Below are 42,722 nucleotides of genomic sequence, written 5' to 3'. Positions count from 1 at the left end.
GGCCGCGCATGAGATCGCGTCGTGAAATGCCGTTGTTGAGGTATTGCCTGATGAGCTCCTTCATCGTCGTCCTCCCGCAATTCCGGTCTGGTTTCGACGTTCGTTGACGTGACGCCGATACATGCTTTTAGCTGCGCCCGTTACGCTAGGCCACCACGATCTGATATCAAGCCCCTGTGGTTATCGGGGCCGGGTTTTCTCTCTCGGCCGTTGGCCCAAGGCTGTGTCGCAATACGCGGATTTTGACGAGCCGCGGCGTTCTTGCAGTAACAGACCTCAATGATTTCAATGGTCCAGTCCAGACTATGAAGCTGGGGTCAGGAGTTCGAATCTCTTCGGGCGCGCCACCTAAACCCTTGCCGCAGGGCTCCATGGAGCAGGGCTCATGGGATCGTGGCGAGGACGCGATTGATCTCCGCAAATGCCTCGTTCTTCTCGGATGGTGTCATCAGCGAAGCCTGGATTCCGTTGCGAACAATTGCGACGATTTCATCGCGATCAAGTCCCAATGCGTCCGATACCGCGCGGTAGTTCTGGTTTACATATCCGCCGAAATACGCGGGATCGTCGGAGTTGACCGTCACCATCAGTCCCTTGTCCAGCATCCGGCGCAGCGGATGTTTTGCCATGTCGTCGACCACCCGCAGCCGCAGGTTTGAAAGCGGACACACCGTCAACGCCGTTTTCTCCCGCGCCAGCCTGCCAACCAGGACCTGATCTTCCATCGCGCGAATACCGTGATCGATTCGTGCGACACCGAGCACGTCGAGCGCTTCCCAGATGTAGCTCGGCGGCCCTTCTTCGCCGGCATGGGCCGACAGAAAGAAACCTGCGTTGCGGGCACGGTTGAATACACGTTTGAATTTGCTTGGCGGATGTCCTGCTTCCGATGAATCGAGGCCAACGCCGACAATCCGGTCCTTGAACGCCAGAGCGGCATCCAGCGTCTTCTCCGCATCGGCCTCGTCGAGATGGCGCAGAAAGCACATGATCAGGCTGGCCCGAACCCCCAGCGCTTGCCGGGCATCCACGATCGCGCGATGCAGACCATTGATCACGGTGGAGAATTCAACGCCTCGGGCCGTGTGGCCCTGCGGGTCGAAGAACATTTCGACGTGCACGAGATTATCCGCGCGCGCCCGCTCCAGGTAGCTCCAGGCCAGATCATAAAAATCCTGTTCCGTGATCAGCACGGACATGCCTTGATAATAGATGTCGAGGAAATCCTGCAGGTTCGAAAACTGATAGGCTTGGCGCACCGCCTCAACCGACGCGTAGGGCAGCGAAATGCCATTGCGACGCGCCAGCGCAAACATCAGCTCGGGCTCGAGGCTGCCCTCGATGTGAATGTGCAGTTCGCATTTGGGCAAACGCGTGATCAGGGTGTCAATCATCAGCATTGCACCGCGTATGGTTCCCGGGATCGGCTGCCCGGCAGGACGAATTGCGAATCCGTACATCATGCCGGTTATCACCGTAATCTGCCAGCCGATCGACTGGCAATTGTCTGCCATCAGGCGGCATCGGACGCGTAATCCATTGCGCGCGTCCGGCTCGACCGGAAGCCGGAACAGTGGTGCGTCCGTATCGTCGGTCGGCGGGTCGGCGGTGGTATGGATGGTCCGCTCTGCCTCGTCAGGCCGCGCGGACGCCCGCGACGAAGCTGTTCACTTCGGCGGTGAGTTGTTCCGCCTGCCGCGACAGGCCGCCGGACGCGCCCAGCACCTGACTGGCCGCGGCGCCGGTGGCCGATGCCGCCTCGTTCACCCCAGCAATATTGGCCGTGACGTGTTGGGTGCTCGCGGCCGTCTGCTGCACGTTGCGGGAGATTTCGGCGGTCGCCCCGCCCTGCACTTCCACCGCCTGGGCGATGGCCGTGGCGATCGTATTGACCTCGACGATCGTGCTGGTGATCCCCTCGATGGCCTGCACCGCCTCCGCCGTCGCGCCCTGGATCTCACCGATCAGCGAACCGATGTCCTGGGTCGCCTTCGCGGTCTGCTGCGCCAGGCCTTTCACTTCGCTTGCGACCACCGCGAAGCCCCTGCCGGCATCACCGGCGCGGGCGGCCTCGATCGTGGCGTTCAGCGCCAGCAGGTTGGTCTGGCTGGCGATCGAGCTGATCAACTCTACCACCTGGCCGATCTTCTGCGCGCCGTCCGCCAGCGCCCGCACGATGGCGTCGGTGCGCCTTGCGTCATCCACCGCCCTGCTGGCGATTTTCGATGACTGGGATACCTGTCGGGCGATCTCGCCGATCGATGCATTCAGTTCCTCGGCCGCCGCGGCGACGATCTGCATCCCGACACTGGTCTGCGCGGCCGCGGTCGCCACGGTGCTGGCCTGCTCATTGGTATTGGTCGCGGTTGTAGACATCGAGTGCGCGGTCGCCTGCAATTCGGTGGCGCCGGAAGCCAGCATTTCCACCAGCCCGCTGGCTTTCGCCTCGAACGCACGCGTCAGCGCTTCCAGATGCGCAGAGCGGGTCTCACGGGTCGCCCGCTCGGCGGTCTGCTCGGCCTCCAGTTTTCGCGCTTCCCCGGATCGTTGCTGCAACACGCCGATGGCGCGCGACAGTACCCCGATCTCGTCGCGCCAGGCGTCATATTGCCTGTCGGGAGTGAGATCACCGTTGGCCGTGCGCTCGATGCTGGACGTCAGGCGCTGGATCGGTACCGTGATCCGCTTGATCATCAGAACCAGCACGACCGCGACCACGGCGACGACGATGAGCAGCGTGGCGACGCCCAGGATCAGTTGCCGGCGCGCATCAACCCGCTCCGCTTCGATGGTTTGCGCACCTGCCTCGAACGCGGCGTTGCGAAGCGCGATCACGATGTCCCAGTTGGGTTGGGTTTTTGCGTAGAAGACATTGCCGTCATAGGGAAAGTCGCCGTTCGGGAAATGGTCGGCCAGCATGCGCCGCTCGGCGCCGAAATCGTCGATATACATGCTGTGGACGGTGTGCAGTGCCCGGTCGAGCGCCGCAGGGGTGGACGCCGCGCCTTCCCACGGCAGCAGACCGGCCCAGACCATGTCGATCTGACCCTGCATCACCAGGATGCCGATACGCTGATCTTCCGTCGGAGGCTTATGGGCGCTGACGATATTCTGCAACAGCTGAGTCTGACGGCCGCCATTGTCGCGCAGCGCCTGGACGCTGTTGGCCAGTTCGACATAGCGATAGGTCGGCCCGTCATTCGACAGGATTTGCTGCTGCTGCTCGCGCATCATCGGGCCGATCACGTTGTAGAGCGCGGTGACCTGACCGAGAAACGCGTCCACCGCATCGCCACGCTGATCGGGCGGTTGCTGCATCTTCTGGTCGACGAAGGCGCGCGCGCTGGCGAACAGCCGCGCGGCCTCGGACATCTGCGTCGCGATCTCATGCCCATTGGCCAGCCGGGACGCCAGTTCCGCGACCTTGACCTGCGCCATCGCCATCGCCGCATCGGTTGGCGCCCGCATCTGGTCCAGCTTCGGCCGCATCGTGCCGCCGCCGACCGCGGCGGTCTGCAGCACCAGCGCCGTGAAGCCTCGTTCGGGGGACAGATAGCGTGGCACCTCGGCCAATGCCCGAAGCGCCTCAAGCCGGGCCGCGGTGTCGCTGATCGCCGCCAGGCGTTCGGCCTGGCCGAGGATCAACCTTGCGCCGAGCCCGCAGGCGATGAGCGCCAGCAGGATATAGGAACCGAACAGAAAGCGGCGGAGGGTCATTGCGGTGGCTTTCGGAAAGAGAATGCGACCATGGCCGCTGGCGGTGCTGCTCCGGCGCCAGCGGCTTTCGCGAGCGCTGCTGGACAACCCGGAAGGTCCCGGGGATCGCGCAGGTAACGGCGAGCGTCAGCGAAATGGCCGGGATCAGCGGGCTGTGGGATTGCGAATCTCCGCGCGAGGAAAACGCCGGAATCTCCCAGAAACTGCTTAACAAATGATACCGATCGTTGCGCGTGGATCATCCACTCTGCGCGTGGCGCATGTCAGCCACGCATGATTGGCGCAAACGGAAATTGCGGACATCTGCGACCAGATCAGGGGCGCTGCTTTGCTGGTTCGCGCTTGGCTGTGGTCGAGCGCCGGTGTTTCTTGTGTTCCAGGACCGCTGCCGATCCAGTCAATCCGGAATCTTGCGATCTGGCTTCCCGAACCAGCCACTCCTTGAACCTTTTCATGGCGGGGTCGATGTTGCTGCCGGCGAAATAGGCAAAATAAGGCTCACCTTGAAAATTCAAATGAGGAAATGGACATGCGAGTTCATGGTTGGCGATCGCCATCTGAAATAAATTCCGTGGCACCACCGATGATCCAAGGCCGTCTCTAACGGCCTGTATCGCAACAAAAAGATGGTCGAACCGGTGCCCACCGGCCACGATGGCATGGTTGACGTTGGCCAGCTTGAGCCAGGCCTGCCAGTCCTGCGGACGCGTCACCGACTCGATCAGTTGATGGCTCGTGATATCGGCCGGGTTCGCCAGCGGCTTACCGGCCAGCAATCTGGGCGAGCTCAACACGGTCATGTCCTCGCGAAACAGAAAGACACGCTCGTTCAGCCGGGTGGTAGCCGGAGCCGTTTCTCCGCGCATCACGACGAGATCATGTCCTGCGAAATTCGGCGATTGTCCCGTCATTCGCGTCGAAACCCAGACATCCGTCTGCGGCTCCAATGCGCGAAAAACACTGACCCGCGGCAGCAGCCAATACATCGCGAACGTCGCCGGTGCTTCCACGGTGATGGTCCGTCGCTCACGCTGACGCTGCACATAGGCGCAGGCGCCTGCGATATCCTCGAGCGCGATGCCGAGTTTGCGGGAGAGTATGTCGCCAAACGGCGTCAGGACCAGTCTGCGTCCTTCGAGAATAAAGAGAGCCTGACCGAGCCAGCGCTCGAGCAATTTGACCTGCTTGCTGACGGCGCTGTGGGTGACGCCCAGCGTTTGCGCCGCAGCGGTAACACTGCCGCTATCGGCGACGACAGCAAAAGTCCGGAGCGACACCAGCGGAAGATCGCGCAGCTTCATGGAATAAAAGTCACAAATATTGGCGAATAAGTCAATTTTAATTCGTCAAGCGTCACCTTAGGTTCTTCGTCAGCCGGTAGACGCAATCGAACAAAACGAGGGACCTGTCATGATCGAGGTCAACGGACGAGCGTATGCGAAGCCCCGGCGCCCCACGGTGGTGGTCTGCCTCGATGGCTGTGATCCGCGCTATCTCAATTTCGGGAATGCGGAAAAAGTCTTCCCGAATATCTCCCGGATGATGCGCGACGGCTTCTCGACACTGTCCGACGCGGCGATGCCGACCTTCACCAATCCGAACAACGTATCGATCGTGACGGGTGCGCCGCCTGCGGTTCATGGCATTTCCGGAAATTATTATCTCGACCGGGCGACCGGCAAGGAAATCATGATCGTTGATGCCAGTCCGATGCGCGCGACGACGATCCTGGCCGAGATGTCGCGCGCCGGTGTGCGCGTCGCGGCGGTCACCGCCAAGGACAAGCTTCGCAAGATGCTGGGCCATCGGATGGAAGGCGGGATTTGCTTCTCGTCGGAAAAGGCCGGCAGTGCCACGCTTGCGGAAAACGGAATTGAGAAGGTGGAACAACTCGTCGGGCGGTCGACGCCCGACATGTATAGCCCCGATCTGTCGTTGTTCGTGCTCGATGCCGGTATCAAGCTGCTCGAACAGGATCGTGCGGAGCTGCTTTATCTCTCGTTATCCGATCTGGTGCAGCACGCCCATGGTCCCGGCGAGGCGGAGGCCGACGCATTCCACGGCGCAGTTGATACGAAGGTGGGCCGGCTTGCCGAACTCGGCGCAGTGGTCGGGTTGATCGCAGACCACGGCATGAACGACAAGACCAATGAAGATGGATCACCGCGCGTGGTTTTCCTCGAGGAGGAACTCAATCGACATTTCGGGCCGGATTCGGTCCGCGTCATTTGCCCGATTACCGATCCGTTCGTGAAGCATCACGGTGCTCTCGGATCGTTTGTGCGGGTTTACCTGCGCCGGGAATTGGAGCTGGCGGAAGTCATGGAAGTCGCCGCTGCGATCCCTGGAATAGCACTGGTTCTTGACGGCAAGAGCGCTGCTGGCCGTTATCAGATGCCGCTCGATCGCGAGGGGGATTTTGTTGCGATCGGGGATACCCATACCGTGATCGGCTCAAGCCGGGCCGAGCATGATCTGACGGGCCTCCATGGTCATCGTCTTCGGTCTCATGGAGGACTGAGTGAGCAGATCGTGCCCTTTATTGTTTCGCATCCGGTGAGCGCGGCCTATCGGGAAATTTCCGAGACCAGACGGGTGCGCAACTTCGATATTTTCGACTTCGCCCTGAATGGCGCGCAGTAAGAACGTCATACTAAAATCATAAAAAATACCATCAAGGGAGATCGGTCATGCTTGATACAGGGCAGGGTATCGCACGGCCATTTGCCGCCGCGCCGGATGTCGACGCCATTTATACGCGCTACAAATGGATCGCGTTGCTGGGCGTCTCCTTCTGCTATCTTTTCTACTACACGGGACGACAGACATTCGGGTTTGCGATCCCCGGCATTCAGAAAGAGCTGGGGCTGTCCAAGGAAATGCTGGGCTGGGTCAGCGCCTCGATGCTGTGGGCCTATGCGCTGGGCCAGTCGATCAACGGCAATCTTGGCGACAAATGGGGCGGGCGTGTCATGATGCTCGCCGGCGCCGTTCTTTCGTTTGCGGCGAACTGGATGACCAGCTTTGCAACCGATTTCGTATGGTTGCTGCTGGCATGGGGTTCGAACGGCTATTTCCAGGCGATGGGATTTGCGCCGGGCAGCAGGCTGCTTTCAAATTGGTGGGGGCATAAGCACCGCGGCTTCGTCTATTCGTTTTATGTCGGCATGTCCGGCTTTTCATCGGTGCTGGCGTATTTCCTTCCCATCATCATTCTGGGCGCTCTGGGCCTCGACTGGCGCTGGATATTCCGCCTGTCGGTCTTCTTCATGCTGTTCGGTGCGGTTGTGATGTTTCTGACGGTTCGTGAACGGCCGGAGGACCTCGGACTGGTCGGGCCCACCGACGAAAAATCACCGGATCAAGCCGATTCCGGCCCCATCGGCGCCGACACCAGCGCATCACGCTATCGCGCGGTTCTGTCAAATTGGCGGCTCTATGCCACCGGTCTGTCGATCGGATTCCAGAACGCGGCACGATACGCCTTGCTGGTTTGGGTCCCCGTGCATTTTCTGGGGCCGGACTGGAAGGCCGGATCGTCCATTATCGATCCGACCTGGATCACGGTGGCGCTGCCGATCGGAATGGCGCTCGGCGCCTCAACGAACAGTTGGATTTCCGATATCGTGTTTCGGTCGCGACGATATCTTGCGATCATTGCCTACATGGTTTTGGCCGCAATCATCGCGATAGCGATGGGCTTCGTTCCGCATGGCAGCTTGCTCGGCATCGTCGGACTTTTCCTTTGCGGATTTTTTGTATTTGGTCCGGCATCGTCATTCTGGGCCCTTTGTCCGGATATTTTCGGCCGGCGTCTGTCAGGAACCGCGACCGGTGTCCTCAACTTCATCTCATATGCCTGCGCAGGTCTTGGAGAGCCCCTGATCGGACGTTTCATGGATCATACCGGTAACACGTCGATCATCTTTCCAGTCGTCGCCGTACTTTGCGTCGGAAGCGCATTCTCCGCACTTATCATCAGAAGGTAGGCTCTCGGCCGGCGGCGTGGTCGGGTCCGGACGAAACCCCAGACCGACGCGGGACTGCCGGTGCCAGGGCGGGGCAAGGGAGAAGTGGTCTCGCCACCTCAACCTAAACTCATCACGCTCTAGGATGACTTGATTTCGGATACTCGCTCGACAAGATGCGCACGCGAGGGTCCGGGCTCAAATCGATCGGCGAAATATTGCGTTTCGTTGGCCACCAGCCCTTCGCGGAATTCCATGATGCTCACCACGTAGGACGGTATGCCGTCATAGGTAAGCACGAATTCAGTGACCCAGAGATCGCCGCCGCCGATAATTCGCCGCACCGTGAAGCGCTTCTTGTTGGGCTGAACGGACCGGCTCTCCTGAATGTTGTGCCGGCCGCGGATCCGCTCGCCCGATTGTGGATAATCGAGCACGGCATCCTCGCGATAGATTTCATGTTCGACGTTGAAGTCGCTGGCGTCCGAAGCATCCCAATGGCGTTCCAGCGCCGCCCGCACGGTTCGATCATCCATCTCACCCTCCCATCTGCGCGGCTGGCGAAACCCGGCCGGGCAGCGGCGGCCCCAACCAGATTTACGGCTCCTAAAACTACAGGAACCGTGTCGGCCACAGCATGGTGCGCCACATATGCGCGGAGGGGCTGCTGTCGAGGCCGAGCCCCTCTTTCGGTTGCCTGAAATGACGGCCGATGATGTCCGTGAAGTCGTCAAGGTCGACCTTGGCGTTGGGATCGAATGAATAGAGGTCGTTGAGCGTGATCAGCCGTGCCGTCATGTAGTATTTGTGATCGAGCGCGCGTTTGTGCTCGTCGACGATATAGGGCTCCGGCTGAAAATCGGGACCGAACCATTTCACATAGGCTTCCGGATATTGGTAGCCGACGGATTCATCCGGAAAAAAGCGCAGCGCCTGATGCGCGCGCACGGCCCAGCTCACCTCCTCGTCGACATAGGGCTCGATCATCTGGGCGCCCCAGTAGCCGTGGTCGCATCGGATGAACCCCGAGACCGCGATGTCGTGCAGCAGGCAGGCCATGATGACCTTCTCGCCGTGGCCGGCCTTCTTGGCGTGCGCGGCGCTCTGCAGCAAATGCGAGGTCGAGGCGAACCGGGATCTGAAATAGTCGATCAGAGTGGGCTTGGCCGGCATTTCGGGAAGCCGCGGGTCGTCCTTCATGATCAGGTATTTGCCGGGATTGCGCGCCAGCACCGCGGCGACGTCGTCTTCCATCTTGCCGTCGGCCAGGTTGAACAGCGCCGACTTGATGACGACGCGCTCGAGCTCGTGCATCATGTGCTCTTCGAGCGCATCGGCGCGTTCGGACAGCGTCATGGCTGGCGCGTGATCACTCATCTCGAGCTCCTCGCTGTGCGGCGATCGGCCAACGTGCCACGGAATCTTCGGGCCGGCCGAATCGAAGCGGCGTCGCAGTAAATGCATTCTATCAGAATCCTCCGGCGGGCGGGCAGCTTTCAAGCGAATTGGCTCGGCGCGCGCATTTTTTGGACGCGTTTTGAACGCAAGCGGAATTTAATTGCGTTCAAGGGCTCCGGTGCGAAAGGTTACGGCAACGTCGCATGTCACAGGCCATTTTCGCCGCATTCGAATGACGGTCGGGCTTAGGCCCGGTCAAATGGCCAGGGCGAACCCGGCCGTCCGGCCGATAGTCTGGAGGTAAGCAATCGCCCAGTTTGTCCCTATCTTGAACGGATAGGAGTTGCCCATGATCGATCAAGCAGACCTGCTAGCCCAGTTCTCGGACGCTCTGGCCGCGCGCGCGGAGCTTGCGAAACACGCTGTCGTCGCGATCCGCCTTGCACACGGGCGGCACATGACAGGCATGGTGTGGCAATCCGACATTGTCGTCGTCTCCGAGCAGTCGCTGCCGCGAAATGATGATTTTGAACTTATCACGGCAGGGGGCTCGGTCGTGACGGCCGGGATCGCCGGACGCGATCCCAGCACCAATGTCGCGATCTTGCGGCTGGCAGAGCCGATTGTGCCGCCGGCGATCGCCACGGGCGAGGCGCGTACCGGCGCGATTGCCGTTGCGATCGGCGCAGACGGAACCGGTGGCGCCAGCGCGCGGCTTGGGCTCGTCAATCTCGCCGGCGCCGAGTGGCACAGCAGCCGCGGTGGCCTCATTGACCGGCGCATCGTGCTCGATGTCAGCCTTGCCCGCCGCGAGGAGGGCGGACCCGTTTTCGACGCCGCCGGCGCTTGTCTCGGCATGTCGACCTTCGGGCCACGCGGCCAGGTCATTGCCATTCCGACCGCAACCATCGAACGCATCGTGCCGCTGCTGCTCAGAGACGGCCGCATCGCGCGCGGGTGGCTTGGTGTCGCTTTGCAAGCCGTCGCGGTGCCCGATGCGCTGCGCGAGGCTGCCGACCAGTCCAGCGGCTTGATGGTCATGTCGGTCGTTGACGACGGTCCTGCGGCGCAAGCCGGAATTGTGGCGGGCGACATCATCCTGAGTGTGGACGGGACATCGACGCATCGCTTCCGAAGAATCGCCAGGTATTTCGGTTCCGACAGCATTGGGCGAAAGGCCGATCTTCGCCTCATCAGGAGCGGCACGGTGATCACGGTGCAGACCACGATTGCAGAACGGCGCGCCGCATGAGTGAGGCGGCAGGCAAACTGGCGCCAATGGGGCGGCTGCGCGTAGCCGTCTACGCGCCAGACCGGTTACGCCATACCGCCTTGAGCCGAGTGGTTGCCGAGGCCGGGCACATTGTCGTCGGCGTGCGGGATGCTGCCGACGTGGTCCTGACCGACGGCGATGGCCTGCCGGGCGAAACTCGCCCGGTCGTCACGCTCGGAGGCGCCGATTATGATTCACCCGGCGTGCTGTCGCGCCATGCAGGCGCGAGCCAGATCGATGCCGCCATACGCGCGGTTTCCGCCGGCTTGATCGTCCGCTGGCCCGGCGCAATCGATGCCGGCTTTGGCGCGATGCGCGAGACCGACGGTCACGCGCTTCTAACGCCGCGCGAACTCGAAGTGCTTGCGACGCTGGCGGAAGGCATGACCAACAAGGCTATCGCGCGCCGATTGAACATCTCGCTGCATACCGTGAAATTCCATGTTGAATCCTTGTTCCGAAAATTGGGCGCGCGCACAAGGACTGAAGCTGTGGCGAAAGCCTCCGAACGACGTCGCTATGAGACGATCACGTTGTAACCCCAGGATTTGACTCCCGGGAGTGCTGCCCGTTTCGAACCACCAACAGCAATAACCAAAGGCAATTTCAATAACTTGAGAGTTCGATGCGGGCTCCATTGCTTCCCTGAATCAGAGGCTTCCCTCCATCGGATCGATACCGAACATTAAGATTAATGCGCGACGATGATCCGTTATTGGGGCCGGGATATTGCAATGAAATTGTTTGCCGGAATGTCGATCCGAGTCGTGCTCGGACAGATCATTGGTGTGCTCGGATTGCTGCTGGTTGCGCTCTGCGCGATGGAACTGGTCGCCGCGATGGAGCGCAACGAGGCGGCGCAGCGCGTGGCGTCGCTGGCCGGCACCGACCAGCAGCTGTTCGCGACGCTGATGGGATTCCGTCTGGAGCGGGGTACCACCATCCCGGCTCTGATCTCTGAGGCGCCCGCGGACGGCGGGGTCGACACCAGGGTCGCCACCAACCGCGAGATTTCCGAAACCGGGTATCGGGCCGTGATCGAACGGCTCGCGGGAACCGCGGATGTCACCTTGGCGCCGCTGCTCGCCCGCCTGACGGCGGCTCATGAAACCCTGGCGCCGCTGCGCACCAAAGCGGACACCGCCACGCATCGGCCGAAGCCGGAGCGCGACGCCAGTGTCGCACCGGATTATTCGAAGGCGGCCCAGGCCTATCTGGACGCCATCCTTGGGCTGACCGGCGCGCTGGAAGCATCGCTCAAGCTGGTCGATCCGGTGGTCGATCAGTTGCTGCTGGTCAAGCAAGCCGCATGGGCGGCGCGCAGTTTCGGCGGTCTGGTAGCGGTTCGGATTGAGAACAACGCCGCTGCCGGTCAACCCTTCAGCCCGGCCGATATCGTCGCGGCCGCGGAGGACCGGGGGCGAGCCGCGCTGGCCTGGAGTCAGATCATGGAGGCGGTCGCGCGCGCCGACGCGCCGAAGGCCATCGTCGACGTCGTCGCCCGCTCAAAGGAGCCCGCCGCCGTCGCGATCGTCGATCGTCAGCGCGAGATCGTCAAGGCCATGAGCAACGGACAGAAAACGGAGCTTCCGGTTTCTGAGCTGCAGAAGATCAGCACGGCTTCGCTCACCCCCAGCGTCGACGTCGCCAACGCCGCTTTGGCGGAGATGGTGGCCCGCGCCGGCCGTCAGATGAGTGGCGCCACGCGAAGCCTGGCGCTGAACGGCGCCATGATGCTGGTCGCTCTGGCGGTGACGATCATAGGCTTCGTGATCGTTCACCGGCGTGTCAGTTCGCCGATCCGGCGGCTCACCGGGGCGATGCGCCGGTTGGCCGAACACGATTTGACCACCGAGCTGGTAGGCACCGATCGCGCCGACGAAATCGGCGACATGTCGCGCGCCGTCGAGGTGTTCAAGCAGAACATGATCGAGGCCGATCGGCTTTCCGCCGAGCAGAAGACCGAGCAGGGCCACAAGGAACGGCGCCAGGTCGCGATCGAGGGCTTCATCACCGGCTTCGACCAGTCGGTCAAAGAGTCGCTTCGCACCCTGGCCGCGGCGTCCACCGAACTGCAGACCACGGCGCATTCGATGTCGGTCACGGCCGAACAGACCAGCAGCAAATCCGCCACGGTGGCGGCGGTCTCGGAGGAGGCTTCGACCAACGTCCAGACCGTCGCGGCGGCCACCGAGCAACTGTCGGCATCGATCAACGAGATCAGCCGGCAGGTCGCCGAGTCGACCAACATCGCGGGCGAGGCGGTCGCCCAGGCGGATCGAACCAATGCCGAGGTTCAGGCGCTGGCCGATGCGGCGCAGCGGATCGGCGACGTGGTCAAGCTGATCAGCGGCATCGCCGAGCAGACCAATTTGCTGGCGCTCAATGCGACGATCGAGGCCGCGCGCGCCGGCGAAGCGGGCAAGGGCTTCGCGGTGGTGGCATCGGAGGTCAAGAGCCTCGCCACCCAGACCGCGAAGGCGACCGAGGAGATCACCGCGCAGGTGGCGGCGATCCAGGGCGCCACCGGCGCTTCGGTGCAGGCGATCCAGGCGATCGGAGGAACCATCAACCGCGTCAATCAGATCGCCGCCGCGATCGCCGCGGCCGTGGAAGAGCAGGGGGCCGCGACCCAGGAGATCGCGCGCAATGTGCAGCAGGCCTCGAACGGGACCACGCAAGTCTCGGGGCACATCGCGAGCGTCAGCCAGGCCGCCGGCGAAACCGGCGTGGCCGCCGGCGAGGTGCTCTCTTCGGCGAAGGGCCTCGCCCGGCTGTCGGAAGCCCTGCGCGACGACGTCGATCGCTTCGTCGGCAACATCCGCGCGGCCTGAACGCGGCAAAATCAGGCCAGGCGCAGCTTTGACGCGACCTGAAGTCGCGTTGCGCGCCAAGCCGGTTCCATCGAATTATACCGTAATATCAGCAGCATATGAGCTCGTAATGCTATTCTGAAGGGCGCTGCCCCTGACGTTCATTCAGAAGCGACGGTCTTCGCGCAGGTTGGCCGCTCCCGGACCCAGCCACAGCCATGGCGCTTTGGCGTTTCTTGGCCTAAAGACAGCCATCTCACTCAGATCCGTCGGGCCATGCGCAGTGCATCTGCCGGGCACGCCGCTTCGGCCCCCCGGGGGGTTCGAGGCCCTGTTCGATATTCCCCGGTCAACACCAACCAAGGTCGGCCATCCCGTGACATTTTTGACCACACCCGCGCCGCTCGTCCGAGCCCTGGCGGAGCGCAATTACGATCAGCCGACGCCGGTCCAGACCGCCGTGCTGGCGGATACCGCGGTTGATCGCGACCTGCTGGTTTCGGCGCAAACCGGCTCGGGCAAGACGGTCGCCTATGGCTTGGCGATTGCGAAAGACCTTCTGGGTTCTCGCGAACGCTTCGAGCGGGCGGCCGCGCCGCTGGCGCTGATCGTGGCGCCGACCCGCGAACTGGCCTTGCAGGTGCAGCGCGAACTGGCATGGCTCTATCAATATGCCGGTGCGCGCGTGGTGTCCTGCGTCGGCGGCATGGACCCGCGCGCCGAACAGCGCGAGCTCGCCGCGGGCGCTCACATCGTGGTCGGCACGCCGGGGCGGCTGTGCGATCATCTGCGGCGCGGGCGCCTCGATGTCTCGGAATTGAAAGCGGTCGTGCTCGACGAGGCCGACGAAATGCTCGATCTGGGTTTTCGCGAGGATATGGAATTCATCCTCAAGACCACGCCGGACAGCCGCCGCACGCTATTGTTCTCGGCGACCTTGCCGCGTGGCATCGTCGCTTTGGCCAAGCAGTATCAGCAGCAGGCGTTTCGCGTCGAGGTCGCGGGCGACGAAGGCGGCCATGCCGATATCGAGTACCGCGCCATCCGGATCGCCGCCGGCGATGTCGAGCACGCGGTCGTCAATCTGTTGCGCTTCTTCGAGTCGCCGGGCGCGCTGGTGTTTTGCAATACCCGGCAGGCGGTGCGGCATTTGCAGGCGACGCTGCTGGAGCGCGGCTTTTCGGTGGTCGCTCTATCGGGAGAACTGACGCAAGGCGAGCGAACCCAGGCGCTGCAGGCGTTGCGCGATGGACGTGCCCGGGTCTGCGTCGCCACCGACGTCGCGGCGCGCGGTATCGATCTGCCGAATCTTGATCTGGTCATTCACGCCGATCTGCCGAATGACGCAGAGGTCATGCAGCATCGCTCCGGCCGCACCGGCCGTGCCGGCCGCAAGGGGGTCAGCGTGCTGCTGGTGGCGTCGGCGCGCAAGCGGCGCGCGGAATTGCTTTTGAATCTGGCCGGCATCGAGGCGGTCTGGGGCACGGCTCCCACCGCGGACGAGATCCGCAAGCTCGATCAGGAGCGGATGTTGCAGGATGCGCTGTTCGCGGAGGAGACGACCAGCGACGATCTGGTGCTGGCGCAGGCCTTACTCGCGCAGCGCTCGCCCGAGGATATCGCCGCGGCGCTAGTACGGCTCTATCGGTCGCGGCTGCCTTCGCCCGAAGACATTCTCGATCCCGGCCAGGGCGCAGGCCGCTCGCGCGACGATCGCGGCCGGGAGAAGAACAGCCGAACGCCGCGCGGCGACGATCATGCCGACGGACCGCGATCGAAAGCGGGAAAACCATCGCCAAAGCCATCGTCGAAATCATCACCGCGTCACGCCATGGCGGAGGGCAGCGTATGGTTTCGCGCCGCCATTGGACGGCGCAAGAACGCCGAAGCACGCTGGCTGCTGCCGATGATTTGCCGCCGCGGCGGCATCGACAAGCACGACATCGGTGCCATCCGCATCATGGACACCACCACCGAGTTCGAGATTTCCGGGCGGGCCGCCGAATCCTTCGCGGCCATGATCAAGCGTCCCGACAAGGAAGACAACATCCGGATCGAGCCGCTGACCGAAGCGCCAACGGGTCAGGCGGATCAGGGGAAGCGGGTGCACGCGCCGCGGCACCAGGCCAGCGAGGCCGACCGCGGCGTTCGCCAGAACGATGCATCGCGGGATGAGAGGAAGCCGAAGCACTACGGCAAGCCTAACGGCGAAAACACCCCGAGATTTGGCAAGGAACCCGGTTTCGACAAGAAGCCGGGTTTCGCGAACAAGAAATCCTGGGACAAGCCGGCCCACGCCGGAGCATCGCCGCCGGCCAGCGCGCCCCATTCGAAGCCCGCATTCGGGAAGAAGGCAAAAAAGCATCGCCGTGGCTGATGGGCGCCGGAACGGAAACAGGCGCGGGTTCGATCGCCTCCTGCGAATAGTGCCTAGGCAGTGTCCGACGACGCCAGCGCAACGACGACAAGGACTTCAGCCTTTTGCCGTCCGAGGCTGCGAACCTCATGCGGCGTCTCGCCGGCAAAATAGAGACAGTCGCCCTTGTCCATCACGATATCTTCGCCGTCGAGCTTGATGACAATTCGTCCGCTGACCACGAACAGCATTTCCTCGCCGGCATGCGAGGCCCGCGGTGCCGATTTGTGGGGAGGGGTCAGCAGAAACGGCTCCATCATCTTGCGCGTACGGCCCGCGGCGAGCGCCGACAGACCGAAGGTGCCGTCCCTGGTCTGAATGGCGCCCTGTTCGCGCTGACGATAGATCGTGTAGCGCGGCGCCTGCGCCGAGTTCGGATCGAACAGATACGCCACGCTGACATCGAGCGCCTTGGCCAGGCGCAGCAGCGCCGCAATCGACGGCACCTTCAATCCGCGCTCGACCAGGGAAATATATCCCCGCGTCAGTTCGCTCAGGCTGGCCAGACGATCCAGCGTCAGGCCTTTCTCCGTGCGCACGCGCCGGAGATTAAGGCCCAATCCTGCGGTCCGGCTGACATCCAGCAAAGCAAATCTCCTTCACGGACATTCGCGTCCGTCACCACGTTCTGCATCAGACCAGCGCCTCGCGCCAGTGGGGGCAACGGCGGCGTGGCATCCGCTATCCCACATAGCACTCTATCAGAAAACACGGCTTTGCTGGAATTTTCGACAATAACGCGGATATTGTAAGCAGAACAGAGAAAAACATCGATTTTTTGCCCAAAAACAGGTCATTTTCGATTTCCTGCCGGTTTCGGCGCCATTTGCCGGCTTTCGCGGTATTGATTTCCCACAGTAAACATGGTCGATTTCAAGCGCGCATATGGCGCTCGAAAGGTGAAGGTCATGCCGCGAGCAATGATTGACCGCCGTGCTCTCCTGCAATTTGCCGCAGCAGGATCCACGCTTCTCTTCGCGCCAGGGACGGCGGCGGCCGCCGACACGATGTCCGTCGGCGCGGCTGGCCTCGACGTCGCCTATGCCGCGATCTATGTGGCGATCAAGAAGGGCTATTTCGCGCAAGCCGGGCTGGACGTCGAACACATCAATTCGCAGAGCGGCCCGCGTGGCAAACAGATGCTGTCCGCGAGCCAGATTTTCGCATCCTCCAGCGGCTCGAGCGATTCGGTGGCGCTGACGATGGCCGGCAAGCCGGCGGTACTGATCTTCAACATGGAGCGCCGGCCGGCCGCCGCGAACATCATCGTCCACAAGGAGTTGTTCGACGCCGGGTTGACGGACGTCAAACAACTGTCGGGCAGAAAGATCGGCATCACCCAGCCGCAGGGCTGGACCTGGCTTCTCGCCGCCTATATCGCCGAGGCCGTCCATCTCAAGGACGCCGTCGAACTCAAGGCGCTCGGCGATTTCACCACCATGCTGGGCGCGGTAAAGGCGAGATCCGTCGATGGATGCATCGCCACATTTCCGATGGTGGAACGGGCCGTCGAGGAAGGGTGGGCCGTCCCGATCTTCCAGGCCGGAAAGGACGCCGACTGGCAGGTCGCGTTCAAGGGGGATCTTCCCGGGACCGGACTTTTCGTTCTCCAGGACACGGTCCGCGAGAAACCGGAGCAGGTCGCGAAGCTGGTCGCGGGCCTTGTGAAGGCGTCGGATTTTCTTAAAGCGTCGTCGGCCGAGGAAATCGCCGACGTCATCCAGGCCGATTATCTGCCGGGAACGCCGAAAGCGTCGCTGGTCAGCGGGATCAACCAGTACAAGGCGGTCTGGAATTACGACAATGATTACTCGCCGGAATCCTACGCCAGCCTGCTTGAAGTGATGGGCAGCGGCCGGATGTATCCGACCGCCGATCTCCAGGAAAAAGCCAAATACGGCGACGCGGTCGATATGAGCTTCGTGCGCAAAGCGCGCGCCAAAGCGTGAGGGCCGCGTCATGATCGCCCTCGACGCCATTCGCAAGACCTATCGCTCCGGCGCCACCTCGCACACCGCGATCGGCAATGTCTCGCTGACCATCGCGGATGGCGAATTCGTCAGCATCGTGGGGCCGAGCGGCTGCGGCAAGAGCACCTTGTTGAACCTGATCGCCGGCTTCATCGCTCCCAGCGCCGGCGAAATTCGGGTGAAGGACCAATTGGTCGAGCCCGGGCATGTTCCGTCGCGGCTCGGCTACCTGTTTCAGAAGGATGCCGTGCTGCCATGGCTGACGGTGGAGCAGAACGTCGGTCTCGGGCTGCGCTTTGCCCACATGCCCACAGCGCAAATCCGCGACAAGGTTTCCAGCCTGCTCAAGCTCGCCAATTTACGCGGCTACGAGAATTACTTCCCGTATCAGCTTTCCGGGGGCATGCGGCAGCGGACCGCGCTGTTGATGACGCTGGCCTGCGATCCCCGCGTGCTGTTGCTGGACGAGCCGTTCGGCGCACTCGATTCCCATACCAAGATCAATTTGCACCGCGAACTGCACGAGATCTGGCGCCAGCTTCGCCAGACCATCGTGATGGTCACCCACGATCTCGACGAGGCGGTGGCGCTCTCGGATCGCGTCATCGTCCTCTCCGGTCCACCCAGCCGCATATTGCTGGATCGCCGCATCGACATTGCGCATCCGCGCGATCCCTACACCGTGAGGGAGACCGAACAATTCGGAACGCACCTGCGCGCACTGTGGGGTGTGCTCGGCAAGGAATACCAGCGCACGCCCGACGGCACGGCGGCTATTCTGGGGTCGGCGGCATGACCATCAGCACAACGGCGTCCGCGCATGTCGATACCGCGCCGGCGCGACAGAAGGGACTCAGCGATCACGTTCGCATTGCGCTCTATCAGGTCGTCCTGTTGGGGGTCTTCCTGGGTCTGTGGGAAGGGCTTACCCGCGTTCCCTATCTGATCAAGAACACCTTCCTGGATCCGTTCTTCATCAGCCGGCCGTCGCTGATTGCGCTGCAACTGTGGAAATGGACCTTCGGCGCGCAGGCGGGGTTCCTGCTGCCGCATCTGGCCTCGACGCTCGGCGCGACCCTGCTCGGACTGGTGGTGGCAACCAGCACCGGCTTTCTGGTCGGCCTGCTGCTCAGCCAGAGCCCGACCATGGCGAAGACGTTGAATCCGTTCATCGTCAGTCTCAACTCGCTGCCGCGCATCGCGATGGTGCCTTTGATCACCATGGTGTTCGGGCTCGGTCTGCTCGCCAAGGTCGTCACCGCCTGGTTCGTGGTGTTCTTTCTGATCTTCTTCAACACCTTCAAGGGCAGCGTCAGCATCGAGAAGCATCTGCTGCAATTCTGCCAGACGCTGGGCGGAACGCCGCGGCAGATCATGTGGAGCGTGCGGGTGCCGAGTGCGCTGGCCTGGACCTTCGCCGCTTTGCCGAACGCGATCTCGTTCTCGCTGGTCGCGGTGGTGATCGCCGAATTCGTCGGCACCACCAGGGGTATGGGCTACCTGATCGTGACCGCGCTTTCGACGCTGAACGCTACCGAAATGTTCGCCGCGATCACCGTATTGGGGCTGAGCGGCATCGCCCTTGTCGCCATTGCCGAGCGGGTCGAGCGACGGCTGCTGCGATGGTCGCCGCAATTCAATGAACGCTGATTGTCAGGAGAGGAAAATGACCGACACCATAGATTACTATTTCTGGATCAATTCCGACTGGGCCTATTTCGGAAATCCGCGGCTCAAGGCGATGGCGGAAAGGTACAAGCTCACGATCAATTATTATCCGGTCGATCTGGCGTCGGTCTACGCCCGGACCGGCGGCATCAAGCTGCAGCTTCGGTCCGTCGAGCGGAAAAACTACCGGCTGCTGGAGATGGAGCGGTTTCGCGATCTCCTGGGGATGCCGATCAATCTTCATCCGAAATACATGCCGGCGAACGGGCAGCTGCCGTCCTATTTTGTCATCGCTGCGCAGCAGCGCGGGCTCGATGTGCATGATCTGGTGCATGCGGTCATGATCGCGACCTGGGTCGAGGACAGGGATATCGAAGACGAAGCGACGCTAGTGTCGATCGCCGAAGGGATCGGGCTCGACGGCAACGGGCTGCTCCGGGAAGCGAAGCTGCCGGCTCCCGAACGCGCTTATTTCGATTACACCAATACGGCTGTCGCGCGCGGCATGTTCGGTGCGCCGTTCTACTTCTTTCGCGACGAGGCGTTTTGGGGACAGGATCGCCTGGAATATCTCGACCGCAGCATTGCCAAGGCGCTCGGCGCCACGGGCGCCTCCGGCCAATTGCGGGCGGCGTCATGATCAAACGGCTCGGAGTTGGCAAAAGACTAAGCATGGCCACCATTCATGGCGGACTGGTCTATCTCGCCGGTCAGGTGCCGGACGATCTTTCCGTCGGTATCGAAGCCCAGGCCGCCCAGGTGCTCGGCAAGATCGACGCACTGCTGACGGAGGCCGGAACGGACAAGTCATCGATCCTGACCGCGACTGTGTGGCTTCCCAACATCGCGGATTTCGCGGCGTTCAATACGGTGTGGGACGCATGGGTGCCCGCGGGGGCGTCGCCGGCGCGGGCCTGTGTCGAAGCCAGGCTCGCCAATCCTTCTATCCGCGTCGAGATCGCGGCCATCGCGGCAATTGCTTGAGGCACAACGCCCGCGCTGGGGGCGACGGACGACCAGCGGGCGATACCAAGAGTTTTCTGCTCCATCCCGGATGTCGGGCGGAGAAGACGATATGCGTCTGGAAAAATTGGCCCCATGGCTTTGAGAGGAGCGATCATGACCGTCGCAGAGGACTTCACCACGGTGGTTATCCCGGACGATGCGGCGGCGTTGCGCCGCATCGTGTGGTCGAGCGTGATCGGTACCGCCGTCGAGTGGTACGACTTCCTGATTTACGGCGCGGCGACGGCGCTGGTATTCAACAAGGTCTTCTTCGCCGCCGGCGATGCGGCGCTGGCGACGATTGCCGCCTTCGGGACTTATGCGGTCGGCTTTCTGGCCCGCCCGCTGGGTGCGGCGATCTTCGGCCATTTCGGCGACAGGGTCGGGCGCAAGGCGATGCTCGCCATCACCATCATCGTGATGGGACTGGGAACGTTTCTGATCGGCCTGCTACCGACCTATCAACAGATCGGCGTGGCGGCGCCGGTATTGTTGGTCGTGCTGCGCTTCCTGCAGGGCATCGGCCTGGGCGGCGAATGGGGCGGCGCGGTGTTGATGGTGGTCGAGAACTGTCCCACCCATAAGCGCGGTTTCCTCGGCAGCATGGTTCAGGTCGGCAATCCCGTTGGAAATCTGGCGGCGATCGGCATGTTCGGATTGGTCTCGCAACTGCCCGAGAATGACTTCATGACATGGGGGTGGCGGATTCCGTTCCTGATCTCCGTTCTCTTGGTCGGTGTCGGACTGTGGATCCGCCTTAAAATGGAAGAGACCGCGGCGTTCCGGGCGATCAAGGCCAAGAATGAGGTCGTGAAGATACCGATCGTCGAAATCTTCCGATATCACCGCCGCCCGTTCTTCACCGCGGTGGGCCTCAAGATCTCGGAGATCGCCTATGCCAGCATCGCCGGCGTCTTCATCATGTCCTATGCGACCTCGCGTCTTGGTCTTTCGCGCGGCCTGGTGCTGAATGGCGCCTTCATCGCCTCATTCGTAGCGCTGTTCTCGATTCCCTTCTTTGGCTGGTTATCCGACAGGGTCGGCCGCAAGACGATGTTTTATGCGAGCTGCCTGTTCTGTGCGTTGTTCGCATTCCCGATGTTCTGGCTGCTCGATACCCGCGATCCGACCATCGTCATCCTGACGATTGTGGTCGCGATCAGTTTCGGCCAGATGGTGATGTTCGGGATCGGCGCGCCCTGGTATTCCGAGCTGTTCACCGCGAAGCTTCGCTACAGCGGCGCGTCGCTCGGCTTCCAGGTCGGCGCCGCGCTGAGCGGCGGCCTGAGCCCGCTGATCGCGGCCTCGCTCATGACATGGGCCGGCGGCGCCACCTGGCCGGTCTCGGTTTTCCTGATCGTCTGCGCGTCGATCACGGCGACGGCGACCTTCGCCGCGCCGGAGATGGCGAACAAGGAACTGACGTGATCCGGCGGGGCGCGAAATTCGGGGGTCGTCTCACCCTGTCGTCGCAATCCGGCATGAGAAATGACAATAAATGCAAAATGGGAGGCCAGTGATGCTCGACACGATCAATACCTCAAGCGCGATGCCCGGGGCGGTGGTTCCGGCCTGGACCGGCGTGGTGCGTTATCTCCACATCACGCCGCGCGCCTTTCTGCCGATGCGCGCGATGCCCGAACTGCGGCTGATCGAGGGCAAAGGCATCGAAGGCGACCGCTACATGATCGGGAAGGAAGAGGGATTCTATTCGCATAGGCCCGAAGAGGGACGGCAGGTGACGCTGTTCGAGTATGAAACCTTGGTGGCACTGAAGCGCGACCACAATATCGACCTCGGCCCCGAGGAGCACCGCCGCAACGTCACTGTCGCGGGCGTGCCTCTCACCCATCTGGTCGGACGCCAATTCTGGCTCGGCGAAACCCTGCTGGAGTCGACGCGGCTGTCGATCCCGTGCCGGCATATCGAGGAGATTACCGGCAAGGCGATCTTCGATCCGCTGATCAACCGCTCCGGCCTGAATTGCAAAATCCTCAAAGGCGGCACGGTTCGGGTCGGGGATGCCGTGCGGAATGTCCAATGAAAGTCAAGCCGATCACGACGATCAAAACCGTCGTCGAAACAATCGAGCAAGGCGGGACGGACATCAAGGTGTTTTCATTGGTCGATCCCGACCGTTGGGAACTGCCTCCATTTCGGCCGGGAGCGCACATCGACTTGCACCTGCCGGGTGGCATGGTTCGGACCTATTCGCTTTGCAATGATCCCGCCGACAACAAGCGCTATCTCGTTGCGGTCAAGCGTGAGCGCGGCGGCCGCGGCGGCTCCGTGAAATTGCACGATGAGATCAAGGTCGGGGATACCATTGGCGTGACGCTGCCGCGCGGCGGCCTCAAGCTGGACGGGGACTTGACGCATCATGTCTTTGTCGCGGGCGGAATTGGCGTGACGCCATTCTTGTCCGCGGCGGCTTTCCTCCAGCGCAGCGGCCGTCCGGACTTCAGGCTTCATCTGATGGTGCGCGGCGAGCCACCGCTCAAGGCCATGCTGGCGCCGTTGATGAAGACCGGACATGTTGTCGTTCACGACACCACGCGTTCCGGACGGCCTGATGTCGCTTCGTTGGTCGGCTTGCCGTCGCCGGGCGTGTCTGTGGCATGCTGCGGGCCGGAGAGCATGCTGGACGATTTCGAGCAGGCGACGCGCGATTGGCCAGGTCAGCGGGTTCATATCGAGCGTTTCGTGCCGCCCGCTCTGCCGGTCGATCGCAACGCCAGGCCCTACACGCTCGCCCTGTCGCGCTCGAAACTTGAGATGCGCGTCGATCCCGGTCAAACCATGCTTGCCGCACTTGTCAGTCTCGGAATCGATATTCCCGCTTCGTGCTGCGGCGGTATTTGCGGCTCCTGCAAGGTCGATTGGCTTGAGGGGGCGCCGGTGCATCGCGACCGGGTCCTTTCACCCGCCGAGCGAGCGCGCAGCCTGATGGTCTGTGTCGCCGGATCGGCCGAAGACCGGTTGGTGCTGGATCTGTGATCGCCAGCCGCTTGAAAAGCCTGTCGATCGAAGGCGTTTGCTTCAGCGCGTCGCGGAGCGTTTCTTCCGCAAGCGCATCGGTGCCGCTGATGCCGGGGAGATCGGGAAGGGTGCCGGGGCCGCCTGCCGGCTGACAGGCCGGGGCTGCGGCGGATCATCCGCCGGGCTGGCGTCATCCGGCTGCAGGCAGGCCAGCGCGGTGTCCAGCAGGAGCTGTGCCGGCGCACTGCGGATGCTGGATGCGTTGGCCATGAAATAGATCGTGCAGGTCGGCGCTTCCAAATCGTCAAGCAGCGGCCAAAGCTTGGACGCAAAGTCGGAGGCCTCGACGATGGCCTGTGGCAACATTCCGATTCCCATGCCGAGCTGGATCAGCCACATCCGCTCCTGCAGATTGTCGGCGAACCCGCCGATCTGCTGGCCGAGACCATGTCGTTCCCGATACCTTGTATAGGGAACGGGCTCGTCTTCGGTCACTACAAAGGGCTCCGCAACCAGCTGTGACGGCGCCACGGCGGCTTTCCCGAACAGCGGATGCGCTGGACCGCAATAGAGCTGCTGTTTCTGCTCGGTGATCGGCAGATAGAGATATTTCGGGTCCAGTTTGTCTTCAAAGCCGATGCAAAGTTCGATTTCACCGCTTTTCAGCGAGCGCAGCACGCCGCGCCAGTGCGCGACGTCCAGCTTGATTTCGATCCGCGGATATTGGCGATGAAAATTTTCGAGGATTTCGGTCAGCTTCGGCTGCTGATGCAGATTGGAGATCACGCGAAGTGCCACGGTGCCCGCGATGTCGCCGCGCACGGCGGACGCCGCGCGAGGCATGTTCTGCACGGACTCGAACATGTCACGGCATGCGGCAAACAGCTGATGACCGTGTATCGTCAGCTCGATGCCGCGGCTGGTTCGAATGCAGAGGGTCGCACCTACATGGGCTTCCAGACGCTGCAGCGCGGAGCTGATGTTCGGTTGCTGCCTGTTGAAGGAGCGCGCCGCGGCTCCGATACCGCCGCGCCGCGCAATCTCGTAAAAAACCTTGAACAGGTTCCAGTCGACATTGCGGGCAAAGATGACGCTTGGTTCCAGAACCAGATCCGACTTACTCATCGCTGCATTCCCTGCCGAAAACCCAAGCAATCGCTCAAGGTCGCGATCACAGGGGCGTGGAAGCAAAATAAGCAAAAATCGGGCCATGCCCGCCGGAGGCAGGCTGCTCAGCGCCACGATCTCAAAGCAAGACAGGCGTTCAGATGCGAAATTCGCGAATATAATCGGAGAACTCGGCCAGTTGCGTGCGCACCGCCTCGCGCGTCGGCGCGTCGACGATCACACCCTCCGCGCTGAATTTGGCGGAGGCCGGTCCGATCATCACCTCGGGGCGCGCAAAAATCCGGGCATTGAGAAACACCAGGATCTGGCGCAAATGATGCTGCATCCTGGCGCCGCCGAGCGGACCTCCTGAAACCGACTGGATCAGAACCGGCTTCTTCGCAAACGGCTGGTTGGGCGTTCGCGACACCCAGTCGAGCAGATTCTTCAGCCCGCCCGGTACCGAATAATTATATTCCGGCGAAACGATAATCACGCCGTCGGCCTCCCTGATCAATCCGGCCAGCGCCGTGATCGCGGAAGGAAAGCCGCTGATGCTCTCAAGGTCGCCATCATAGATCGGGATGTCGGCGACCGACGGTCCCTCCCTGAAGACCAGATCGCCGGCGGCGATCGCAGGCAGCGCGCGGACCAGCGCGGCATTGTAGGATTCCTTGCGTACACTTCCGCACAGCGTGACGATGTCCAGCTTCGGCTTGTTGATCATGATCGAGTTCCGATCCCTTGTCGTTTCATGGTGACGGCCGCACGAAGCGGCCCGTTGGTTCCGATACCATCTGGTCCTGATGCGCGATCAGCCTGCCGCGCAGATAGACGCTTTCAATCCGGCTGTTGATCGAGCGGCCCTTCAGCGTGGTGTAATTCGCCTTGCTTCGTTGTGTGCTGTCATCAATCAAAGTTGGCCGCGCGGGATCGACCACGATCAGATCGGCGTCGGATCCGACCTGCAGCGCGCCCTTCTTCGGATACAGACCGAAGCCCGCCGCCGGCCGCTCGGCACAGCAGCGCGCCACGTCCTCGAGCGAGAGCGCGCCGTCCTCGACCAGCGCCAGCATCGAAGCAAATAAGGTCTGCAGGCCCGGCATTCCCGGCGGCGTTTTCCAGATATCGGCCCAGCCGGGTTCCTTGTCTTCACGCAACACCGGCGAGTGGTCGCTTACAACCATGTCGATGTCGCCGTCGCGCAGCGCGCGGCGCAGGCTGTCGCGCTCCTCGCCGGTTCGTATCGGCGGAACAATGACGCCGTAAGGACCAAGGCGATGGGCTTCCTCCGCGACGAACAGCAGGTGATGCGACATCACCTCGCTCGACAGCGCGACGACGTCGCGAAAGCGGTTGACGATCCCGACGCTATGGCTCGAGGACAGCGCGCGGAGGTGGATCTTGGTCCCGGTCTCCGCGGCGACGACACAGGCCCGCGCGATGCCGAGGCCCTCCGACAGGGTTGGCCGCGTCAACGAGAACACCTGCACCGGCGGTCTGGCCTTCTCCTTCTCGAACACCTCGCGGTGCTTTCGCGTTTCCTCGAACAGCTTCTGCCGCTCGGTGAGTTTGGCGATCAGCGAAGCGGAATGCGGCGTGACGCCGACCACGCGGCCGACTTCCCGAACCACCTCCATCAGGCGGCGCAATTCGAAGTCGTCGTGGCCGATGATGAAACCGGGGTTTCCCCCGTAAGCCAGAAACAGTTCAAACGAGATCGCACCGAGATCGGCCATCTCGTCGATGTCTTCGCGCTCGGTACGCGGACCGATCAGTGCCTGGATCGCAAAGTCGACATGGGAATACCGCTCGCCGATGTCGCGCTTTCGCGAAAAATACGATCCCGTCGCGGTTCGCGGATCGTCGGTTGGCATCAGCATCAGGGTCGTCACCCCGCCAAGCGCCGCCGCGGTCGTGGCCGAAGCAAAATCCTCAAGCCGCGTCGACAACAGGTAGCCGGGAATATGAACATGCGCGTCGACCAGTCCTGGAAAAATCAGCCGGTCGCTGGCGTCGACGTCCAGCGCCCCCGACATGGCTTCGCCGGGTGGCGCGACGGCTTTGATGACGCCGTTGGCAATCGCCAGCGTGGCGCGCGCTTGCCCCGCGGGTGTAACGAGCGTGCCGCCGCGTATGATGAGATCGAACATCTGGACCGGGTGCACTCTGTAACGCGTTTCACGGCTTGAAGGGCTGCAGATCAGGCTGTCTTGATTTCAGCAGCCTCCCGCGCGAGGCCCCGCCGATATTTGTCGATCACCCAGTGATTGAGCTGGGTGATCGCGGTCTCAAGCCGGGAGAGACGCCCGCGCGGGGCGAACCGGGACCGATACGCCACCTGCAAGGCGGCCTGGGTCACCTGATCCTGCATGATGATGGTCTTCATCTGCTCGAATTGCTCTAGACGTATGCGATCGAAGTCGGGAACCTGCGTCGCCGCCTTCGAATACAGATTGAGCCGCCGCAGGTTGATGCGTCCCGCGGACAGCGGATTGAGGAAGGTGATCGTGACAAAGGACGGCTGCAAAACCGCGACCACGCAGGGCATGATCGAGGTGAAAAACACCCGGCTGCGCTGCTCGTTGGTCAGGCCCTCGATATCCGGGAGCCGGCGGCTGCCGGATTCCTCGAACAGGTCACCGCCCGCCTTGGCAAAACCGGTTGTCCGCATGATCTGGCCATCGCCGACCTCGAAGTCGCGGAACTGCGTCAGTTCGGCGGGCACCGCGGTGTGGAAGCCCTTGTGGACGTAGTCGGTGTGATAGGGCTCGAGCGCGTTCTCGTGGTGAAGCTTCCAGTTCCAGGGCTGATCGGTCTGCGCGAACACATAACCCGGAACCAGATTTTCCAATCCGTAATTGGCAAATTCGCGGTCCAGCTTGCCGAGGCTTTCCGCCACCGGCCGGGCGTCCTTGTTGAAGGTGACGAAGATCAGCCCATGGAATATCTCCGAGCGAATCTCGGGAAGCCGCACATTCTGCCGCAGTTCCGCGATCGGCGTGGTTTCCCCCATCGACGGCGCGCCCACCAGCCTGCCGTCCAGCCCATACACCCAGTTGTGATACGGGCAGACCAGGCGTCTCGCGTTCAGGCAGGTGCCGGGCGCCGGCGCCTCGGCCACGCCGCCGATCAGCGGATGGCCGCGATGCTGGCAAATCGACGACAGCACCCGAACGGTTCCGTCGTCGTCGCGCACGACGACGATGGACTCGTCGTTGACGGTGAGCGGAATATGATCGCCGGGTCCGGGGACCTCGTTGACATGGCCGATCGCCAGCCACTCGCGCCCGAAGATTTCCTGCTTCTCGAATTCCCAGAATTTCTCGCTGACATAGGCGTCGGCGGGAAGGATTTCGGCATCCTTGACCGGGCGAATACAGCTTTCGCATTGCTGCACGATGTCGCGAACATGGGAAAAATCGATCGGTTCGGTCGTCACGGCATGGCCTCCCAGCAATGCGGGCGCTCCAGCGCCTCGCGATCGCGCCAGTGTTTGCGCATGATCTGTTCCGGAAACCGGCATCCACCTTTCCGGATCATGCGGCTAGAGCGTAATTCCGAGGCCTTTGACAAACTCGGTGGTATAGGCGGCTTTCCAGTCGGTGGTCGGCTTGATGACGCCGACTTCGATCAGGAGGTCAGCGAGCTTCTTCCAGCGCTCGTCGGTCATGATCCCGAGGCCCTGCGCTTGTGCGTCGCCGCCATCCACGAGTTTCAAGGATTTGATCAGGTTGACGGAGTAGATGTTCCAGTCGTCGGTGGCTTCGGGACGCGCCGCTTTCAGCAGCGTGAGCCCCGGCGTCGGCTCCGCCAGATAGCTCTTCCAGCCTTCGAGCGACGCGCGGACGAAGCGCTGCACCACATCGCGGTTGCTGCCGATGAAGCCCTGCATCGCGATCAGCGGATAGCCGTAAGGCGGGTATCCGTCATGGGCGAGCAGGAACGCCTTCACGTCGACGCCGGCGCGGCGCAGATTATAGGGCTCGGATTGGATCACGCCGCCGAGCGCGATGGTCGGGTCCGCAATGAATGGCTGCAGATTGCCGGTGTAGGGGCCGACCTGATCGTCGGTGAAACCGAAACGGTTTTTCAGCCACAGCCAGTAGCTGGAGCGGCCAAGTGTCGACACCAGGATTTTGTGGCCCTTGAGGTCGGCGATGCCGTTGATATCGGGACGGGTGACCAGCGCCTGGGGATCGAGCTGGAACGACGGCATGATGACCGTCGCGGGCACGCCGCGCTCGATGCCGCTGGTCACGGTAACGGCCGCGCCCATCGCGATATCGACTTCACCGCCGCCGAGCAGCTGCATGCCGTTGACCTGCGGGCCGCCCGGCCTGATCTCGACGTCAAGCCCGGCCTTGTCATAGATGCCGGTGGCGACGGCCTGATACAGATAGCCGTGGCTCGCCTCCGGGAAGAAGTTCAGCAAGACGCGAAGCCTGGTCGAAGCGCGTGCGGGCCGCGACCTGATCACGCCGCTGCCGGCCAGGATGATTCCGGCCCCCACCTTCAACACGGCTCGGCGCGAGGTACGCGAATGGTTCGACATGGTCGCCCTCAATGCGGGAATGACCCGCGCATTTTCGCTACCATGCGCTCTGCCGCCTCACCACCCGCGAAGCATTTATGCCGCCCATATGCGTTGAGTATGTGTGGCCTCGATGTCAGCCAGCGCTGCTTCCCTCCGCCAACTGCACCTCGACAAAGCCGATCGGCGCGAGGTCAAAACGGTAATTCGCGTCTTCCGCCGGAAATACGGTTTTCATGACGCTTCCGGTCATCACGACCTGACCGGCTTTCAGCCCGACGCCCCGCGAAGCCAGTTGCGTGGCCAGCCATGCGACCGAATTAAAGGGATGTCCGAGGATGTCGCGGCCGTGGCCTTCGCCGATGCCAACACGGTCTTTGGTCGCGCGCCCCAGCACGTTTTCCAGATCAGGCCATGCCGTGGCAAATTCCGACAGCACGATGCCGGTATTCCAGGAATTGTCCGCCACCAGCGAGAGCACGTCGAGACCGGCATAATCGGCGTCGCGATCGTCGACCAGTTCGATGGCGGCGCCAACGCCGTCGATATGAGGCCGGATCGTCTCGGCGGTATACGGCGTGCCCGTGAGCGGGATGTCCGACTTGATGCGGACGGCGATTTCAAATTCCAGCCCCAGTCGCCCAAAGTCTGAACGCCGGACGGTCGCGCCCGATCGATGCACGCGGCTTGCGAGCACGACGCCCGCAATGGGATGGTCAATTCCGCAAAACGCCTGCATCGCAGCCGAGGTCAGCCCGACCTTGTAGCCCACGGCGGCGCCGTGCTTGCTGCGCAGAAGTGCGACGTATTTGTCCTGGATGTCGTAGGCGTCCGCGATCGTGGCAGGCGCCAGCGGCGGACGAAGCGTCCTGAACTGCAGATTGGCCTTGTGTTCAGCGAGCAGCGCTTCGGCTGCGAGCCCGGCCGCGATATCCTCCATGGAGCTTCTCCCTTTTTCGCGATCCTAGCGCGTCGGGGGCTGCGGTCAAACCGGCTGTGGCGAAGGCGCGGCCAATGCCTGACGGGCAAATCACCGGCCGATCACCGGCCGGCCTGTCCAGTCCTTCCTGCAAAAATATTTTTGTTTTTGCCTGACCCAAATCACTTCTTAATACGCAGCTGTCTCGTCCCGACAGAGGGGCGTTTCGCGATCGTCACGAACGCGGGGCGGGATGCGGTGGACGCGGCAGCGCCTTTGACGAACGGCGCTTGAGCGGACGGCGAAGTCGTGTGGTCCTGACGCCCCGACGCTGGCGTCAAGTCTCGCGGAAGTTTCCGCGAGATGACGGTGACAACAAAGCCCGGTCACCGGGGAGAGCACGAAGGAAACCGTTAAAACCATTGCGCAGGGAAGGCCGGATGTTTCGGCGAACCTGTGGCTTCTACCCCTGTGCTTTTTTGTTGCACAGGGGGCTGCGGGTGCGCCAGGCACCCGGCTTTCCCTGCGCCCTCTGTTCTCTGAGGGACAAAGTTCTTGCAACAACTCGGACGCATCGCGCCGCGGGAAGGCGGAGGTGTGTGGTTGTTTGAGAATTTGGAATGTGAGCTCGCGACTTCTTACCCTCCCCTGGAGGGGGAGGGTCGCCTCGCATTCGTGCGACGCACGATGTGAGGCGGGGTGGGGTGACAGTCCCTCCATTCGAACGCTGCCCGAGTTGAGAGACCTTCACCCCACCCCGGCTCACATTTCGCTGCGCTCATGTGATCCGACCCTCCCCCTCCAGGGGAGGGTAAGTGAGCAAACCAGACGCTAGATGTTTTTCCGCTACGACCACGCGTCCCTACGCCGCCTTCGCCTGCACATTGTTGCAGAACTCGGCGAGGCGATCGGCGAGCCGCAGGGTCGCGGGGCTCGCGTCGGGAGAGGCCACCAGCGCCACTTCGGTCTTGTCGATCGGCTTGAAGCCATCTTTGGCGGTCAAGACGCGATGGTCGGACTGGATCGCGATCTCCGACAGAATGCTCAAGCCCAGGCCGGCGGCGACCGCGGCCTGAATGCCGGCGAGGCTGGAACTGGTATAGGCCATGTGCCAGGTCCGCCCGGCGCTTTCGAGCGCGTGGACCGCGCCGGCCCGGTACAGGCAGCCGGCGGGAAATCCGATCAACGGCACCGAGCCCGCGCTGGTATTACGCGGATGGCTCTTGCTGGTGACCCAATGCACCCGCTCCGGCCACACCGCGATGCCGCCTTTTTCGCCGGCGCCGCGTTTGAACAGCGCCAGGTCGAGATCGCCGCGGTCGAGATCGCGCTTGAGATACGTGCTTTGATCGGCGCGCACGTCGAGCCGCAGGCCGGGATGCGAGCGCGAGAATGCCGCCAGCAATTTTGCCAGCCGGTAGGCGGCAAAATCTTCGGGCACCCCGAGCCTGACCGCGCCTTCATGGCCGGGCCGCGCCACCACGTCGCGGGCTTCTTCCGCGAGCGACAACAGCCGCCGCGCATAGGACAACAGCCGCTCGCCGGCTTCGGTCGGCGTCACGTCCTTGCCGTTGCGGTTGAGCAGCGGCTGGCCGACATCCTCTTCCAGCCGCTTGATCTGCTGGCTGACGGTGGATTGGGTGCGATGGACACGCTCGCCGGCGCGGGTGAAGCCGCCGGAATCGACCACCGAGACGAAACTGCGCAGCAGTTCGAGATCGAGCATGGGACACCTCTTTTTCTTTATCGCGTCGCCTATTCGATTTTCCACTGGATCACAGTTTATCATTTAATTTACAAATATCAAGGCGCGGACCTATATCGAAGGCCCAAGGAGAATTCCCATGTCGCTTGCGCCATCCGTCGCGGTTCCCCGCGCCAGCTTCAACCCGCTGCCGCTCTATATCGGCCTGTTCTGCCTGCTCTGGAGCTTTGCGTTCGTCGCCGGAAAAATCGGCGTCACTTATTGCCCGCCGCTGATTCTGCTCACGGCGCGTTTTTCGCTGGCGGGTATCCTGATCCTAGGAATCTCGGCGCTGCGCCGCGATGCCTGGTCGCTGTCCTGGCGCGACACAATGGTGTTTGCGATTCTCGGCGTCGCCAACAACGCGCTCTATCTCGGCCTCGGCTATACCGGGCTGCAGACCGTGTCCGCCGGCCTCGGCGGCCTGATCGTCAGCGCCAATCCGATATTCACAGCCGTGCTGGCCGCGCTGTTTCTCGGCGAGCCACTGACCTGGCGCAAGGTCACGGGGCTATTGCTCGGCATCATCGGCGTCAGCTTCATCGTCTGGCACCGCATGTCGGTCGGCTCAGACAGCCTGCACGGCATCCTGTTCACGCTGGCGTCGCTGGCGTCGATCGTGGTCGGCACCATCCTGTTCAAGCTGCTGGCGCCGAAGGGCAGCCTGTGGATCGGCAACGGTGTCCAGAATCTGGCCGCGGGTATCGTGCTGCTGCCGTTCGCGTTCACGCTGGCCGATGTCGGCGATGTCGTGCCGAGTGCGCGCCTGCTCGGAGCCTTCGCGTTTCTGACGCTGGGCGGATCGATCCTGGCTTATCTGTTGTGGTTTCACCTGCTCAAAGTGTGCGGAGCGACCGCGGCCAGCGCCTATCACTTCCTGATGCCGCCGCTCGGCATGCTGTTCGCCTGGATGGTGCTCGGCGAGCACGTCGAATTTCGCGATCTGCTCGGGATCATTCCGGTCGCGCTCGGCATTTATCTGGTGACCCGTTCCGGCAGGGGTCGCGGGTTGAGATCGCTGTGAGACTTTTTTCGTAATTCCGGACCGGAGGGCAAGATGCCTGCATTCTATATCGCCGAACACATCATCACCGACCCCGAAAGGTTCGAGGAATACCGAGTCAAGGTCGGTCCGATGATTGCTCGATATGGCGGACGGTATCTGACCAAAGGTGGAAGTCACAAATTCCCGGAGCAGGCGCATTGGAGACCGGAACGGGTCGTGATCATCGAGTTCCCGGACATGGGCAGTCTCGATGCCTGGTACACATCGGCTGAATATCAGCCGCTCTTTTCACTCCGCAAGCAATCCACCGGCGACAAGGATATGGTGATCATCCTTGAGGGCGCATAGACACGAGCAAATGATCAGGCTGAGACACTCCATCGCTGTGTCGATGGTGGGTTTTGCGTTCAACAGGGGTTCATCATGACATTGTCCATCACGCTGATCGGCGGCCCGACCGCGCTGATTGAAATCGACGGCTTTCGGCTGCTCACCGATCCGACCTTCGATGCGCCGGGCGCCTATCAACTGCCGCATGTCAGGCTCGAGAAGCTGTCGGGTCCGGCGCTCAGCGCCGAGGCGATCGGGAAGGTCGATGCGGTGCTGCTCAGTCACGATCAGCATGCGGACAATCTCGATCATTCCGGCAAGGATTTTCTGACGCAAGCCAAGCGGGTGCTGACGACGCTCGCCGGCGCTAAACGACTCGGCCATCACGCCGAGGGCCTGGCGCCCTGGGCCACCACCGAATTGACCGGCAGTGACGGGCGTTCGCTGACCATCACCGCGACGCCGGCGCGTCACGGTCCGGCCGGTATCGAACCTTTGTCCGGCGACGTCATCGGCTTCGTGCTGACATCGAAGAAGCCAGATAGCCGTCCGGTCTATATCAGCGGCGATACGGTCTGGTACGACGGCGTGGCCGAGGTCGCCAGGCGATTTCGGGCCGGCGTGGTGCTGCCGTTCGCGGGCGCGGCACAGACCCGCGGTCCGTTCCATCTCACCATGGACACCAACGACACCATCGAGACCGCGCGGGCGTTTCCCGATGCCGTGATCGTGCCGCTGCACAGCGATGGATGGGCGCATTTCCGCCAGAGCGGGGCCGATTTGCGCGCGTCCTTCGATACGCTCGGCTTCGGGGCACGTTTGCGACTTCTGGAGCCCGGCGTCGCCACGGTGATCGAGGCGCCGCATGCACAGACCTCATCCTGAGGAGCGGCACCTTGGCCGCGTCTCGAAGGATGGGTGGATGGCCTCATGGTTCGAGACGGCGCAAGAGCGCCTCCTCACCATGAGGAAGCTAATCCTTGCGAAACACGATCGAGGCCATCCAGCCGGTCATCAGCGCCATGAAGGCGGTGACCAGCCCATAGACCAGGCCGTTCTGGCGGGCGCTGGTGGCGACGAATTGCTCGAACCCGACCTTGACGATATCGAACGCGGTTTCGGTCCGCGTCACCAATTGGCCGTCGGAGAACAGCTTGATCTCGACCTCATAGGTCCCGATCGGCACCTCGGCCGGAAGCGGAATGCCGGTGCGAAACAGCGTCGGGGTCAGGAAGGTCACCGCGGAGGTTTCCTCGCGGTAAAGCCCGTGTTCCTCGCGCAGCCGCACGAAGGCGCTGCGGAACGCATCGTTCGGCACGACGTCGGCATAGTCGGGCCCGACGCGCTGGGTCAGCAGCACATTGTTGAGTCCAAGCTGCTGCCGCCGTTCGACCTCGGGGGACGCGATGGCGTCGAACGGGCGGTTGGAAAACAAAGCGAGATAGGTCGGTACTTTCAGAAATTCGCGGTAGTCGGTGTTGATCCAGATGCCGAATTTGCGCTCCTTGCGCCGCGTCACCATGTCGGCGCGGGGACCAGAGACGGTCACGACGAGATCGTAAGCAATGCGGCTGGCGGGCGTGGCGGCGTCCTTTTCGACCGAGCCGAACAGCACCAGTTCCTCGCCGGAGTAGTTCGGCGTCACCGTCACGCGATGATTCGAGACCGACACGATCAGCCGCTCCGCCTGCGCGGGCGCCGCCGCGAAAGTTGCGCCCAGCATCAGCATCAGGCCAATCGCGGCGCGCAAGCAAGGTTTGGTCATCCCGCACCTCCGGCTTCCCGGATGGTGAAGAGATCGTCGGGACGGAGCACCAGTTCGATCGCGAAGCGGATTCCGACCGCGAGAATCAACAGCCCGAGCAGGAGCCGCAGATGTTCGCCGCGAATCTTCTGGCCGGCGCGCGCGCCGAATTGCGCGCCGGTGACCCCGCCGATCATCAGGATCAGCGCCAGCACGGCGTCGACCAGATGATTGGTGACCGCATGCAGCATGGTCGCGAACACCATGGTGACCAGCGTCAGCACCATCGAGGTGCCGATCACGGTCGAGGTCGGTACCCGCAACAAATAGATCATGATCGGGATCAGGATGAAGCCGCCGCCGATGCCCATCACAGCGCCGATGAAGCCGATGATCAGGCCGACCGTGACGACCGGAATCACCGACAGATAGATTTTGGAGCGCTTGAAGCGCATCTTCAGCGGCAGCCCGTGGATCCAGCCATGGCTGCCGGAGCGGCGCGACGGAACGGCGACGCCCCGCCGTACCCGCAGGATCGCGCGCAGCCCTTCATAGAACATCAGTCCGCCCACGGTGGTGAGCAGCACGACATAAGACAGCGCAATCATGAGATCGAGCTGGCCGAGCGAGCGCAGCAGCGTGAAGGTCCAGACCCCGAGCGCAGTGCCGACGGTGCCGCCGCTAAGCAGCACCAGTGCCAGCGCCGGATCGATGGCGCGGCGGCGCCAATAGGATATCGCGCCGGAAAACGACGAGGCCGCGATGTGGCTGGCGACCGAGGCGACCGCGACCGCGGGCGCGATGCCGATGAAGATCAACAGCGGCGTCATCAGGAATCCGCCGCCGATGCCGAACATGCCGGACACGAAACCGACCGCCGCGCCCATCGCCAGGATGAGGAAAATATTGACCGGAATATCGGCGATCGGAAGGTAAAGCTGCACGCGCGTCGCTTCGGAGTTAGCCCTGAGGCTGGCCGAAACCGCTCATGGCGTGGTTTCCCTGGGGAATGCGGATCAAATGCCGGGCCTCTGCATAGCCGAAATCGTCCATGGGAGGGACTAAAGAATCTCCCGGCCCCCGCTTTTTTGCCGCTGCCGGCCTTACAAATTCGGATGTGGTGAATGATTCAGATTAACGGCGGCGACGCTTCAAGGCCGTACGACGGAATCGGCGATCGGGTTGGTGATGAGGTTCATGGCCATAGCCTCCCTGGTGCCGAGCCAGCGGACATCGCTGGTCTCGGACATCGCCGCCACCACGGAGGAGGACACGCCCATCCTGGTCATGTAGCTCAGCACCATCCCCGCGGTGCGCTGGGTTTCGGCGACGGGATCGCGACCGGGCGCGGGCGTCACAAACCGGTGGACCCCCAGCGCCGAGCCCTCGATGCCATAGCGGATCTTGCCGCCGGCATAGACCAGCACGCACGCGCTGGCGCAATAGGACGGTTTGATGTGGCCCACAGCGCCGGCGACGCCGACGGCGGTGACCAGTCCGCGCGACCGAATGGTCTCGCCCATGATGATGGCCTGATTCAAATCGCCGCCCGGAGAAGACAGCAAGATGACATCGCCCGCCGCCAGATGGCTTTCGTCAATTCGGTCCCGGAACCAGCTCGCGGCGGCGGGGCCGATCTGGCCGCTGATGGCCAGTCCGGGCCGGCCGTGGCCCGAGCCATCGAGGTCGATGCTCGCGATCGGCGACGACGTCATGCTCGGGGAGAAATACTGGTCCTTCCAGTAGGCCCATGCCTCGGGCCGCGACAGGTCCCGGTAGGCGCGGATGCCGAAGCCGGAAATCAGCAGAATGAATATCAGAACCGACCCAAATCGCCGCCTGTTGCCGCGACCAGGCCTTGCCGAGGCTTGGTCGGTTGGCGGCTGGCCGGTCGGCGCGCGCTGCGGCGCTACCGACGGTCCCGTCGGCGACGTTCGGAAACGACTTCCTTCATCGCGACGATCATCGACAGGCAAAGCAATCCCCGTGGCAATGAGAGCCTTCCGCGCGCTTCCTTATACAGCCTTGTCGCTGGAAAATATGCCGGGAACGCCGAGCGGCGTTGCCAATGGCGTCAATGCGCGGCGGCGGTGCGCTTGGCCGCAACCGGTTTGGCGGCGGGTTTGGCGGCAGCGGCCTGCACCGGCGCGGAGTCCCATCCGCCGGCGGGGCTCGCCACATTGACGGCGTCGTCAGGCTGGGGCTCCGGCGTGAAGGTCTGGATCGCCAGTTTCGCCGCCGCCAGCGACTGGGCGTCGAGCCGCTTGGCGATGTCGTCGCGCTTGCGGCCTGAATCGGCGTCGCCCTGGGCCGCGGCGAGGCTGAACCATTTGAAGGATTCGGCGAGGTTCTGTTCGACGCCGATGCCGCGGGCATAGAGGATGCCGAGATTGTACTGGCTGTCGGCGACGCCGCGATCGGCGGCTTTGCGGAACCATTGTGCCGCGTTCTTGTAGTTGGCGCCCTTGCCGTCGCCATCGGCGTCGAGCACGGCCAGATTATGCATCGCCTTGGCGTTTCCACGCTCGGCGGCCTGCATGTAATAGCGTCGCGCGAGATCGACGTCCTTCTTCACGCTGAGACCCTTTTCGTAAAGGGTCCCGAGCCGGAAGATCGCCGGCACCACGCCGGCTTGCGCCGCGCGGTCATACCATTTCGCGGCCTCGTCGAAATTCGCCGCGACGCCTTTGCCTTCGGCGTAGCGCAGGCCGATCTCATAGGCGGCCGCTGGATCGCCCTTGAGGGCGGCGGCGCGCAGCACCGGTCCGCCGATCGCGTCGGGCAGCCGTTCGGTCGCGGGAATCGGCACCAAAGCGAGTTTGCCGGTGCCCAGCGTCGCCGGCTGGGACGGAATGGTGCCGGTGACTTCGCCGGTTTGCGGGATCGCTACCGACGCGGTGCTGTCGGAGGCGTCGGGTACCAAATTGTTCAGGGACTGCCGTCCAATCGGGGTCGGCGAGGTCATCGAAGGCGCCGCGGGCGCCGGCATCGCCGGCTTGGCGGTGTCGCCGGCGGGCGATCGAACCGCAGGCGGCGGCTCGCTCGAATTCTCAGTCGCGGGCGCCTGCGGCGCGCTGCCACCGTCGAGCAGCGTCATCGCCATCTTGAAGGTGCCGAGCACGATCACGACCACGCTCGCGCCCACCAGCAGCGAGCGGATCTTGGAGGTGATCGTCGATGGTTCCTTGGCCTGGCCGCTGGCGGATTGCTTGGGCGTGCCGCGGGCGGCCTTGTCGCCAACCGGCGCGGCCGCGGCGGCCAGGGCGGCGCGGCGCGCGGCGGCGATGAAACTCGACGTGCTGACGGGCGCGCTCGTGCTAGCCGGAATGCCGCTGATGGCGTCTTCGGAAGCCGCGATGCGTTCCGTCGGCGAAGCGACGCGCCCGGCCGGGCGGGTGCCCGGTTCGAGCGGGTGATCAGGCGGCAGATCCGGCTCGATGGCGACGCGCGGTGGTGCCGCATGCGGCACCAGAATTTCACTGATGGCCTTTGGCGCCGCGGCGGCCGCAACGGATGGCATCGGCGGTGGCGCGGCCTGGAATTCCCGCGGAGCCGCGGCGAAATGTTCCGGTTCCGCGGCCGGATTCGGCAGTTCGGGTTTGGGTTGCGGTGCCATCGCGACGCGAGGCGCGGCCGCCTGTGGCGGAACGAATGCAGGGGCGGGCGGCGTTTCCGGCTGCGGCGTGACGGGTTGGGGCTGGGTGCGCACCGCGCGCAGGTCGCCTTCGATCATCGCCAGCCGGTCGACCACATGGCCGAGCGTGTTGTGAACGGTCTCGAGCGAATCCTGGGTCTGGCGGTCGTTTTCCGACTGGCTGAAACGGATGTCGGACAATTCACGTTTGACGAGATCGACGATGCCGCTGTCGGACGGCGCAGCCCCGTTCCGGCTGTTCTCGGCGAGCGCCGCAAAGCTCGCATGCTGGGTTTCGAGATGGCGCAGAATGTCCTGCAGCCCATCCTCGACCCGTCCGAGGTTACCGCTGCGGCTGTCGGTAGACATTTCGAGACGCTCGAGCAGGTAGGACACGCGCTGTTCGAGATGGGCGAACGCGGAAGCATTGTCGTTGCCGACCGGCATGCGATCGAGGCGGTCGGACAGCGCCCGCAGCGCGCCTTCGACATGTTCCGAATTGTCGCCGGCCGCCGGGCGCTGCTCGCGGCTTTCCAGCGACGAAGTCAACGCGGCAATGCGCTGTTCGAGGATCGCGAAGGAATCCGCATGGCCGTCGGAACGGGCCAGCTGATCGACCTTGGATGCGAGGGCGCGCACGTCTTCGCTGAGCCGCGCCAGCGCGTCATTGGAGGCGACATTGGAGACGATGGAGCGAAGCGCGGTGATGGCGCCTTCGAGCTGGTGGATGGTGGAGGGATCGTTGCTGGCGCGCAAAATCAGGTCGAGCTTGGCGCCGAGATTGCGGATCGCCTGGTCATAGCCGGCCAGTTGCTCGGCGGGGGTCAGCGAGCGCAACGCCTGGCGAATTTCGTTCAAAGCCCGTTCGATGCCGGCCAGGGCCTGGCCATCGCTGCCGCTCTGGCGGGTGTCGTCGATGCGGCGCGACAGCGAGCGGATCTCGTTTTCGATCGATTCGATCGCCCGGCGCGGCATCGCCTCGGTGATGACGCTGCGAATTTCCGCCAGTTCGCTCCGGAACGCGGCGACCGATTGCTCGATCTTGTCGGGACGTTGCAGCGCTTCGATCTGGCTGGTGATCTTGAAGAGATGGCGTTCCAGCGTTGAAAAATCAGGGCCGGTCGGCATCGACGGCGCGGTCGGCGGGGCGCTGCGCGGGGGCAATTGGCGCGGCGGCGCGGTGTCAAGCTCGTGCTGGCGCGCGGAGATTTCCGCGATCGCGCCCTCGAAGGAGGCCGGGCTGAGCGGCGGGGACGGACGATGGACCTGAGCCGCGGCGCGCTCGACCATGTCGACCTGGCGCTGCCTGTCCTGGAACTGGGTTTGCTTCACCGGCGCAGCGTTCGATATTTGCGACAGCCGCGCGTCCAGCCGCGAGATGGCGTCGTTCAACTGCCGGGCCACGCCGGTATCGCCACGCGCAGCGTCGCTGCGGAGTGCATCATTCCGGAGCATGTCGCCCCGGGGCGCGTCGTTGGATGGAATGGGCCGCGAGATCCGTTCGATCTGACGGGTGATCGAATCCAGCCGCTGGTGAATATCGGCGACGTCCTGGGTTTCCTGGCTGGGCGGCGTCGGCCGCTGGTCTGCCAGCTGGTTTGCCATGGCGCGAAAGTTGGGAGGGGCGGGATCGCCGAGGGTGGAGTTGAGCCAGTCGCTCAGCGACATGCCGGCACGGCGTGCGGCGGCCTCGGCCCGCTCCCGGACGGATGGATCGATGCCTTCAACACTCCACGATACGCGCGAATTCATGCTCTCGTCCGGTTCCGAATCCGGCGCGCCACCCCGCGCCTTCAGCCTCCCCGCGCGTCCCTGAATGAGAGACAATCGAATTCCGCGCAGGTCGTCTGCCTCTGACTTCGACTTTTCCGTGTTACGGTAAATAACCGGTTAAGGAACTGGCCAGCAGGGCCCGAAAGTTACCCCGCTGGGACGAAATCGGCGGGATCGGCCGTGGCGATGACCGGCAAGGTACCGGTTAGTCTCGCTGGTTAGTCTTGCCGGTCAGTCTTGCCGGAACCACGCGCTATGCCTTGCGTTCGCGCCGGCTGCCTTCGATCGGCTTGATGTCAGCCCCGCCGCCGGCCCCGGCGGGAAGGGTATTGAGCGCTTCCTCGCACCACTCCACCACGGTGCGCTCATGCCGAACTCCGAGGCGAAGCGCCAGCAACTTGCCGGTATCCGCCAGCGATGCGGTGCCTTCGGGGAAACGTTTGTTGAGAATTCGTTCGTAGCGCAAACAGCGATCGCGGTGGTGCTCCAGCCGCGCCATGAGGTCGGCGCGCAAGGGATCAATGTCGACGCTGTCGAGCGCGTAAAGCCGTACCAGCAGATCGTCCTTGATCGAAGGCGGGACGCTCGGCCGCGCGCCCCAGTGCCGCAGCGCGGCCCTGCCCTCGGGGGTGAGCGTGTAGACCAATTTATTTGGCTTCCCGGTCTGGACGACTTCGCAACCCTCAATGTGGCCGCGGTCGCGCAGCCGGGTCAGCTCGCGGTAAATCTGCTGGTGGTTGGCTTTCCAATAAAAGCCGATCGACGCATCGAAGGTCTTGGCGAGCTCATAGCCCGTCATTGGACGCTCCGTCAGGCAGGCAAGGATTGCGTCACCCAGCGCCAAGCAACCAACCCTCCTCAGCCTGCTTGACTATATGCACCAAATTGCATATGCGTCAATAAGCATATGTCTGGATGCCCGCTGCGCTTTTCACGCCCAGGAGAAGGCCGATGAGCATGACCGCCCTCGACAAGTGGTACGGCTACATGAAGTCCCACGACCGCGCGGCGCTGTGGGACCTGCTCGATCCCGACGCGGTGTTCGAAAGCCCGGTCGTCCATACGCCGCAGCGCGGGCGTGACATCACTTTCAAATATCTGTCGAGCGCGGAACAGGTGCTGGGCGGCCCCGGCTTCGTTTATACCGGCGAATGGCGCAGCGATAACGGCGCGGTCCTCGAGTTCGAAAAAGAGATCGACGGCATCAAGATCAATGGCGTCGACATTATCCGGTTCAGTGACCATGGCCGGATCACGCATTTCAAGGTGATGGTGCGCCCGCTCAAGGCGATCAATCTGTTGCATCGGCTGATGGGCGAGCAACTCGCCGCCGCCGCCGCGAGGTGATGCCGGCGCCGTAAGGTCGCCGGCGCCGCAAGGTCGCAAGACCGCCCTGATACAAGACCGCCCTGATAGTAGCTGCATCGGACCTCCAGAACCGGTTAAGGTCTATTTCTGGAACCCAAGTTCTTGAACCCAAGTTCTTGAACCCAAGTAATGTCGCGCTGAAACGATTCGCCTAAGCGTCTTCATCAACTCAAGCCTGCCTGTCCGCCTGCCGGGAGAACACCATGCCGATCTACAAAGCCCCCCTGGAAGACGTCAATTTCCTGCTCAACGACGTGTTTCAGATCGACCGCTACGACAATCTTCCCGGTTTCAGCGACGCCTCCGCCGATGTGCGGGAGGCGATACTCAATGAGGCGGCGAAACTCAGCGAGGAAGTCCTGCAGCCGCTCAATCGGGTCGGCGACCTCGAGGGCTGCATCCACAAAGACGACGGCAGCGTGACGACCCCGAAAGGCTTCAAGGAGGCGTTCAAGCAGGTCGCCGAAGGCGGCTGGCTCGGCCTCTCGGCGCCGGTGGAATATGGCGGGCAGGGGCTGCCGGTCACGCTGAGCCAGACCGTCACTGAGTTCCAGTGCTCGGCCAACATGGCGTTTTCGATGTATGGCGGCCTGACCATGGGCGCGACCGCAGCGCTGATCGTTCATGGCAAGCCCGAACAGAAGGCGATGTTCGTGCCGAAGATGGTGGCGGGAGAATGGACCGGCACCATGAATCTCACCGAGCCGCAATGCGGCACCGATCTCGGCCTTTTGCGCACCAAGGCGGTCAAACAGGCCGACGGCAGCTACAGGATCACGGGCACCAAGATTTTCATCTCGGCCGGCGAGCACGATCTGGCCGACAACATCATCCATCTGGTGCTGGCGCGGATCGAGGGCGCGCCGGCCGGCATCAAGGGCGTGTCGCTGTTCGTGGTGCCGAAGATCCTGGTCAATGCCGACGGATCGCTGGGCGCGCGCAATGGCGTGAGCTGCGGTTCGATCGAACACAAGATGGGCATTCACGGCAATTCCACCTGCGTCATGAACTACGACGGCGCCACCGGCTGGCTGATCGGAGAGGAAAACAAGGGCATGCAGGGCATGTTCGTGATGATGAATGAGGCGCGGCTCGGCGTCGCGGTGCAGGGGCTGGCGCAATCCGAAGTCGCCTACCAGAACGCCGTCGCCTATGCCCGCGATCGTCTGCAGGGCCGTTCGCTCTCCGGACCGCAGGCGCCGGACAAGCCGGCCGATCCGATCATCGTGCATCCCGATGTGCGCCGTACCCTGCTCACCATTCGCGCCTTCAACGAGGCGGCCCGCGCGATGGTGGTGTGGACCGCGCTGAAGAGCGATGTCGCCCATCGCTCCAGCGACCCCAAGGACCGTCAGG

37 protein-coding genes are annotated in these 42,722 nt (G+C 63.0%); 19 read left to right on the top strand and 18 right to left on the bottom strand.

Annotated features, from left to right (window positions below):
- Positions 1-383: 383 nt before the first annotated feature.
- From ABR948_RS04330 to ABR948_RS04320, 3 genes are all read right to left on the bottom strand, one after another.
- Positions 384-1,514: an adenosine deaminase gene (locus ABR948_RS04330; protein WP_428114206.1), complete on the bottom strand. Its 1,131-nt coding sequence runs from the start codon at positions 1,512-1,514 to the stop codon at positions 384-386.
- Between the two features lie 121 nt (positions 1,515-1,635).
- Positions 1,636-3,717, bottom strand: a complete 2,082-nt coding sequence (locus ABR948_RS04325) for a methyl-accepting chemotaxis protein (RefSeq protein WP_428114205.1) — start codon at positions 3,715-3,717, stop codon at positions 1,636-1,638.
- 314 nt (positions 3,718-4,031) lie between these two features.
- Entirely contained in the window at positions 4,032-5,018 is a 987-nt protein-coding gene (locus ABR948_RS04320; protein ID WP_428114204.1) for a LysR substrate-binding domain-containing protein, read from the bottom strand.
- A gap of 109 nt (positions 5,019-5,127) precedes the next feature.
- Here ABR948_RS04320 and phnA point away from each other — a divergent pair, with 109 nt between their 5' ends.
- Together phnA and ABR948_RS04310 are read left to right on the top strand one after the other, a co-directional pair.
- A complete protein-coding gene (gene phnA / locus ABR948_RS04315) occupies positions 5,128-6,360 on the top strand; it encodes a phosphonoacetate hydrolase (protein ID WP_428114203.1) in 1,233 nt (410 codons plus the stop codon).
- Between the two features lie 47 nt (positions 6,361-6,407).
- The gene (locus ABR948_RS04310) at positions 6,408-7,706 is read left to right on the top strand and encodes an MFS transporter (protein ID WP_428114202.1); all 1,299 of its coding nucleotides are present in this window, start codon (positions 6,408-6,410) and stop codon (positions 7,704-7,706) included.
- Positions 7,707-7,825: 119 nt separating this feature from the next.
- Here ABR948_RS04310 and ABR948_RS04305 read toward each other — a convergent pair whose 3' ends face one another.
- The gene (locus ABR948_RS04305) at positions 7,826-8,221 is read right to left on the bottom strand and encodes a nuclear transport factor 2 family protein (RefSeq protein WP_428114201.1); all 396 of its coding nucleotides are present in this window, start codon (positions 8,219-8,221) and stop codon (positions 7,826-7,828) included.
- A gap of 76 nt (positions 8,222-8,297) precedes the next feature.
- Entirely contained in the window at positions 8,298-9,062 is a 765-nt protein-coding gene (locus ABR948_RS04300; RefSeq protein WP_428114200.1) for an HD domain-containing protein, read from the bottom strand.
- A gap of 370 nt (positions 9,063-9,432) precedes the next feature.
- On the opposite strand from ABR948_RS04300, the gene ABR948_RS04295 reads away from it, so the two are divergent.
- The 4 genes from ABR948_RS04295 (at position 9,433) to ABR948_RS04280 (ending at position 15,546) form a co-directional block, all read left to right on the top strand.
- Positions 9,433-10,335, top strand: coding sequence for a S1C family serine protease (locus ABR948_RS04295; protein WP_428114199.1), 903 nt, complete (start codon positions 9,433-9,435; stop codon positions 10,333-10,335).
- Positions 10,332-10,895, top strand: coding sequence for a response regulator transcription factor (locus tag ABR948_RS04290; protein WP_428114198.1), 564 nt, complete (start codon positions 10,332-10,334; stop codon positions 10,893-10,895). Before ABR948_RS04295 ends, ABR948_RS04290 begins: the two co-directional genes overlap by 4 nt.
- A 195-nt stretch (positions 10,896-11,090) precedes the next feature.
- Positions 11,091-13,190, top strand: a complete 2,100-nt coding sequence (locus ABR948_RS04285) for a methyl-accepting chemotaxis protein (RefSeq protein ID WP_428114197.1) — start codon at positions 11,091-11,093, stop codon at positions 13,188-13,190.
- A 355-nt stretch (positions 13,191-13,545) separates the two neighbouring features.
- Positions 13,546-15,546, top strand: a complete 2,001-nt coding sequence (locus ABR948_RS04280; RefSeq protein WP_428114196.1) for a DEAD/DEAH box helicase — start codon at positions 13,546-13,548, stop codon at positions 15,544-15,546.
- 53 nt (positions 15,547-15,599) lie between these two features.
- On the opposite strand, the gene ABR948_RS04275 is transcribed toward ABR948_RS04280, so the two are convergent.
- The gene (locus ABR948_RS04275; RefSeq protein ID WP_428114195.1) at positions 15,600-16,172 is read right to left on the bottom strand and encodes a helix-turn-helix domain-containing protein; all 573 of its coding nucleotides are present in this window, start codon (positions 16,170-16,172) and stop codon (positions 15,600-15,602) included.
- Between the two features lie 321 nt (positions 16,173-16,493).
- Between ABR948_RS04275 and ABR948_RS04270 the strand changes: the two genes are divergently transcribed.
- The 8 genes from ABR948_RS04270 to ABR948_RS04235 all read left to right on the top strand — a co-directional run bounded on the left by ABR948_RS04270 (position 16,494) and on the right by ABR948_RS04235 (position 23,225).
- Positions 16,494-17,534 carry an ABC transporter substrate-binding protein gene (locus tag ABR948_RS04270; RefSeq protein WP_428114194.1) on the top strand — a complete coding sequence of 347 codons (1,041 nt, stop codon included), beginning with the start codon at positions 16,494-16,496 and terminating at the stop codon, positions 17,532-17,534.
- A gap of 10 nt (positions 17,535-17,544) precedes the next feature.
- The gene (locus ABR948_RS04265) at positions 17,545-18,351 is read left to right on the top strand and encodes an ABC transporter ATP-binding protein (protein WP_428114193.1); all 807 of its coding nucleotides are present in this window, start codon (positions 17,545-17,547) and stop codon (positions 18,349-18,351) included.
- On the top strand, positions 18,348-19,205 hold the full coding sequence (locus ABR948_RS04260; protein WP_428114192.1) for an ABC transporter permease: 858 nt from the start codon (positions 18,348-18,350) through the stop codon (positions 19,203-19,205). Before ABR948_RS04265 ends, ABR948_RS04260 begins: the two co-directional genes overlap by 4 nt.
- Before the next feature lie 16 nt (positions 19,206-19,221).
- Positions 19,222-19,863 (top strand): 2-hydroxychromene-2-carboxylate isomerase, encoded by a 642-nt coding sequence (locus tag ABR948_RS04255; protein ID WP_428114191.1) that lies wholly within the window; start codon positions 19,222-19,224, stop codon positions 19,861-19,863.
- A complete protein-coding gene (locus ABR948_RS04250) occupies positions 19,860-20,207 on the top strand; it encodes a RidA family protein (RefSeq protein WP_428114190.1) in 348 nt (115 codons plus the stop codon). Before ABR948_RS04255 ends, ABR948_RS04250 begins: the two co-directional genes overlap by 4 nt.
- Before the next feature lie 135 nt (positions 20,208-20,342).
- Complete coding sequence (locus ABR948_RS04245) at positions 20,343-21,656, top strand: MFS transporter (RefSeq protein WP_428114189.1); 1,314 nt, start codon at positions 20,343-20,345, stop codon at positions 21,654-21,656.
- A 91-nt stretch (positions 21,657-21,747) separates the two neighbouring features.
- Positions 21,748-22,272 carry an MOSC domain-containing protein gene (locus ABR948_RS04240; RefSeq protein ID WP_428114188.1) on the top strand — a complete coding sequence of 175 codons (525 nt, stop codon included), beginning with the start codon at positions 21,748-21,750 and terminating at the stop codon, positions 22,270-22,272.
- Positions 22,269-23,225 carry a PDR/VanB family oxidoreductase gene (locus ABR948_RS04235; RefSeq protein WP_428114187.1) on the top strand — a complete coding sequence of 319 codons (957 nt, stop codon included), beginning with the start codon at positions 22,269-22,271 and terminating at the stop codon, positions 23,223-23,225. Before ABR948_RS04240 ends, ABR948_RS04235 begins: the two co-directional genes overlap by 4 nt.
- A 42-nt stretch (positions 23,226-23,267) precedes the next feature.
- Here ABR948_RS04235 and ABR948_RS04230 read toward each other — a convergent pair whose 3' ends face one another.
- The 7 genes from ABR948_RS04230 to ABR948_RS04200 form a co-directional block, all read right to left on the bottom strand.
- Positions 23,268-24,332 (bottom strand): LysR family transcriptional regulator, encoded by a 1,065-nt coding sequence (locus tag ABR948_RS04230; RefSeq protein WP_428114186.1) that lies wholly within the window; start codon positions 24,330-24,332, stop codon positions 23,268-23,270.
- 139 nt (positions 24,333-24,471) lie between these two features.
- The gene (locus tag ABR948_RS04225) at positions 24,472-25,041 is read right to left on the bottom strand and encodes an NADPH-dependent FMN reductase (RefSeq protein ID WP_428114185.1); all 570 of its coding nucleotides are present in this window, start codon (positions 25,039-25,041) and stop codon (positions 24,472-24,474) included.
- A gap of 25 nt (positions 25,042-25,066) precedes the next feature.
- A complete protein-coding gene (locus ABR948_RS04220; RefSeq protein ID WP_428114184.1) occupies positions 25,067-26,467 on the bottom strand; it encodes a dihydroorotase in 1,401 nt (466 codons plus the stop codon).
- A gap of 50 nt (positions 26,468-26,517) precedes the next feature.
- Positions 26,518-27,756: an aromatic ring-hydroxylating oxygenase subunit alpha gene (locus ABR948_RS04215; RefSeq protein WP_428114183.1), complete on the bottom strand. Its 1,239-nt coding sequence runs from the start codon at positions 27,754-27,756 to the stop codon at positions 26,518-26,520.
- 105 nt (positions 27,757-27,861) lie between these two features.
- Entirely contained in the window at positions 27,862-28,869 is a 1,008-nt protein-coding gene (locus tag ABR948_RS04210; protein ID WP_428114182.1) for an ABC transporter substrate-binding protein, read from the bottom strand.
- A 115-nt stretch (positions 28,870-28,984) separates the two neighbouring features.
- Positions 28,985-29,788 carry a 2-keto-4-pentenoate hydratase gene (locus ABR948_RS04205; RefSeq protein ID WP_428114181.1) on the bottom strand — a complete coding sequence of 268 codons (804 nt, stop codon included), beginning with the start codon at positions 29,786-29,788 and terminating at the stop codon, positions 28,985-28,987.
- 841 nt (positions 29,789-30,629) lie between these two features.
- On the bottom strand, positions 30,630-31,493 hold the full coding sequence (locus ABR948_RS04200; RefSeq protein ID WP_428114180.1) for a LysR family transcriptional regulator: 864 nt from the start codon (positions 31,491-31,493) through the stop codon (positions 30,630-30,632).
- A 118-nt stretch (positions 31,494-31,611) separates the two neighbouring features.
- Here ABR948_RS04200 and ABR948_RS04195 point away from each other — a divergent pair, with 118 nt between their 5' ends.
- From ABR948_RS04195 to ABR948_RS04185, 3 genes are all read left to right on the top strand, one after another.
- On the top strand, positions 31,612-32,535 hold the full coding sequence (locus ABR948_RS04195) for a DMT family transporter (protein ID WP_428114179.1): 924 nt from the start codon (positions 31,612-31,614) through the stop codon (positions 32,533-32,535).
- Between the two features lie 33 nt (positions 32,536-32,568).
- A complete protein-coding gene (locus ABR948_RS04190; RefSeq protein ID WP_428114178.1) occupies positions 32,569-32,865 on the top strand; it encodes a DUF1330 domain-containing protein in 297 nt (98 codons plus the stop codon).
- Between the two features lie 75 nt (positions 32,866-32,940).
- On the top strand, positions 32,941-33,732 hold the full coding sequence (locus ABR948_RS04185; RefSeq protein WP_428114177.1) for an MBL fold metallo-hydrolase: 792 nt from the start codon (positions 32,941-32,943) through the stop codon (positions 33,730-33,732).
- Between the two features lie 88 nt (positions 33,733-33,820).
- Here ABR948_RS04185 and ABR948_RS04180 read toward each other — a convergent pair whose 3' ends face one another.
- From ABR948_RS04180 to ABR948_RS04160, 5 genes are all read right to left on the bottom strand, one after another.
- On the bottom strand, positions 33,821-34,576 hold the full coding sequence (locus ABR948_RS04180; protein WP_428114208.1) for a TIGR02186 family protein: 756 nt from the start codon (positions 34,574-34,576) through the stop codon (positions 33,821-33,823).
- 32 nt (positions 34,577-34,608) lie between these two features.
- Positions 34,609-35,535 carry a sulfite exporter TauE/SafE family protein gene (locus tag ABR948_RS04175; protein ID WP_428114176.1) on the bottom strand — a complete coding sequence of 309 codons (927 nt, stop codon included), beginning with the start codon at positions 35,533-35,535 and terminating at the stop codon, positions 34,609-34,611.
- Between the two features lie 207 nt (positions 35,536-35,742).
- On the bottom strand, positions 35,743-36,567 hold the full coding sequence (locus tag ABR948_RS04170; RefSeq protein ID WP_428114175.1) for a COG3904 family protein: 825 nt from the start codon (positions 36,565-36,567) through the stop codon (positions 35,743-35,745).
- Positions 36,568-36,665: 98 nt separating this feature from the next.
- A complete protein-coding gene (locus ABR948_RS04165) occupies positions 36,666-39,977 on the bottom strand; it encodes a hypothetical protein (RefSeq protein ID WP_428114174.1) in 3,312 nt (1,103 codons plus the stop codon).
- 274 nt (positions 39,978-40,251) lie between these two features.
- Entirely contained in the window at positions 40,252-40,842 is a 591-nt protein-coding gene (locus ABR948_RS04160; RefSeq protein WP_428114173.1) for a PadR family transcriptional regulator, read from the bottom strand.
- A gap of 113 nt (positions 40,843-40,955) precedes the next feature.
- On the opposite strand from ABR948_RS04160, the gene ABR948_RS04155 reads away from it, so the two are divergent.
- Positions 40,956-41,345: a nuclear transport factor 2 family protein gene (locus ABR948_RS04155; RefSeq protein WP_428114207.1), complete on the top strand. Its 390-nt coding sequence runs from the start codon at positions 40,956-40,958 to the stop codon at positions 41,343-41,345.
- Between the two features lie 224 nt (positions 41,346-41,569).
- The coding region (locus tag ABR948_RS04150) for an acyl-CoA dehydrogenase family protein (protein ID WP_428114172.1) at positions 41,570-42,722 on the top strand (1,153 nt) is incomplete at its 3' end.

This window comes from Bradyrhizobium sp. (assembly GCF_050014615.1).
Classification (GTDB): Bacteria; Pseudomonadota; Alphaproteobacteria; order Rhizobiales; family Xanthobacteraceae; genus Bradyrhizobium.
The sequence above is the reverse complement of the archived record's forward strand: the minus strand, read 5'-3'. Positions and strand labels throughout refer to the sequence as shown.

Bases quoted from the DNA above. Each gene is read 5' to 3' on its own strand.
- ABR948_RS04190 (WP_428114178.1), top strand. From the start codon at position 32,569: ATGCCTGCATTCTATATCGCCGAACACATCATCACCGACCCCGAAAGG.
- ABR948_RS04220 (WP_428114184.1), bottom strand. From the start codon at position 26,467: ATGTTCGATCTCATCATACGCGGCGGCACGCTCGTTACACCCGCGGGG.
- ABR948_RS04195 (WP_428114179.1), top strand. From the start codon at position 31,612: ATGTCGCTTGCGCCATCCGTCGCGGTTCCCCGCGCCAGCTTCAACCCG.
- ABR948_RS04230 (WP_428114186.1), bottom strand. From the start codon at position 24,332: ATGAGTAAGTCGGATCTGGTTCTGGAACCAAGCGTCATCTTTGCCCGC.
- ABR948_RS04270 (WP_428114194.1), top strand. From the start codon at position 16,494: ATGCCGCGAGCAATGATTGACCGCCGTGCTCTCCTGCAATTTGCCGCA.
- ABR948_RS04330 (WP_428114206.1), bottom strand. From the start codon at position 1,514: ATGGCAGACAATTGCCAGTCGATCGGCTGGCAGATTACGGTGATAACC.
- ABR948_RS04285 (WP_428114197.1), top strand. From the start codon at position 11,091: ATGAAATTGTTTGCCGGAATGTCGATCCGAGTCGTGCTCGGACAGATC.
- ABR948_RS04290 (WP_428114198.1), top strand. From the start codon at position 10,332: ATGAGTGAGGCGGCAGGCAAACTGGCGCCAATGGGGCGGCTGCGCGTA.
- ABR948_RS04185 (WP_428114177.1), top strand. From the start codon at position 32,941: ATGACATTGTCCATCACGCTGATCGGCGGCCCGACCGCGCTGATTGAA.
- ABR948_RS04295 (WP_428114199.1), top strand. From the start codon at position 9,433: ATGATCGATCAAGCAGACCTGCTAGCCCAGTTCTCGGACGCTCTGGCC.
- ABR948_RS04250 (WP_428114190.1), top strand. From the start codon at position 19,860: ATGATCAAACGGCTCGGAGTTGGCAAAAGACTAAGCATGGCCACCATT.
- ABR948_RS04320 (WP_428114204.1), bottom strand. From the start codon at position 5,018: ATGAAGCTGCGCGATCTTCCGCTGGTGTCGCTCCGGACTTTTGCTGTC.
- ABR948_RS04245 (WP_428114189.1), top strand. From the start codon at position 20,343: ATGACCGTCGCAGAGGACTTCACCACGGTGGTTATCCCGGACGATGCG.
- ABR948_RS04260 (WP_428114192.1), top strand. From the start codon at position 18,348: ATGACCATCAGCACAACGGCGTCCGCGCATGTCGATACCGCGCCGGCG.
- ABR948_RS04310 (WP_428114202.1), top strand. From the start codon at position 6,408: ATGCTTGATACAGGGCAGGGTATCGCACGGCCATTTGCCGCCGCGCCG.
- ABR948_RS04265 (WP_428114193.1), top strand. From the start codon at position 17,545: ATGATCGCCCTCGACGCCATTCGCAAGACCTATCGCTCCGGCGCCACC.
- ABR948_RS04225 (WP_428114185.1), bottom strand. From the start codon at position 25,041: ATGATCAACAAGCCGAAGCTGGACATCGTCACGCTGTGCGGAAGTGTA.
- ABR948_RS04205 (WP_428114181.1), bottom strand. From the start codon at position 29,788: ATGGAGGATATCGCGGCCGGGCTCGCAGCCGAAGCGCTGCTCGCTGAA.
- ABR948_RS04235 (WP_428114187.1), top strand. From the start codon at position 22,269: ATGAAAGTCAAGCCGATCACGACGATCAAAACCGTCGTCGAAACAATC.
- ABR948_RS04155 (WP_428114207.1), top strand. From the start codon at position 40,956: ATGACCGCCCTCGACAAGTGGTACGGCTACATGAAGTCCCACGACCGC.
- ABR948_RS04325 (WP_428114205.1), bottom strand. From the start codon at position 3,717: ATGACCCTCCGCCGCTTTCTGTTCGGTTCCTATATCCTGCTGGCGCTC.
- phnA (WP_428114203.1), top strand. From the start codon at position 5,128: ATGATCGAGGTCAACGGACGAGCGTATGCGAAGCCCCGGCGCCCCACG.
- ABR948_RS04210 (WP_428114182.1), bottom strand. From the start codon at position 28,869: ATGTCGAACCATTCGCGTACCTCGCGCCGAGCCGTGTTGAAGGTGGGG.
- ABR948_RS04165 (WP_428114174.1), bottom strand. From the start codon at position 39,977: ATGAATTCGCGCGTATCGTGGAGTGTTGAAGGCATCGATCCATCCGTC.
- ABR948_RS04200 (WP_428114180.1), bottom strand. From the start codon at position 31,493: ATGCTCGATCTCGAACTGCTGCGCAGTTTCGTCTCGGTGGTCGATTCC.
- ABR948_RS04240 (WP_428114188.1), top strand. From the start codon at position 21,748: ATGCTCGACACGATCAATACCTCAAGCGCGATGCCCGGGGCGGTGGTT.
- ABR948_RS04305 (WP_428114201.1), bottom strand. From the start codon at position 8,221: ATGGATGATCGAACCGTGCGGGCGGCGCTGGAACGCCATTGGGATGCT.
- ABR948_RS04180 (WP_428114208.1), bottom strand. From the start codon at position 34,576: ATGCTGATGCTGGGCGCAACTTTCGCGGCGGCGCCCGCGCAGGCGGAG.
- ABR948_RS04300 (WP_428114200.1), bottom strand. From the start codon at position 9,062: ATGAGTGATCACGCGCCAGCCATGACGCTGTCCGAACGCGCCGATGCG.
- ABR948_RS04255 (WP_428114191.1), top strand. From the start codon at position 19,222: ATGACCGACACCATAGATTACTATTTCTGGATCAATTCCGACTGGGCC.